This is a genomic window from Pseudomonas sp. AB6, assembly GCF_034314105.1.
Classification (GTDB): Bacteria; Pseudomonadota; Gammaproteobacteria; order Pseudomonadales; family Pseudomonadaceae; genus Aquipseudomonas.
The window spans coordinates 1,050,693-1,103,994 of sequence record NZ_JAVIWJ010000001.1; the positions used below are offsets into that span (position 1 = coordinate 1,050,693).

The 53,302-nt window shown below is 56.0% G+C and carries 71 protein-coding genes (2 of these 71 only partly in view); 57 read left to right on the forward strand and 14 right to left on the reverse strand.

Translation table 11 applies throughout. The features are described from left to right. The 3 genes in view from RGW60_RS05090 to RGW60_RS05100 are tightly spaced (at most 24 nt apart) and all read right to left on the reverse strand, a layout consistent with a single transcriptional unit that may run on beyond the window. Window positions 1–379, reverse strand: partial view of a hypothetical protein gene (locus RGW60_RS05090; RefSeq protein WP_322202734.1) — the 5' portion only. Its footprint begins 377 nt before the window's first position; the window shows 379 of its 756 coding nt (coding positions 1–379); the start codon lies at window positions 377–379; its stop codon lies off the left edge, out of view. Next, window positions 369–662: a hypothetical protein gene (locus RGW60_RS05095; protein ID WP_322202736.1), complete on the reverse strand. Its 294-nt coding sequence runs from the start codon at window positions 660–662 to the stop codon at window positions 369–371. The genes RGW60_RS05090 and RGW60_RS05095 overlap by 11 nt, the downstream gene beginning before the upstream one ends. Window positions 663–686: 24 nt before the next feature. Further along, window positions 687–1,457 (reverse strand): S24 family peptidase, encoded by a 771-nt coding sequence (locus tag RGW60_RS05100; protein ID WP_322202738.1) that lies wholly within the window; start codon window positions 1,455–1,457, stop codon window positions 687–689. An 84-nt stretch (window positions 1,458–1,541) separates the two neighbouring features. On the opposite strand from RGW60_RS05100, the gene RGW60_RS05105 reads away from it, so the two are divergent. From RGW60_RS05105 to RGW60_RS05285, 37 genes are all read left to right on the forward strand, one after another. Further along, window positions 1,542–1,781: a hypothetical protein gene (locus RGW60_RS05105; RefSeq protein WP_322202740.1), complete on the forward strand. Its 240-nt coding sequence runs from the start codon at window positions 1,542–1,544 to the stop codon at window positions 1,779–1,781. 31 nt (window positions 1,782–1,812) lie between these two features. Further along, window positions 1,813–2,019 carry a hypothetical protein gene (locus tag RGW60_RS05110; RefSeq protein ID WP_322202742.1) on the forward strand — a complete coding sequence of 69 codons (207 nt, stop codon included), beginning with the start codon at window positions 1,813–1,815 and terminating at the stop codon, window positions 2,017–2,019. After that, entirely contained in the window at window positions 1,994–2,260 is a 267-nt protein-coding gene (locus RGW60_RS05115; RefSeq protein WP_322202744.1) for a hypothetical protein, read from the forward strand. The genes RGW60_RS05110 and RGW60_RS05115 overlap by 26 nt, the downstream gene beginning before the upstream one ends. A gap of 154 nt (window positions 2,261–2,414) precedes the next feature. Continuing rightward, window positions 2,415–3,143 (forward strand): Rha family transcriptional regulator, encoded by a 729-nt coding sequence (locus RGW60_RS05120; protein ID WP_322206848.1) that lies wholly within the window; start codon window positions 2,415–2,417, stop codon window positions 3,141–3,143. Then, window positions 3,143–4,072: a hypothetical protein gene (locus RGW60_RS05125; protein ID WP_322202746.1), complete on the forward strand. Its 930-nt coding sequence runs from the start codon at window positions 3,143–3,145 to the stop codon at window positions 4,070–4,072. The genes RGW60_RS05120 and RGW60_RS05125 overlap by 1 nt, the downstream gene beginning before the upstream one ends. Continuing rightward, the gene (locus RGW60_RS05130; protein WP_322202748.1) at window positions 4,053–4,838 is read left to right on the forward strand and encodes a hypothetical protein; all 786 of its coding nucleotides are present in this window, start codon (window positions 4,053–4,055) and stop codon (window positions 4,836–4,838) included. Before RGW60_RS05125 ends, RGW60_RS05130 begins: the two co-directional genes overlap by 20 nt. Then, on the forward strand, window positions 4,835–5,089 hold the full coding sequence (locus tag RGW60_RS05135; protein ID WP_322202749.1) for a hypothetical protein: 255 nt from the start codon (window positions 4,835–4,837) through the stop codon (window positions 5,087–5,089). The genes RGW60_RS05130 and RGW60_RS05135 overlap by 4 nt, the downstream gene beginning before the upstream one ends. After that, window positions 5,086–5,241 carry a hypothetical protein gene (locus RGW60_RS05140; protein ID WP_322202750.1) on the forward strand — a complete coding sequence of 52 codons (156 nt, stop codon included), beginning with the start codon at window positions 5,086–5,088 and terminating at the stop codon, window positions 5,239–5,241. The genes RGW60_RS05135 and RGW60_RS05140 overlap by 4 nt, the downstream gene beginning before the upstream one ends. Beyond that, window positions 5,238–5,366 (forward strand): hypothetical protein, encoded by a 129-nt coding sequence (locus tag RGW60_RS05145; protein WP_322202752.1) that lies wholly within the window; start codon window positions 5,238–5,240, stop codon window positions 5,364–5,366. Before RGW60_RS05140 ends, RGW60_RS05145 begins: the two co-directional genes overlap by 4 nt. After that, window positions 5,363–5,623 (forward strand): hypothetical protein, encoded by a 261-nt coding sequence (locus tag RGW60_RS05150; protein ID WP_322202753.1) that lies wholly within the window; start codon window positions 5,363–5,365, stop codon window positions 5,621–5,623. The genes RGW60_RS05145 and RGW60_RS05150 overlap by 4 nt, the downstream gene beginning before the upstream one ends. Continuing rightward, window positions 5,620–5,988 carry a hypothetical protein gene (locus tag RGW60_RS05155; protein WP_322202755.1) on the forward strand — a complete coding sequence of 123 codons (369 nt, stop codon included), beginning with the start codon at window positions 5,620–5,622 and terminating at the stop codon, window positions 5,986–5,988. Before RGW60_RS05150 ends, RGW60_RS05155 begins: the two co-directional genes overlap by 4 nt. Next, on the forward strand, window positions 5,985–6,500 hold the full coding sequence (locus tag RGW60_RS05160) for a hypothetical protein (protein WP_322202756.1): 516 nt from the start codon (window positions 5,985–5,987) through the stop codon (window positions 6,498–6,500). Before RGW60_RS05155 ends, RGW60_RS05160 begins: the two co-directional genes overlap by 4 nt. 271 nt (window positions 6,501–6,771) lie before the next feature. Beyond that, window positions 6,772–7,086 (forward strand): Ref family recombination enhancement nuclease, encoded by a 315-nt coding sequence (locus RGW60_RS05165; RefSeq protein ID WP_322202757.1) that lies wholly within the window; start codon window positions 6,772–6,774, stop codon window positions 7,084–7,086. After that, the gene (locus RGW60_RS05170) at window positions 7,083–7,268 is read left to right on the forward strand and encodes a hypothetical protein (protein ID WP_322202758.1); all 186 of its coding nucleotides are present in this window, start codon (window positions 7,083–7,085) and stop codon (window positions 7,266–7,268) included. Before RGW60_RS05165 ends, RGW60_RS05170 begins: the two co-directional genes overlap by 4 nt. Before the next feature lie 246 nt (window positions 7,269–7,514). Next, window positions 7,515–7,886: a VRR-NUC domain-containing protein gene (locus tag RGW60_RS05175; RefSeq protein ID WP_322202760.1), complete on the forward strand. Its 372-nt coding sequence runs from the start codon at window positions 7,515–7,517 to the stop codon at window positions 7,884–7,886. Further along, window positions 7,883–8,545: a hypothetical protein gene (locus RGW60_RS05180; protein ID WP_322202762.1), complete on the forward strand. Its 663-nt coding sequence runs from the start codon at window positions 7,883–7,885 to the stop codon at window positions 8,543–8,545. The genes RGW60_RS05175 and RGW60_RS05180 overlap by 4 nt, the downstream gene beginning before the upstream one ends. After that, entirely contained in the window at window positions 8,542–8,997 is a 456-nt protein-coding gene (locus RGW60_RS05185; RefSeq protein ID WP_322202764.1) for a hypothetical protein, read from the forward strand. Before RGW60_RS05180 ends, RGW60_RS05185 begins: the two co-directional genes overlap by 4 nt. A gap of 707 nt (window positions 8,998–9,704) precedes the next feature. After that, window positions 9,705–10,031 carry an MFS transporter gene (locus RGW60_RS05190; RefSeq protein WP_322202766.1) on the forward strand — a complete coding sequence of 109 codons (327 nt, stop codon included), beginning with the start codon at window positions 9,705–9,707 and terminating at the stop codon, window positions 10,029–10,031. Next, window positions 10,028–10,357 carry a hypothetical protein gene (locus RGW60_RS05195; RefSeq protein ID WP_322202768.1) on the forward strand — a complete coding sequence of 110 codons (330 nt, stop codon included), beginning with the start codon at window positions 10,028–10,030 and terminating at the stop codon, window positions 10,355–10,357. The genes RGW60_RS05190 and RGW60_RS05195 overlap by 4 nt, the downstream gene beginning before the upstream one ends. A 3-nt stretch (window positions 10,358–10,360) precedes the next feature. Further along, complete coding sequence (locus RGW60_RS05200) at window positions 10,361–10,642, forward strand: hypothetical protein (RefSeq protein WP_322202770.1); 282 nt, start codon at window positions 10,361–10,363, stop codon at window positions 10,640–10,642. A gap of 45 nt (window positions 10,643–10,687) precedes the next feature. Further along, window positions 10,688–11,116, forward strand: coding sequence for a proteasome subunit beta (locus RGW60_RS05205; RefSeq protein WP_322202772.1), 429 nt, complete (start codon window positions 10,688–10,690; stop codon window positions 11,114–11,116). Between the two features lie 50 nt (window positions 11,117–11,166). Then, window positions 11,167–11,919, forward strand: a complete 753-nt coding sequence (locus RGW60_RS05210; RefSeq protein ID WP_322202773.1) for a terminase small subunit — start codon at window positions 11,167–11,169, stop codon at window positions 11,917–11,919. Next, complete coding sequence (locus RGW60_RS05215; protein WP_322202775.1) at window positions 11,916–13,238, forward strand: terminase large subunit domain-containing protein; 1,323 nt, start codon at window positions 11,916–11,918, stop codon at window positions 13,236–13,238. Before RGW60_RS05210 ends, RGW60_RS05215 begins: the two co-directional genes overlap by 4 nt. A 1-nt stretch (window position 13,239) precedes the next feature. Beyond that, window positions 13,240–14,649: a DUF4055 domain-containing protein gene (locus RGW60_RS05220; protein WP_322202777.1), complete on the forward strand. Its 1,410-nt coding sequence runs from the start codon at window positions 13,240–13,242 to the stop codon at window positions 14,647–14,649. A gap of 68 nt (window positions 14,650–14,717) precedes the next feature. Then, window positions 14,718–15,461, forward strand: coding sequence for a hypothetical protein (locus RGW60_RS05225; protein ID WP_322202779.1), 744 nt, complete (start codon window positions 14,718–14,720; stop codon window positions 15,459–15,461). 74 nt (window positions 15,462–15,535) lie between these two features. Then, on the forward strand, window positions 15,536–16,666 hold the full coding sequence (locus tag RGW60_RS05230) for a P22 phage major capsid protein family protein (RefSeq protein WP_322202781.1): 1,131 nt from the start codon (window positions 15,536–15,538) through the stop codon (window positions 16,664–16,666). A 56-nt stretch (window positions 16,667–16,722) separates the two neighbouring features. After that, the gene (locus RGW60_RS05235; protein ID WP_322202783.1) at window positions 16,723–16,986 is read left to right on the forward strand and encodes a hypothetical protein; all 264 of its coding nucleotides are present in this window, start codon (window positions 16,723–16,725) and stop codon (window positions 16,984–16,986) included. 2 nt (window positions 16,987–16,988) lie between these two features. Continuing rightward, window positions 16,989–17,339: a hypothetical protein gene (locus RGW60_RS05240; RefSeq protein ID WP_322202785.1), complete on the forward strand. Its 351-nt coding sequence runs from the start codon at window positions 16,989–16,991 to the stop codon at window positions 17,337–17,339. 30 nt (window positions 17,340–17,369) lie between these two features. After that, window positions 17,370–17,765 (forward strand): hypothetical protein, encoded by a 396-nt coding sequence (locus RGW60_RS05245; protein WP_322202787.1) that lies wholly within the window; start codon window positions 17,370–17,372, stop codon window positions 17,763–17,765. A 1-nt stretch (window position 17,766) separates the two neighbouring features. Then, window positions 17,767–18,405: a hypothetical protein gene (locus RGW60_RS05250; RefSeq protein WP_322202789.1), complete on the forward strand. Its 639-nt coding sequence runs from the start codon at window positions 17,767–17,769 to the stop codon at window positions 18,403–18,405. A 1-nt stretch (window position 18,406) separates the two neighbouring features. Beyond that, window positions 18,407–19,228, forward strand: a complete 822-nt coding sequence (locus RGW60_RS05255; RefSeq protein ID WP_322202791.1) for a hypothetical protein — start codon at window positions 18,407–18,409, stop codon at window positions 19,226–19,228. Between the two features lie 8 nt (window positions 19,229–19,236). Continuing rightward, the gene (locus RGW60_RS05260; RefSeq protein WP_322202793.1) at window positions 19,237–19,443 is read left to right on the forward strand and encodes a hypothetical protein; all 207 of its coding nucleotides are present in this window, start codon (window positions 19,237–19,239) and stop codon (window positions 19,441–19,443) included. Window positions 19,444–19,504: 61 nt separating this feature from the next. Then, a complete protein-coding gene (locus RGW60_RS05265; protein ID WP_322202795.1) occupies window positions 19,505–21,055 on the forward strand; it encodes a phage tail protein in 1,551 nt (516 codons plus the stop codon). A gap of 58 nt (window positions 21,056–21,113) precedes the next feature. Beyond that, complete coding sequence (locus tag RGW60_RS05270; protein ID WP_322202797.1) at window positions 21,114–21,542, forward strand: hypothetical protein; 429 nt, start codon at window positions 21,114–21,116, stop codon at window positions 21,540–21,542. A 91-nt stretch (window positions 21,543–21,633) separates the two neighbouring features. After that, window positions 21,634–22,029 carry a hypothetical protein gene (locus RGW60_RS05275; RefSeq protein ID WP_322202799.1) on the forward strand — a complete coding sequence of 132 codons (396 nt, stop codon included), beginning with the start codon at window positions 21,634–21,636 and terminating at the stop codon, window positions 22,027–22,029. A gap of 35 nt (window positions 22,030–22,064) precedes the next feature. Continuing rightward, the gene (locus RGW60_RS05280) at window positions 22,065–22,208 is read left to right on the forward strand and encodes a hypothetical protein (protein WP_322202801.1); all 144 of its coding nucleotides are present in this window, start codon (window positions 22,065–22,067) and stop codon (window positions 22,206–22,208) included. A gap of 2 nt (window positions 22,209–22,210) precedes the next feature. Beyond that, entirely contained in the window at window positions 22,211–22,696 is a 486-nt protein-coding gene (locus tag RGW60_RS05285) for a hypothetical protein (protein WP_322202803.1), read from the forward strand. Between the two features lie 4 nt (window positions 22,697–22,700). On the opposite strand, the gene RGW60_RS05290 is transcribed toward RGW60_RS05285, so the two are convergent. Then, window positions 22,701–23,066 (reverse strand): Arc family DNA-binding protein, encoded by a 366-nt coding sequence (locus tag RGW60_RS05290; RefSeq protein WP_322202805.1) that lies wholly within the window; start codon window positions 23,064–23,066, stop codon window positions 22,701–22,703. Between the two features lie 122 nt (window positions 23,067–23,188). Here RGW60_RS05290 and RGW60_RS05295 point away from each other — a divergent pair, with 122 nt between their 5' ends. Together RGW60_RS05295 and RGW60_RS05300 are read left to right on the forward strand one after the other, a co-directional pair. Then, window positions 23,189–23,362: a hypothetical protein gene (locus RGW60_RS05295; protein ID WP_322202807.1), complete on the forward strand. Its 174-nt coding sequence runs from the start codon at window positions 23,189–23,191 to the stop codon at window positions 23,360–23,362. After that, window positions 23,326–24,309 carry an ORF6N domain-containing protein gene (locus tag RGW60_RS05300; RefSeq protein WP_322202809.1) on the forward strand — a complete coding sequence of 328 codons (984 nt, stop codon included), beginning with the start codon at window positions 23,326–23,328 and terminating at the stop codon, window positions 24,307–24,309. The genes RGW60_RS05295 and RGW60_RS05300 overlap by 37 nt, the downstream gene beginning before the upstream one ends. Window positions 24,310–24,406: 97 nt before the next feature. Here RGW60_RS05300 and RGW60_RS05305 read toward each other — a convergent pair whose 3' ends face one another. Together RGW60_RS05305 and RGW60_RS05310 are read right to left on the reverse strand one after the other, a co-directional pair. Beyond that, on the reverse strand, window positions 24,407–25,213 hold the full coding sequence (locus RGW60_RS05305) for a hypothetical protein (RefSeq protein ID WP_322202811.1): 807 nt from the start codon (window positions 25,211–25,213) through the stop codon (window positions 24,407–24,409). Between the two features lie 23 nt (window positions 25,214–25,236). Beyond that, window positions 25,237–25,485 carry a hypothetical protein gene (locus RGW60_RS05310; RefSeq protein WP_322202813.1) on the reverse strand — a complete coding sequence of 83 codons (249 nt, stop codon included), beginning with the start codon at window positions 25,483–25,485 and terminating at the stop codon, window positions 25,237–25,239. Between the two features lie 31 nt (window positions 25,486–25,516). Here RGW60_RS05310 and RGW60_RS05315 point away from each other — a divergent pair, with 31 nt between their 5' ends. From RGW60_RS05315 to RGW60_RS05370, 12 genes are all read left to right on the forward strand, one after another. Beyond that, window positions 25,517–27,598, forward strand: a complete 2,082-nt coding sequence (locus RGW60_RS05315; RefSeq protein WP_322202815.1) for a hypothetical protein — start codon at window positions 25,517–25,519, stop codon at window positions 27,596–27,598. A gap of 2 nt (window positions 27,599–27,600) precedes the next feature. After that, window positions 27,601–28,572, forward strand: a complete 972-nt coding sequence (locus tag RGW60_RS05320) for a hypothetical protein (RefSeq protein ID WP_322202817.1) — start codon at window positions 27,601–27,603, stop codon at window positions 28,570–28,572. Window positions 28,573–28,575: 3 nt separating this feature from the next. Continuing rightward, window positions 28,576–29,688: a rhs element Vgr protein gene (locus RGW60_RS05325; protein WP_322202819.1), complete on the forward strand. Its 1,113-nt coding sequence runs from the start codon at window positions 28,576–28,578 to the stop codon at window positions 29,686–29,688. Beyond that, entirely contained in the window at window positions 29,685–30,236 is a 552-nt protein-coding gene (locus tag RGW60_RS05330) for a phage baseplate assembly protein V (protein ID WP_322202821.1), read from the forward strand. Before RGW60_RS05325 ends, RGW60_RS05330 begins: the two co-directional genes overlap by 4 nt. Beyond that, on the forward strand, window positions 30,233–30,598 hold the full coding sequence (locus tag RGW60_RS05335) for a phage tail protein (RefSeq protein WP_322202823.1): 366 nt from the start codon (window positions 30,233–30,235) through the stop codon (window positions 30,596–30,598). Before RGW60_RS05330 ends, RGW60_RS05335 begins: the two co-directional genes overlap by 4 nt. 1 nt (window position 30,599) lies before the next feature. After that, complete coding sequence (locus RGW60_RS05340; RefSeq protein ID WP_322202825.1) at window positions 30,600–31,727, forward strand: baseplate J/gp47 family protein; 1,128 nt, start codon at window positions 30,600–30,602, stop codon at window positions 31,725–31,727. Beyond that, on the forward strand, window positions 31,728–32,384 hold the full coding sequence (locus tag RGW60_RS05345) for a hypothetical protein (protein WP_322202827.1): 657 nt from the start codon (window positions 31,728–31,730) through the stop codon (window positions 32,382–32,384). A gap of 29 nt (window positions 32,385–32,413) precedes the next feature. After that, window positions 32,414–34,201 (forward strand): hypothetical protein, encoded by a 1,788-nt coding sequence (locus tag RGW60_RS05350; RefSeq protein WP_322202829.1) that lies wholly within the window; start codon window positions 32,414–32,416, stop codon window positions 34,199–34,201. 15 nt (window positions 34,202–34,216) lie between these two features. Then, on the forward strand, window positions 34,217–34,573 hold the full coding sequence (locus RGW60_RS05355) for a tail fiber assembly protein (protein ID WP_322202831.1): 357 nt from the start codon (window positions 34,217–34,219) through the stop codon (window positions 34,571–34,573). A 127-nt stretch (window positions 34,574–34,700) separates the two neighbouring features. Then, complete coding sequence (locus RGW60_RS05360; RefSeq protein WP_322202833.1) at window positions 34,701–35,648, forward strand: SGNH/GDSL hydrolase family protein; 948 nt, start codon at window positions 34,701–34,703, stop codon at window positions 35,646–35,648. Window positions 35,649–35,706: 58 nt separating this feature from the next. After that, complete coding sequence (locus tag RGW60_RS05365) at window positions 35,707–36,201, forward strand: glycoside hydrolase family 104 protein (RefSeq protein WP_322202835.1); 495 nt, start codon at window positions 35,707–35,709, stop codon at window positions 36,199–36,201. Continuing rightward, window positions 36,198–36,734 (forward strand): DUF2514 family protein, encoded by a 537-nt coding sequence (locus tag RGW60_RS05370; RefSeq protein WP_322202837.1) that lies wholly within the window; start codon window positions 36,198–36,200, stop codon window positions 36,732–36,734. The genes RGW60_RS05365 and RGW60_RS05370 overlap by 4 nt, the downstream gene beginning before the upstream one ends. Here RGW60_RS05370 and RGW60_RS05375 read toward each other — a convergent pair. Continuing rightward, window positions 36,731–37,096 (reverse strand): hypothetical protein, encoded by a 366-nt coding sequence (locus RGW60_RS05375; protein WP_322202839.1) that lies wholly within the window; start codon window positions 37,094–37,096, stop codon window positions 36,731–36,733. The genes RGW60_RS05370 and RGW60_RS05375 overlap by 4 nt on opposite strands. Window positions 37,097–37,360: 264 nt before the next feature. Then, a complete protein-coding gene (locus RGW60_RS05380) occupies window positions 37,361–37,819 on the reverse strand; it encodes a hypothetical protein (RefSeq protein WP_322202840.1) in 459 nt (152 codons plus the stop codon). 949 nt (window positions 37,820–38,768) lie between these two features. Between RGW60_RS05380 and fae the strand changes: the two genes are divergently transcribed. From fae to RGW60_RS05400, 4 genes are all read left to right on the forward strand, one after another. Beyond that, on the forward strand, window positions 38,769–39,281 hold the full coding sequence (gene fae, locus RGW60_RS05385; protein ID WP_322202842.1) for a formaldehyde-activating enzyme: 513 nt from the start codon (window positions 38,769–38,771) through the stop codon (window positions 39,279–39,281). Between the two features lie 10 nt (window positions 39,282–39,291). After that, window positions 39,292–40,326 (forward strand): aldo/keto reductase, encoded by a 1,035-nt coding sequence (locus RGW60_RS05390; RefSeq protein ID WP_322202844.1) that lies wholly within the window; start codon window positions 39,292–39,294, stop codon window positions 40,324–40,326. Continuing rightward, window positions 40,323–41,756, forward strand: a complete 1,434-nt coding sequence (locus RGW60_RS05395; protein ID WP_322202846.1) for an NAD-dependent succinate-semialdehyde dehydrogenase — start codon at window positions 40,323–40,325, stop codon at window positions 41,754–41,756. Before RGW60_RS05390 ends, RGW60_RS05395 begins: the two co-directional genes overlap by 4 nt. A 100-nt stretch (window positions 41,757–41,856) precedes the next feature. Continuing rightward, window positions 41,857–43,221: an MFS transporter gene (locus tag RGW60_RS05400; RefSeq protein WP_322202848.1), complete on the forward strand. Its 1,365-nt coding sequence runs from the start codon at window positions 41,857–41,859 to the stop codon at window positions 43,219–43,221. Window positions 43,222–43,256: 35 nt separating this feature from the next. Here RGW60_RS05400 and RGW60_RS05405 read toward each other — a convergent pair whose 3' ends face one another. The 6 genes from RGW60_RS05405 to RGW60_RS05430 form a co-directional block, all read right to left on the reverse strand. Next, complete coding sequence (locus tag RGW60_RS05405) at window positions 43,257–44,132, reverse strand: LysR substrate-binding domain-containing protein (protein WP_322202850.1); 876 nt, start codon at window positions 44,130–44,132, stop codon at window positions 43,257–43,259. Between the two features lie 227 nt (window positions 44,133–44,359). After that, window positions 44,360–45,466: a hypothetical protein gene (locus RGW60_RS05410; protein WP_322206849.1), complete on the reverse strand. Its 1,107-nt coding sequence runs from the start codon at window positions 45,464–45,466 to the stop codon at window positions 44,360–44,362. Between the two features lie 161 nt (window positions 45,467–45,627). Next, on the reverse strand, window positions 45,628–47,274 hold the full coding sequence (locus tag RGW60_RS05415; protein ID WP_322202852.1) for an ABC transporter ATP-binding protein: 1,647 nt from the start codon (window positions 47,272–47,274) through the stop codon (window positions 45,628–45,630). 2 nt (window positions 47,275–47,276) lie between these two features. Continuing rightward, window positions 47,277–48,113: an ABC transporter permease gene (locus tag RGW60_RS05420; protein ID WP_322202854.1), complete on the reverse strand. Its 837-nt coding sequence runs from the start codon at window positions 48,111–48,113 to the stop codon at window positions 47,277–47,279. Then, window positions 48,110–49,063, reverse strand: a complete 954-nt coding sequence (locus RGW60_RS05425; protein ID WP_322202856.1) for an ABC transporter permease — start codon at window positions 49,061–49,063, stop codon at window positions 48,110–48,112. Before RGW60_RS05425 ends, RGW60_RS05420 begins: the two co-directional genes overlap by 4 nt. 75 nt (window positions 49,064–49,138) lie before the next feature. After that, complete coding sequence (locus RGW60_RS05430) at window positions 49,139–50,773, reverse strand: ABC transporter substrate-binding protein (protein WP_322202858.1); 1,635 nt, start codon at window positions 50,771–50,773, stop codon at window positions 49,139–49,141. Between the two features lie 828 nt (window positions 50,774–51,601). Here RGW60_RS05430 and RGW60_RS05435 point away from each other — a divergent pair. Then, window positions 51,602–52,534 (forward strand): LysR substrate-binding domain-containing protein, encoded by a 933-nt coding sequence (locus RGW60_RS05435; RefSeq protein WP_322202860.1) that lies wholly within the window; start codon window positions 51,602–51,604, stop codon window positions 52,532–52,534. A 145-nt stretch (window positions 52,535–52,679) separates the two neighbouring features. Beyond that, window positions 52,680–53,302, forward strand: the 5' end (the start) of a protein-coding gene (gene aldA / locus RGW60_RS05440; RefSeq protein ID WP_322202862.1) for an aldehyde dehydrogenase. Its footprint extends 802 nt past the window's final position; only the first 623 of its 1,425 coding nucleotides appear in the window; its start codon is at window positions 52,680–52,682; its stop codon lies beyond the right edge, outside the window.

The window sequence follows — 53,302 nt, forward strand, 5'->3', positions numbered from 1 at the left end:
CGGCATAAAGCAAATCCCGCGCTTCTTGCTCTTTGCGGTAGGCGTCTGCGCGCCTCTCCGAATCGCGCTCTACCTTCTCGGCGCGCCGATCCATCCGATCCTCTAGGGCGGATAACGTGGTCCTTAGTTCTTCGGGGGTAATTTCTGGCATGCGATTAGTATCATCTGATTTTTCTGATTTGTCATGCCTGAGGCCGATCCCGCTCGCCCCAGTTTCGCGAAATTCACTCTGTGAATGCATGGTCTTAAATTGGGCTGGAGGCTTTAGCCCGGATAGTTTATGCCAGTCGAGACTGTTGGCGTCTGGAGACCTGTTCACCCCAGGAGAGCCTTTGAATAACCTCTTCTCAAAATCACCTTGAGGCGACTTACTCAGCATTTTGCGCCTCCGCCAGCGAGGCGCGAAGGTCTGGGTCAGGAATAGCCATCATTCGAACAAAATAACAGGTTGTACATACCATCGTTAACACTGGCAGACCGACCATGTACATATTTCCGTCCGCCTTCCCCCACGGTATGGTGTTGATACTTACGGTTCCAGCAGAAGGTAGGGTCCATTCGTCTTTTTCGCAAAATGGGCATTTTGCAGACTTTGTTTTTTCAGCCATAAAGGCATCTAGCTTGTTAAGGTCGACCCGGTATTCTGTCTCTTCCTGCGCCATCAAAAGATTCCTTTTCTGTTGTTCCTACAAATCCCCGCCACGCCAGATCACTCGGCCCAATATCCGATGCTCGTATATTTCTCCATCTGGCAGGACAAGGTCGCCGTGATTGATCTTGTCGGCGTTGTCACTGCGGATGATCCATCCGCCGAATTCTGACTTCATCAGCCGCTTCACAAGCGTTCCGCGCTCCTGGCTTTCAAGGGCAAATATCTGCCCGTCAACTGGCTCGACTCTCGATTCGTCAACAAGCAGTACGTCATGATCATCAATTGTCGGCCACATGCTTTCTCCGTGGGCGTAAATGACCTTCAGATTTTTCGGGTTAACCCCTTTGAGGCGCAGCCAGTCTCGCTTGAATGCAAGCGTACCGCGCAGCTCGACGTGCGTGTTTTGATGTCCGCTGCCTGCGGATGCCAATGCGTCGTACTGAGGGATGAAGGCGTACTTCTCATCTGTTACCGGGGTTTCGCCGTCATCATCCGTAGGGAAGGGGAGGATGCTCGGGGTTACTGGCTGTATCGCTGGGCGCGCCAGCGGGTCGGCAAGCTCCCTCATGTCGCCGCGCCCATACTCCAACCACTCCACCCGTACCTTGAGCGCCGCAGCAAGCGCAAGCATTTTTGCGCCGCCCGGCATCGACTCGCCATTTAGCCACTTGCTGCTGGCCTTGGGCGTAACCCCTGCAACTTTCGCCAGGCGAGCGCCCGCACCCCATTCTTGGATTTCATTCGCAACAAGGGCCTGCTTGAGTCTCACGACAAAAGCATTTCGTATTTCTTCTATTTGAACCATAGGTTCATTAACGCATGGGCTTGCATGTACTTTCAGTTCCGACATAATATGTACTGTAAGTTCATATTTTAACCCGGAGGCCTTATGCGGCCGCTCAAAAAATCGATTGATGATGCTGGCGGCGTACCGACCGTGGCCCTGGCCTGCGGCAAGACTCCGAGAGCTATTTACAAGTGGATCGTTGCTGACGCACTACCGCGCACCGAGTACACCGGCGAAACCCAATACGCCAAAAAAATATCAGTGCTTGCAGGCATTAAGGGGAAGCCGTTCGACCCCGATTGGCTGCTTGCAGAAGCTCATCCAAAAAAATCAGCCGCTTAAACCAATTTCCAACCACAAAAGGATTCACACGATGGCCTACAAACACAACCCAGAAGACAAGCGCAATAAGCGCCGTCAAGTCAGCTTCAACCAAACGCTAGACAAGATTCTTTCGCGGGCTGCCAGCCGGGCACACACGCAGCACGCAACATTCCTGCTCGCGATTATCGAGTGGGGCGTTGAGAACGGTGCAATCGAAGGCCTGCTGAAGGATGAAAAGAAGTCTAGCGCTGCTTGATCAGCCTAAGGAGGTTCAATTGCTCGAATACGAAAGCCTGAGTCCGGGCACGAGAGAGCGAGTGGAACAGCTCGCCAGAGATAAGCGGTACAGCCTTGAAGAGGCACTGGAAGAGATTGCGATTGAGTCAATCGCAATGGGTGGACTAACCCTCTCCATGCGCACCAAGGCGAAGTTGATAGCTATTCCGGGGAGGCCGAAAGGCGAACACCTAATTAGGGTCACTACTGAACCTATTTAGGGCCACCAAATTACAGACAAAAAAATGCCGGGGTAGTGACCCGGCGTTTTCAACACAACTTGATAAGGCCGATTATATGCAAACCGTAACCAGCGTCAATACCCCGCTCAATTTGCCGACACGTTTTGCGATAAACGAAAACGTGTCGCGCACGATGTCTTCCCGTGAAATAGCCAATGTCACGGGTAAGCGTCACGACAACGTAAAACGCGACATTGTTGCGATGCTCAAGGAGCTGAAAGTCGATGCCCTCAGCTTTGAGGACATCTATCTCGACGGACGTAATCGCGAACAACTCCAGTATCTACTTGATCGCGAATACACCGACTGCCTTTTGACGGGTTACAGCGCCCCCATGCGCATGAAGGTGGTTCGCCGCTGGCATGAACTTGAAGGTCAGGGCGCGGCGCGCCAATCTGTCATCGCCAATGGAACAAAGGTTATCGGCGAGCTCGCCATCCTTGAATGCTTCACACGCCTGCTTAAGCCTGCGCCGTCCAGCCAAGTGATGATGCTGAATCAGATCGCCGTTAATAACGGCCTCGACCCTAAGTTTCTACCCGGCTACGCCATCGACGCAGCGCCTGACGCCATCGGTGGCAGCTCAATGCCCACCAAGTCCGCTACGGCACTCCTGAAAGATAACGACATCCGCGTATCACCTGCGACCTTCAATAAGGCGCTAGGTGCCGCTGGCTTCCTGAAAGTCATGCAGCGCAAGAACTCCAAGCAGGAAATGATCGATTTCTGGTCGATTACCGACAAAGGCCTGCGCTTCGGTAAGAACCTAACCAGCCCCCAATCCCCTCGCGAGACACAGCCTCATTGGTACGTGGATCGCTTTCTTGAGTTGGCCGGGCTGATCGGCAAAGGACACAAATGATGGCTCGTTCCAGAAATATTAAACCGGGATTCTTCTCGAACGAGCACCTTGCCGAGGTCGATTTTGCAACGCGCCTACTGTTCATTGGCTTGTGGACCGAGGCTGATCGCGAAGGGCGCCTCGAGGATCGTCCTCGCCGCCTTAAGATGGCTTTGTTTCCTGCTGACAATTTAGATATCGATTCGATGCTCTTCAGTCTCCACGATCTGGGGTTCATCGACCGCTACAGCGTTGATGGCGCCAATTACATCCAGATAGTGAATTGGGCCAAACACCAGAATCCTCACCTCAAGGAAACTAAGAGCACCATCCCTGAAAGGTCAGAGATAGAGCCTTGCCCGGTAAAGGAAGGTGCTAGCACCATGCAAGCACCAGACGAGAACAGTTCTATCCCGGCTGATTCCCTCTCTCTTGATTCCCTCTCTTCTGATTCCGGATTCCTGATTCCCTCTTCCGGGATTCAAGATCAAAAACCCTTGCCAGTCGCTAAAGCTCCGGCGGCGTCAAACGTCAAAGTGCTCAAGCCAAAAGCCGAGAAGCACAAGACCGACGCACAGCTCGCCAACGCTGCGACGTGGAACGCTTACTCGAACGCCTACTACGACCGCTACGGTGCCGAGCCTGTACGCAACGCCAAGGTGAATGGCCAGGTCGCTCAGCTGGTATCCCGCCTTGGAGCAGCTGAGGCGCCACACGTTGCCGCGTTCTACGTCGCAATCAACGATTCGTTCTACCTGCGCAGCTCCCATGAGTTTGGCTTGCTGGTCGCCAGAGCTGAAGGCATTCGCACTCAGTGGGTCACTGGCCGCCAAGTCAACTCAGTGACCGCCCGCCAGATGGAAAACACCCAGGCGAATATGAGCGCGGCCGAAGAAGCCAAGGCGATGATCATGAGCGGGGGTACGCAGAATGCTTTCCTCCGCCGATAAGCTGGGTCTCGTCGACGCCTTGTGCGCTACAGCCGAATCTATGGGCTCAACACTGAGCGCCACCGCTGCCGCCATGATGGCTAATGACCTTGAGCAATTCACTGTCAACGACCTGATCGACGCCTTGCAATCCTGTCGCCGTGAAGTAGCCGGGCGACTGACGCTGGCCGCAATCATCCAGCGTGCAGCCGCAGCCGACGGCCGTCCCGGAAAGGATGAAGCATGGGCCATTGCCATGATGACCAACGATGAATACGAGACGGTAGTACTCACAGACGAGATACAGCTCGCTCTGGCGGCCGCTAAACCGGTTTTAGACGCTGGCGACAAGATCGGTGCGCGTATGGCGTTTATCAGCGCATACGAGCGTCTGGTGAGCCAAGCGAGGGAAGACCACAAGAACGTCAACTGGCACGTTTCCGTTGGTTTCGACGCTAATCGCCGTGTCGAGGCGATCACCAAAGCGGTGCAGATGCAGCGCATTCCACAGGAGCGCGGGCAAATCTATCTGGCCGACTTGCGTGTTTCGCCAGTCACCGAAGATGGCCGCGCCCTCGCTGGCTTGATCACTGGCGACGTCACCCGCCCAAGCCCTGACGTCCGCGCAAAGCTCAAAGCCGTGAAGGACAGCATGGCAGTGATGCGCGCCGCCACCGCCGAGCGAAAAATCGAACTCAAGATCGTAGCCGCCAATGATTTGGCTGACCGCCGCGCACTGATGATTCGCCAGGCCGCAGATTTGCAAGCCGAGAGGGCTCCGCAATGACCAGCATCAGAAAGCTCAAGGCGCTGATCGTCGAGCTGCGGGAGGACGCGCAGGTCGCGGCTGACTGCGAATACAACTACGCAAATTTGGACGCAGCCGCTGACGCACTAGGCGAGTTCATCACCCTGATCGAAAACCCTCCGGGCACTTCCGAGCTTGCGCTCCTGCGGATAGGTTATGCCCGCGCTGTTAGTGAGCGCGACACGCTGCGAGCCGAAATCAAATCCCTGCGTGAAGGTGCCAAATCATGACCGCCGCCCAACTAAAAACCGTCACCGAACTCTCGGACACCGGCTTCGTCATCACTCGTCACACAGGAGACATGGTTCGCATGAAAAAGGGAGCAGACGAACGCCTTGTGCGGACAGATGGCAGCCAGAGAAGGGCGGGGAGCGGGGTATGAACAACAAAGCCCTCAAGCGTTTCGCCAAAACCTGCTGGCTGCTCAACGTAGTCGTGGCGGCATTCATTTTCCCGGTGGGCGCCTGTGTGCTGCTCGCTCGCGTAATTTTCGGCGGTGGCCAATGAGTGAATCCAAAATGCGCGAAGAGTTTGAAGCTTGGTCGGCAAATCATGAGTATCTCGACGGCGTCGAAATCGACAGGGCGGTCAGTGGGAATTACTCGGACGTTGATCTGCATCATGCATGGGAAGCATGGCAAGCATCCCGCGAATCTCTGGTGATTGAGCTGCCAGAGATTTGGGACTTTGGTCCTAGTGAGGGATACGAGCATGCGACCCTTATTGAGTGCTTAAAATCTCAAGGCCTGAAGGTGTCGAAATGAGCGATTACTCGAAGCTTAAGGAATTGGCTGCGGCAACTGAGGGTTGGCAGAAGCTTTTCGACTGCTGGCCGGAACAGTCAGAAGACGGCGACCTTGATGTGAATTGGTTCGTCGGAAGCGTCAATGAAGATGGAGAGAAGTATCCAGTTCTCGAAGTGAATACTGATCAGTACGACGCCCCTGAAGGTGCCGGAAGATTGGCTCGCTTCTACGCCGCCGCCAATCCAGCGGTAGTGCTGGGGCTGATTGCTGAACTAACCCAGCTCAAGGCTGAGTGCGAAGGGTTGCGTCGGAAGGTCAGGATTCAGCAGCGGCTGAATGAGTCTGCAGAGTCAATCCGCAAGGATGCTGGTGGCCAGTCATGAGCAAGCCAGCCAAGCCTCGCCCAATGCCTGTGTATCTGGTACTGCGCCGCCTCGTTGATCCAGTCACCGGAAAGGACGTAGCAGCATTCGTTCCGTCCTCCGATGCAGATCGATCGATCCTTCGTGAGCGCGATTTCAAAATCAACACGAAGATCCGCGCCGATCTCAAGCAGCCGCGCAACCCGCGATTCAACGGGCTTGTGCACGGACTTGGCAAAGTCCTCTCGCAGAATATCGACCGGTTCGCTGGAAAGCTCTCGCACGACGCCATCAAGGCTTTGCAGCTTGAGTCTGGCGTCTACTGCGACGAAGAGGCGTTCGACATCCCGGGCCTCGGTCAGCTGACCCGCAAAACCCCGCGAAGCCTGTCCTACGACTCGATGGGCGAAGAGTTATTCCAAGACTTCTGGCGCCAGTGCTGCGCGTATCTGGTGCTGCATGACTGGCCGACGCTCACCGAGGAAAGGCTGACTGAAATGGCTGAGTTCGAATCGTTTAAGGAGGCTGCGTAATGATCATTCAGGCCCTATTCCGTCTCCTGCTCAGCCTCATCGTCCTCGCTGAATGCGCTTATCAGATGCCAGTTACACCGAGTGAGTGCGGGATGGGGTGGTTATGAATAACAAAATATTCCTAGTGGTCATTTGCGTCCTGGTGATCTCCCTGCTTTGGAGCTCTAGCGCAAGCTGGAATCAACCCGAGGGAAGAGGCTGGCTCGTTTTGGTCTGTAATCGCAATCGCCCAGGCAATGGCGCTCGTTGGCTGGCTTTGGGGGAATAACTCGTGAAAGGCGCAACCCGCACCAAAGCCGAAAAACACTTCCATGACCAGCTCGCGTCAATCGGCTGCATCGCCTGCCGCGCCGACGGCAACCGGAACATGGTCGTCAGCATCCACCACATGGACGGCCGCACAAAGCCGGGCGCCCACAGTAAGGCCTTACCGCTCTGCGCCGGACATCATCAAGACGGCACCGGCATGCCGGGTCTGATCGCCGTACACCCATGGAAGCGTCGCTTCGAAGCGAAGTACGGAGCGCAATCAGCGTTGCTTGAGGACTGCATTGAAATTCTGGCCGATCAGGAGTCGTTCGCATGATCTGGACACGCACATCACCTAACTGCCTCACCTCTGACCAAGGCTACCTCGTCAGCAAATACGCAATGGAGAAAGCCCCGCACTACGTCGCGCGGTACCGGGACCGGATCATCTTTTCGACGCCGGACGTGGAAAAGGCCAAGGCGGCATGTGAGCGGGATTTGTTGGGGGTGGCGGCGTGAAGACATTTCTCATCGCCATAATTTGTCCGGCTCCGTTTTTCGGCCTGCTGATTGTCGGAGTTCCGCACGGGGCATCTCTGCAATGTCGCCTCATTTACGTAACGCTTCTGCTTGCTGCTTTCCTCATAAGCGGCCCGATAGAGCGCTTCATGTTGAGGAGATTTGCATGAGCGACCCAATCAGCCACTTCCAGTTCGCAATCATCGTCGCAGCATTCCTGTGTTTCGTCATGGAGCGGCCAAAGCGATGGTAGCCATCAAGGTTCCGACCGAGCACGAAGAGCAAAAGAGCCTGATTCGCTGGTTCTCCCTCCAATACCCAAAGATCGGCAACCGTCTGGTAGCAGTGCCCAATGGCGGGCAGCGCAACGTGATTGTGGCGTCGAAATTAAAAGCGGAAGGGGTTAGGGCCGGCTTTCCAGATTTGATGCTGTTGATGCCGCGTGGCGAGTTCATGGGGCTGATGATCGAGATGAAACGCGTCAAGGGCGGATCGCTACAGGCTGAACAGGCGGAATGGCTCGACTGGCTGAACAAGCAGGGCTACATGGCAGTTATTTGCAAGGGCGCTCAGGCAGCGCAAGACACCATCAAATCGTATTTGAGGGCTGACAGATGACTTATCGCAACGTGGTATCCGCAGTAGTTCGGGCGTTGGCGGCAGAGACGATGACAAGTGCAGGTGGCGACTTCGAGCCAAAGATTCAATGCGCGAAACAGAAGGGCGCCATTGTCGGGAAAGAAGCGGCACTGCTGAATGACTGCATTGTGAATAAGTTGCTCCACGCAGGCCTATCACCTCGCCAATGGAATGCCCTGGTAGCGAAGTACAGCACCCACAAGGCCAACAAGCTCGGCTGCACCGCCAAGTTGATCGCGATCATCTCCACGACAGCGCCCCACCTATTCCTTCGCAAAGCCGTGACCGCATGGGCTATCCCGCAGATCAAGGGTATCAAGATGGTGCCTCGCAAGATCATTGAGCCGGAAGTGCGCCTAGATGCAGAGCGGTGGCGGGTGACTGCGAATATCCAAGCCGCCAAGCGCGCCGCCGAAAAGGAACTCCAGAAGTGTAATTCCCGGTCGAGTGACATGGTTGTACTGGCCGACTCCAACTACGACATGGCGACATGGGATAATCAGGGGCTAACAGAGCGGACTTATCGGCGCTGGAATCAAGGGATTAGGGCTGCACTGGAAAACCTTGTTAACGAGGCTTTGGTGGAGGCACAATTGATTCTTGAGCTGGCCGGCATACTTGGGGAGGAAGCGGCGTGAAGACCATTAGTTATGTAAGTGTCACCACGGACCTTGACGGCAATGTCGTGGAGCCTCTTACGACCAAAACAATGGATATTCCAGACAGCATAAAATTCGAAGAGAATGGCGAGGCTGAAATAAATGACCTGCTGGTTTTCATGGATTCCCCGAGAAAGGCTGTCATTGGTCACAGCCCCGGACCCTGGGTCATCGATCATCAGCCGTACTGTATCAGTGTCGAAAGCGAGAGATTTATCCTGTCGGAGCAGTATTTGCCCGAGGAAGACGACGAGGACAGTGCAGAGCAAGTAGCTAATGCCTACCTCATGGCGGCAGCTCCCGACTTACTTGAGGCTGCAACTTTGGCTCTTCGTGAGATGCGCAATACGACCTCTCCCGCAGCGTCATTTATGGCTGCTGTCGATGCGCTGGATGCAGCTATCGCCAAGGTAAAGCACAACAGGCCCTAAATAGACCTTGCATTCAATGTCCACATGTCCGTATATTTACCCATCCTGTTGTATCCGCGCTTGCAGGTAGCACAGGAACAAAATCCCAGCCAAGTGTTGGGATTTTTGCTATGTAGGTGAATGCGTAGGCTGATACGCGGAAAAGCCAGTCCGAAAATACAACATACTTGCAAATAGAACACCGAAGGGCCGATTCGTCGGAAGCTGAAATATCGTGTTGATGCAAGGATTGTGGCCGAAATGTTTCAAGCCGGAGATCAGCGCCGGCCACCCGCACCCAATTCAGAGGCTGCTCATGAAAGCCAGTGATGCGCAGGCATGGGAATTCGAACTTCCACTAACTGACCGCAGCAAGGTCCAGTGCCCAAAGTGCGAGTCGTACAGTAGCCTTTACGCATGGCGCGTATTTGGAGATAGCGAGGCGATGTTTTGCCCCGCATGCGCCCACGTCCACTTCCGCGCGTCTCCCGGCTTGAGACCGCTAAAAGTCAGAAACTAGTTAGCCCCTAAATTTTAAGGCCCGGCCACTGCGTCGGGTTTTTTGCGTCCGTAATTTACAAAAGACCCCCAAGCCTCTTACTTCGGTAATGCGCAAATCGGGGGCGCCTTTTTAGCCTCGACAGGCTTTGCCCGCTCGTAACGGGCAACTTTTTCGTGGGTGGCAGTCACCCTTTTTTATCAATGGTCCAATCCCAAGAGGTCCGGGCATGGAGTTTCTAAGTTTCCTGCGCGATAAGTCCTCTTTGCTGATTGCGGGCCTCATTGGGGCCGTCATTGCAAGCTGGTGGCACAAAGATGATTTGACCAGCGTGCAAGCCTGGGTCGTCTTCTTGCTGACGGGATGTGCCTGCTCCCTGTACCTGACAGGGATTGTTAGCTCCCACCTTGGAATTACCGAGCCCAGCAACGTTGCCGGTGTCGGCTTCCTGCTAGGCACCTTCGGCGGCTCACTCATGGCTGCTATCAACCGCGCCATTAAAGCCGCTGACCTCTGGGCGCTCATACGCTCCAAGTTCGGAGGGGGCACACCATGAACCTCGAATTCTTCAGCTCAGTCGTTATTGCGATCATTTCTGCATGGGCCGTCTGGTGTTGTTTAAGCCGCAAGGTGAATGACGGCATAGCTGGAAAGCTGATCTACGCCGTGATCGCGGTATCGGGCTACGCCATCGTCACTCGCACCGAAACCATGTTCTTCAGTCCGTCTGTAGCGGGCGTCACCTTTCACGCGGGGCTGGCCATGGCAGGGTTACGGCATTACTTCCTAGTGAATCACTGGGTGAAGGTCAAGGCTTGGATGTGCAGATATTTGCACTGTGAGAGCTGCGCCAATCAAGTGGGCGACAAGGAGTTGAAGTGACAAATGAAATTCCTGAAATTCTTCATCGCACGGATTGCGAAATATCTTACCGAGGTGTCTGCAATGTCTGATGAACCGATTCCTACTGATAGCGCACTGACCGAGCTGACCGTTAACGAGCTGACCGCATCTTTGGTTGCTGCGCCTTTGGTCGAGCCTGCATTTGTGGTTGTTCTCGTTCCTGAAACCATCTTCGCGAAACTCGAAACCATTCTCGGCGCGCTCGGTCATGAACTGCCGGTGTTCTTCTACGAGGCCGTGGCGCTCGCGAAGAAGGCGTTGTAAGCCGAATGGGCTGATTAATCGGCTTACTGAATGAATGGAGGGTGCATGACGACCATTGCTTACAAAGATGGCGTAGTTGCCTATGACTCCCGGTCAACTGCTCGTGAAAAGATCGTTTCAGATGACGCCGAGAAGTGCATTGAAGAGTGGGGCGTCAAGTTCATCCTTAGCGGCTGCGCCTCCGATTTTCCGGCGTTAATGGATGCATATTTCGGTTCAGAGCCGAGGGGCAACGGCATTGCAGGCTTCGCCATTGATGGCGGCGCACTTTGGTTGATTGGTATTAGTGAAGATGACGGATTCTGGAAAGAGCGCCTGAGGCTTGATCAGTCGTGCGCCATCGGTAGTGGTGCAGATCACGCAATCACTGCGATGGATATGGGCGCATCTGCTGCCGAAGCGGTTGAGATGGCGAAGAAACGGGATATCTATTCTGGCGGGCTGGTTCGGACGCTGATCGTTGCTGCTGAATAGCGACACACAACAACCAAACATGCGAGGCACCAAGTCTCAAAGGATTCCCCATGGCGCTGACAGCAAAACAGCAGCGCTTTGTTGATGAATACCTGAAAGACTTGAATGCCACGCAAGCAGCTATCCGTGCGGGTTACAGCAAGAAAACGGCAAACGTTATCGCTGCGCAGAACTTATCAAAACTTAACATTCAGTCCGAAATCGCAGATCGCATGAATGTTAGGGGGCAGAAAGCATCGATCACTCAAACAATGGTGCTTGAGCGTCTATGGATGATTGCCACTGCCAACCCTAACGAACTGATCGAACACAGGCGCATCTGTTGTCGTCATTGCTTCGGCGCAGGTCACTCCTATCAGTGGAAAACTAAAGAAGAGTTCGAGCGTGAATCTGTGCTCATGGCTGCCAAGGGCATACCACCTCAGACAGACGACGGCGGCTTTGGCTACGACGCCACGGTACTGCCGCACCCGAAGTGCCCGAATTGCCACGGCGAGGGCCTTGGTCGTATCCATGCTCGGGATTCCCGCACAGTCAGTCCCGCTGCATTAGCTCTATATGCTGGCGTGAAGCAGACGAAAGACGGCGGCTTCGAAGTAAAGATGCATGACCAGTTAGCCGCGCTCGACAAGGTGGCCAAGCACCTAGGTATGTTTTCGGACAAGGCCAGTTCGCCACTCGACGACGAAATCAAGAAGCTTGAGATTGAAAGGCGCCGCGCCGAACTGAAACTGATAGAAAAGGGCGGAGGGAACTCTAACGCCCAGCTTCTAGCTGATCTTATTGCAGGGTTGCCATCGTGAAAGCCACCGGGAACCTGATGCTTGATCGCCAGCTTTCGCGCTGGTACCCGCTAAAGGATCACCCGGTACAGCTCGCATTGGTCGCCGCCGTGTCAGAAGGTATCCGCTTTCCGTTGGTGCCCGCCGGTCGTCGGAGCGGAAAGACTGAACGATTTAAGCGCTTCGTGGTGAAGCAGGCGTTTGCCTATCCGGGCATGTACTTCGCCGCCGCCCCAACGCACGCGCAGGCGAAGAAGATATTTTGGGACGACCTGAAGCTGTTCACGCTTTGCTGTATGCACAGTCGCAGGCCTTCCGAGTCTGACCTGATTATCTACTTGGATAACGGCAGCGAGATTCACGTCATTGGCCTGGACAAGCCGCAGCGTATTGAGGGCATCCCGTGGACTGGCGGCGGCATCGATGAGTTTGCCGACATCAAGCCGGACGCATGGGAGTCGAATATTCTCCCGGCGCTGAACACCGTTAACCCGACCATGCCCGATTACCGCGCTTGGTGCTGGCTGCTCGGCGTTCCTGACGGCCTGAACCACTACTATGACCTATGCATGCAGGCTGAGTCCGGCACCGACCCGAACTTCAGGGTGTTTCATTGGAAGTCTGCGGAGATCCTGCCGCCCGACGTGATCGACGCCATGAAGCTGGCGATGTCTGCAAAGCAGTTCAAGCAAGAATTTGAAGCCTCGTTCGAGACGGCATCTGGCCGTATTTACGAGGACTACAGCAAAAACAATCACACCAATGCCCGCATAGAGCCGCATGAGCAGCTTCTGTGGATGCATGATCAGAACTACACGCCGCTGTCCTCTGCCGTCGGAGTGCGACGTGACAACTCGCTGTATCTGCTCGATGAAATTGTGCTGACTAGCGCGGTATCAAAACAGTCGGCAATCGAATTTGTGGACAAGTTCAAGGATCACACGAACAAACACGTGATGATTTATGGCGACCCCGCCGGGCAGGCTGGCGAGATACATGGGCACGCATCCGACTACACCGATATCGAAGGCGTGCTGCGGGCAAACGGTTGGACCTATGTCCGCAACGTAAAACCTGCCCACCCAGCTATCAAGGATCGACAGAACGCAGTCCGCACAAAGATTCGTACCGTTGACGGAGACATAAGTTTGTTCGTCAATCCAGCTACTGCGAAGTGGTGCGACAAGGGTCTATCAACCGTCCAGCTACAGCTAGGGTCAACCTTTCAGGAAGACCAGAAAAATAAGTACCAGCACATAACCACCGCAATCGGCTACTGCGTCGACGTGCTGTGGCCAAGCATCAAGCGCACATCCACCATATCGAGCCTGAGCCTATAGCATGCAAAAACTCAATGAGCCGTCGCAAGCGGTCAAGGACATGCAGGGCGGATGGGCCAAGATTGATGCGCTTTGCGGCGGCACTGATGCTATGCGCGCGGCCGGCGAACTGTATTTACCTCGGTTCAAGTCTGAAAACCCTGCCGATTACGACTACCGCCTGAAAACGTCAACCCTGTTCAATGCTCTTGAGCACACGATAGAGAATTTAGCGTCCAAGCCGTTTGCTGAGCCGATCAAACATAAAGATATTGGCGCTACAGCCGAAGTCTGGATGGATAACATTGATCTGTCCGAGCGCAACCTGCACGTATTCGCTGGTGAATTGCTCACGGCTGGCATCAAGTATGGGCTGACGCACATTCTGGCTGATTACAGTCGGGCCGGTAGCGCCAAAACTCTTGCCGACGAGCGCGCACTAGGGTTGCGCCCTTACGCAGTTCACATCCTGCCAACCAGCATACTTGGATGGAAGAGCAGCAAAATTGGCGGTGTCGAGCGCCTGACACAACTGCGGATTCGAGAAGCAGTAAAGGTTGATGACGGACCTTTTGGCACCAAAGACGTAACGCAAGTTCGCGTTCTCGAGATAGGCAAGTGGTCTACCTACCGGGAAAACGAAAAGTCAGAATGGGTTATTTTTGAGTTTGGCCAGGTCATGCTTAATGCGCAGACCCCGCTCGACTTCATTCCCCTTGTAACCTTCTATACAAAGCGCACAGGCTTCATGACCGCTGCGCCACCATTGCGTAACCTTGCCGACCTAAATATCGAGCATTGGCAGTCGTATAGCGACCAGACAACCATTTTGCATGTCGCGAGGGTTCCTATCCTTGCCCGGATCGGCGTCATAAATAACGGCGATACACCTGCTCCGATAAGCATTGGAGCGAGCTCGCTCATTGATTTGCCGGCGAACGCAGATCTTAAGTTTGTCGAGCATAGCGGTGAAGCTGCAGGTGCCGGTCGAGAATCGATCAGAGACATAGAGGAGCGCATGCGCTTTCTCGGCGCCGAGCTGCTTATCCCAACGGCCGGCAACGTGACAGCCACCCAAGCCGCGCTGGATTCATCAAGTCAGCAATGCCAGCTATCCGCTATGGCTCAAGGACTAGAAAACGCGCTGGATAAGACCGTTCACATCATGCAGCGCTGGGCCGGGCTGGCAGAGACCGGGACGATTGACGTATTTGATGACTTTGTTGCTTCAGCCATAACCGGTCAAACCGAAAGCGTTCTTTTGGCTGCTGCACAGGCCGGGCTTATTTCTCGCGAAACGTTCTTCAATGAGATGGTGAGGCGTAGTGCGATCACCCCCGATCTTAGCTGGGAAACCGAAATAGAGCGGCCGCCCAACAAGCCGCTGCCGCCAGACGTAGCACCCACCAACATAAACATTTCAGGCAGCTAGCCGCGACGGCTAACTGCTTCTTTTCTGTGGGCGTGATGCCCGCGCAATAAATCCGAGAGGGATTACCGATGGCGCTTGATCTGATTGTCGATTCGCTGGATGCATTGCCGGAAGCATTGCGCACTCTGTACGTTGCCGACGGCGCAAAATTCAAGCTGGACGTTTCCGGCCTTGAAGATACCAGCGGCTTGAAAAGCGCACTTGAAAAAGAGCGCAAGTCTGCCCGCGAGAGCGAAGCGCAATCGAAGGCATGGAAGTCGCTAGGCAAAACCACGGAAGAGATTCAAGCCCTTATCGAGGCTCAGGCAAAATCCGAAGAAGACAGCGCCATCAAGGCTGGGGAATTCGACAAACTTCGCAAACTGGACCTTGAAAAGTCCCAGGCAGAACTAACTCGGCGTGATACCGAGAAAGCCTCCATGCAGAAGACGCTCGAAAGCCATCTTATCGACGCCGCTGCCATCTCCGCGATAGCTCAGCACAAGGGCTCTCCAGAGCTGCTGCTGCCGCACGTCAAGTCGGTCACGCAGGTCATCAACGATAACGGCCAGTACAAAACCGTGATCGTCGACAAAGATGGCGCTCCACGTGTGAACGCCACGGGCCATCCTCTCAGCATTCAAGAGTTCGTTAGCGAGATGCGCAACGATTCGATTTACGGCCGTGCCTTCGAGGCTACCGGCGTTAACGGCAGCGGGAAGCAGTCAGATAGCAACAGTAACGGCAGCGTGACTTCCGTCGCGTCCACCGACAAAACGGCCATTGGTGCCAACCTCGAAGGCATTGCCAGCGGGACCATCAAAGTCGTTTAACCAATCCCATAAAGCCTAAAGCCGCTCACGTCAGCGGCTTTTTTTTTGGCTAAAATTTATAAAGGGCATCTCCCATGTCAAACGTATTAACGCAGGTCGCAACGCCGCTTTTGGCTCAAGGCCTGGTAGCGCTGCGCTCCATGAACGTCATGCCTCGCCTGGTCAACTCTGACTATCAGGGCGCGGCGCAAGAAAAGAACTCAGTCATCAACGTTCCAGTTCCGTCCGCCATCACGGTGCAGCAAGTTGTTCCTGGCGCCACTCCACCCGTGACTGCCGACATGTCGCCGACCAGCGTGCCGATCACCCTGGATCAGTGGTTCGAAGCACCGTTCTACATCACCGACCAAGAAGCCATGAACGTGATGAAGGGCACTGTGCCGATGCAGGCAACCGAAGCCATCAAGTCGATTGCCAACAACGTCAACGCCTATATCCTCAATCTGGGCACCAGCTTTTTCAGCATGTCTGGCACGCCGGGCACTACTCCGTTCGCGTCGGATACCACGGCCGCATCGGTGGCGCGCAAGCTGCTGAACAAGCAATTGGCGCCTACCGGCGACCGTCGCATCGTTCTGGACATGGATTCCGAAGGCAACGCCATCATCCTGCCGATGTTCCAGCAGGCACAAATGGCCGGTAACAACACCACGCTGGTTGAGGGTGTGATTGGCCGCAAGGTCGGTTTTGATTGGTACGCTGATCAGCAAGTGCCGACATTCGTGTCTACCCCGCTGACTGTTGGCGCCTGTACTGCCAACGGCGTCAATAACGCTGGCTCCAAGCTTGTATCGATCGCTAAGGCGACGAACGCAAGCCCGCTGGTAAAAGGCGACATCATTAGCTTTGCGGGTAGCGCTCAGACCTACGTCGTAACTGCTGCCAATACCCTGTCGGTCGGCAACACTAACGTATCCATCTACCCCGGCCTCGTACTGGCAACTGCCGGTGGCGAAACCGTGACGCTGAAAGCAAGCCATGTGCTGAACCTGGCATTCCACCGTGACGCGATTGCCTTCGCTACTCGCCCACTACAAGAAGTTATCCACCCGGCCGTGATCAGCGTTTCTCAGGTCGACCCGGTGTCTGGCCTGTCGCTGCGCCTGGAGATCACTCGCCAGCACAAGCAAACGCGCTACTCGTTCGACATCCTCTACGGCGGCGCTTGCGTACGTCCGGAGCTGGGCACTCGGATCGCGGGCTAATCGGCACTTGGCTGGCGGCTTGATACTGAGCCGCTCGCTATTTTGTGGAGAATCACATGCAAATCATTTCTACAGACGTGCTCGACACCGTGCTGATTGTCGACGACTCGACAGAAAGCGGCACGCGACTGATCAATGCTTGCGACCTTGCGGTTAGCGACAAGGTGGTCGAAGAGATTGCCAAGGGCGGCAAACGTACAAAAAAAGTTACCGAGGTGGCCGCTCCAGCATTGCCAGCGACAGAAATAGCACCTGAGCCAGTGCCGGTAGACGCCGTTCAGGCAGATCCGACTCCAGCATTGCCAGCGACAGAGGCCTAATTATGCCGATTGGAACTCCGACTGCCAGCGCGCTTGAGACGGTGATAAATGCCGCGACAGCCGCCGTAACCGGTCAAGCATTTCAGGCTCGTCCTCTTAACCGTGCTTTTCAGGCATTTGTCACCGGTACCGGCTCAGTAACTGCGACGGTGATCATCGAGGTGGGCATGGACGGCCTCAACTGGGCGACACGAGCCACCATCAGCATCAGTGGCGCAGCTGGAACCAACGCCGCCAGCGGTGTTTATGTGGATACGCTTTCGCCATTCCCTTACGTACGCGGCTCGCTGACTGCGATCACTGGCACGAACGCGGCATGCACCTTGCTGATGGCCGGAAACGCTGGTGGATGAGCCAAATAAATCGAAAGGAGAGCACGCGAAATGCTTACCGATACCCAGCTCTCCGATGCCAGGCGCTATGCGGGCTACCCATTTCGGGGTGATCTGACGCTGGGCGATGGTCTTGACCTAGCTCACGGCTGGGTTTCTCCAATCATCTGGCAGACACTCCAGCATCGCTTAACCACGTTGCGGCCGGAAGAAGAAGTCCGAATCATTACCTTTCTGACTACGCTGGCAGGATTGGAAACTGATGTCACGGGCTCAAGTTCTAACCTGGACACGGATCAGGCAGCAGTCTGGACGCATAACAAAAACGAAGTTAACGACCGAATGAGTCTTTATCGGCTATGGCGTCGTGAGCTGTGCGCGTTTATTGGCGTTCCGCCTGGTCCAGGCCTTGGCGGCTCAGGCAGCACAACTATCTCTCGGTGCTGACATGGACGGAACAAAGCTCCAGGCCAAGATTTACAAAGGTTACGGGCAGGCAGCCAAGCGTATCGGTTTCGACTACCAGCAATTTCGCGCTACTAGCGCCAACAATCCGCTGCTGACAACCGCTATTCAAACGCTGTCTGCTTCGTTTACCACCAATTTTACTTACAGCGCCCCGAACAAATACGGTCAAGCCACATGGCTGGCTCTTTTTGATGCAACGCGGTGCGCGCCGGGCGACATTCTGACCGGGCAGGGCGGGACATTCTTCATTGCCGCCATGCAGTCAACGCTGCCGATCTACTGCGTGCAGACGAACCGGACTATCTCGGTCTTGCGCGTCAGCATGGATTCCGGTGTTGGCCTTGGCGGCTACGGCGGTGATACGCCAGCCACGGAAGTTCCATTGATGACGGGATGGCCTGCCAGCGTGCTCCAGGGCACGAAAGGCGAGGCAAACCCGACCAATCTACCGGGCGATGTGCGCACGCCATGGTGGGCGATCCTGATGCCTGCCTGGCCGGGCATCGTCTTGCGCACCAGTGACATCATTCTTGATGAAATTGGCCGCAAGTACGTTATTTCGAGCGCCGAGCTTACGGATATGGGATGGCGGTGCACGGCTATGCAGGCACAGGTGTGATATGGCCGACCTATCAGATGTACTGAATCAGCTCGCCGCCCGGGTAGCAACAATCGTTTACCCGAACGGCATTGGGCAGCCAAGCGTCAGCAGCATCCCGACCAAGATTTACCCTGGATGGCCCGTGGCGAACGAGCTTGAAGCCGATCTGAAAGCAGGGAAGGTTCACGTCAGCGTTTACCCAAGAGGCCCAGACCGGAAATCCACGCGCCACCTCGGTCGGTCATGGGTTCCGATCATAGCGCCCATGCACACTGTCACGCTGACAGTCGTCGGCGCGGTCGTGACGCTCTCGGGCACCGTCAGCGCGCAGAACCTGCTGATCAACCTGAACGGCATCAGCTACATCTACACCATGCTGCTCACGGACACGCTCACGACTGCCGCTACCGGACTTGCCTCTCTGATCCCTGGCGCTTCCAGCTCTGGACCTGTCGTCACACTTACTGGTGCGCACAGCGTCTTTGCGCGAGTCGGCGGAATAGGCACCTCGATCAAGGAAACCAAGCGGCAGGAGCAGCAGTTCCAGATCACGGTCTGGGCGCCGACTCCGTCTACTCGGGACGCCACGGCCAAGCAGATCGATTCAATCCTGTCCGACGCCACCAACATGGCATTGCCCGACGGATCTGCCGGGATCATCCGCTACGCACAGACGCTTCAGACGGATCAGCTTGAAAAGGCCGGGCTCTACCGCCGGGATTTGATCTACACCGTCGACTACGCAACAGTCCAGACACAAACCATCGCCGAGGTTATTGCTCCGGTGCTGAACATTGAAAACGCCCAGACCGGGCTTCCTGCATCAACCAGCAACCCTTGAGGCCCGATATGGACAACGACGTTACCGATACTCCGCTCGCGCCAGCCGCAACGGTTGCAGCGGCGAAAGCCACTCCTTCTGCTCCATCGCTCGCGCTGACCGTCAAATTTGCCTTTGCTGACTACCAGCAAGGCCAGCGAATCACCGATGCGACTGAAGTTGCTGCGGTGCTTTCCGGTGAAAACGCTGCAAACGTACTGAAAACCGCCGCCTAAAAGCGAAAACACACACAAAAGAAACCGCCCTTAGTGGCGGTTTTTTCATTTGGAGGAAGCCATGCCCATTTATCAGGCCGGCGCTTTGAATACGGCGGCGTTAACCGCCCCTGATCTGTACATCCAGGTTGTGCCGCCAAAGACCCGCTACATCAACGGCGTGGCGACTGACATTCTCGGCATCGTTGGTATCGCCTCATGGGGTGCAGTCAACAGCCCCATGCTTATCGGCTCGCCCGGTGATGCTGCGCTGAAGATCGGTGCGCAACAGGTCCGCAAGTACGACCTTGCCACCGCTGTCGCCGTGTCAATCGGTCTCGGCGCATCGAACATCCGCGCCGTACGCGTGACTGATGGCACCGATACCGCCGCAACGTCCACGCTGAAGGATACGGCAGCTGCCATCGGTGCAACCCTGACCGCCTTCTACACAGGCACGCTGGGCAACTCGCTTAGCGCGGTCTTGTCTGCGGGCACAGCTAACTCAAGTTGGAAGCTGGTCGTTTCACTGCCAGGCGTGTCGCCAGAAGTATTCGATAACATCACCGGCACCGCTGGCGCGCTATGGGCGAACATCGTCAATGCCGTGAACAACGGTCAATCTGGCATTCGTGGCGCATCTCAGTTGGTGGTCGCCACCGTTGGCGCGTCAGTATTGGCGCCGGTTGCACTGACCCAGACCGTCGCATTCACTGCCGGTACTGATGGCACTACCACGCTAACGGATGCTGTTCTTGTCGGCGTTGATGGTTCCGGCGCTACTCGTAAGGGCATGTACTCGCTGCGTGGTACCGGCGCCCAGGTTGTGAACATCGTTGACGTGACTGATTCGACGCAATGGCCCGCAATGCTGACTTATGGTCTGTCTGAGGGGTGCTACGTAATCACTCAAGGCCCAGCCGGTGCATCCTACGCGACGGTGTCGGCCAGCCTGAACACTGCAGGCTGCGACAGCTACGCGCTCAAGGTTATGGTTGGCGACTGGGTTTATTGGTACGACCAAGTGAACGGCCAGCAGCGCATGCTTTGTCCGTCCACGTTCTCGGCGGCCAAAATCGCCGCACTGGCGCCCCAGCAGTCACCGCTCAACAAGCCGCTAAGCACCGCGGTGACCACGCAGCGAAATCTCGCGCAGCAACCTTACAGCTTGGCCGAGATTGGCGCGATCAACACTGCTCGATTGGACGTGATCACAAACCCATGTCCAGGCGGCAGCTACTTCGGGCATCGCTCAGGCCTGAACTGCGCAAGCAATCCGACGGTAAACGGTGACAACTACACCCGCATGACGAACTTCCTATCGCTGACTCTAGCGGCTTCGTTCGGCTACGTAGTGGGCCAGTTGCAAACACTGGACCTGCGCCGCTCCACCAAGTCGACCATTTCAAGCTTCCTCCAGATTTTAGTTGATCAAGGGATGATCGGAGACCCGAACGGCGGCCCTGCGTTCTCGGTTCAGATCGACGCCACCAACAACCCAGACTCCCGCGTTGCCCTCGGCTACATGCAGGCAGACGTGCAGGTTAAGTACCTCTCCGTAGTCCGCTACTTCCTGATTAATTTGGAAGCTGGGCAGTCAGTCACCGTTGTCGTATCTGCCGCCCCCCGATAAGGCGCTGAACCCGACACCCAGCCCGGCCTAGTGCCGGGCTTTTCATTTGGAGAGCGCCATGCAAGGTGGATACAACACGGGTAAGGATGTCTCGATTGACATCAACGGTCCTTATGGCCCGATCCGCATCCCAAAACTGATGGACTTCGACAGCAAGCCGAAGATCACCAGTACCGAAATTACCCCGCTCAACGGCCTGACCGATGAGCTGAATATTCCCAAGGGCTGGACTGGTACGTTCAGCGTTGAGCGCACTGACGCAACGCTGGATAACTATTGGGCGCAGTGGGAAGCCGACTATTACGCAGGCGTTAATCAGCCCGCCTCAAGCATCACCGAGACCATTTCGGAGCCTGACGGTAGCACCAGTACCTTCCGGTACACCCAGGTCAACTTAAAGCTGGACGACGCAGGCAAAAAGGAGGGCGACAAGACGATCAAGCAAACCATGTCGTTCACCGCTCGCCGCCGCCTGAAAGTCTCGTAACCCTTTTGCATGGCAGCCCGGCAGGGTGCGGGGAATTCGTCAGCCCCGCGCGCCATGCACCTTGACGACGCATTGACCAGAGGTATTACCCATGTCCCGAATTACCGTAAAAGAAAACGTAGAGCAGTCCGAAGCGCCTAAAAAGCCGAAATTTGAAACTGTGACCGACAGCCTTGGGCGCACGATTCAGTTGCGTCAGCTCGACCCAATGCAGCAAGCGCGTCTTGTTATGGGCGTAGGCGGTGACGTATCGCAAAACAGCACTTATATGAACGGGTTCGCGATGCCTGCCGCGATGGTCGCGCACATCGACGACGATTTCTTCGGCTTCCCGTCGAGCATCAAGCAAATCGAGGCAATGCTCGGGATGCTCGGCGCGGAGGGCATGGAGGCGATTAGTTCGCACTTGCTGGCCAAATACGAAGCAGCAAAGGCCGAGAGCGATAAGGCTGCGCTTAGCGCAGAGCAGGCCGCAGCAAAAAACTAGGCACGAACCCCGATTTTCGACAGCGCTGCTGGCTGATGAAAAGCGGGGTTCCATTCCATCTGGTGTTTGAGTGCGACAACCTGAACGAATACGAGCGCATGGCGATGTCCGTCACGCTCTCTGAATTCGAGGGCAATGAATTCGACTGGGATGTCATGGCGTTCAAGAAGAGGGAGTGATCATGGAGTTTCATAGCCTTCAATCGCTGGCCCTGCACATGGCGACAGCTGCCGTTGCAGAAATTGCAGCGCTTGAACACGGTCTTGAGAAGTGCGCCAAGCGCATCGAGAAAACCGCCAAAGATGAAATCGGGCACTACCAGTCAGGTATTGGTCCGTTTGCAGCCTGGGCGCCGCTTGCGGACTCAACCGAAACGCGCAAAGCTGAAAAAGGATATCCGGCCGATTCTCCGCTACTAGCTACCGGCGAGATGCGTGACAGCATCACACGCAAGACGCACGCCCTTGAGGCAGTGGTCGGCTCGACTGATCCGAAGATGGTTTACCACGAATTTGGCACGCCAAAAATTCCGCCCCGGCCGGTACTGGGGCCTGCTCTGCTTCGCAACAAGGAATTCATCAAGAAGACTATTGGCCATGCTGCCGTATCAGGGCTGATTGGCGGGAAGTCCATTCACTCTTCGCTTGGGTATGACGGGGAGGTGTGAGAGGTCATCGCTCGTAACTCTTCACCATTTCGCCAGACTCGTTAATGGTCATGAAATGCTCGCCGGTTTTTTCGTCATACAGACGCTCGATAGTTTTTAGCGCACCTTCGGTAGCCTCTGCCAAGTGCCGCATGTACGAAAGCATTGAGACTATCGAAAGCTCGCTGGCGTCCGCCGGATTCGTTTCAAGCCACTTTTCATACTCGACTTGTTTTTCGATTGCCTCGTCTTCAGCAAAGCTCCGCTCCAGTCTGGCGATGATCTCTGCGTTCAGGCTTCGCTTTAGGCTTAGCGATGACTTTTCAAGCTTCTCCCGTAGATCGGCAGCCATACGTAACGAATAAGGGGGCAGTACATGACGGTCAGACATTTATACCTCTGCATCCTGAATAAAATTGCAGTGTGGAGGTGGATTCAGATAGATTCAAGAATCCACTTGACGGCATATAAAAGTGCAGTCAATATGATTCCACACAAACAAGGAGCCAAGAAATGAAGGACGCGCATAAGATCAGCCCCTATAGCCTGCGAATTAAAGGGCAGATAAAGGAAAAAGCACAAGTAGAGGCTCAGCGTAATCGTCGAAGCCTTAACGCAGAGATTGGACTACTGGTAGAGGAGGGTTTGCAGTGGCGGGAATTGAAAAACAACCAGGCAATAGCCTAAAACGAAGAAACCCCAGCTTGCCGGCCGGGGTTTCTGGTAACGCAGTCAACGATCAGGAAAACAACGTCATGTCGAATAATAGCACAGCTGTATCCCTTGACAACCTTCCAGTCATCAGTCACGCGGGGCGCCCAGTAGTTACGACTGCGCTGCTGGCAAAGCTGTATGGGGCTGATATTAAAAATATTCAGAACAACCATGCTCGCAACTCTGATCGGTTCGAGCCGGGAAAGCATTTCTTTAAGGTTGAGGGCACTGATCTGGCTGAGCTAAAGAACAGACCATCTTTAAGAGGGTCTGTTGCCTCAAAGGCTCGCAGCCTGATTTTGTGGACTGAGCGCGGCGCCGCTCGTCACGCAAAGATGCTCGACACCGAAGAGGCATGGGAGGTTTTCGAGAAGCTGGAAGATAGCTACTTCGGCAAAGTCGCGCCTATTACGCCTCTCGCTATCGACCACAAGCCTGAAACGCTAACTCCCGCTCATCAGCGTCACATCCTGAATCGTGTTTCCGAACTCGCCGGGATGGATCGCAAAAAGTACCCATCGGTATGGCGCGGCATCAAGGACCACTTTCAGGTAGGTAGCTACAAGGATATTCCAGACAGCCAATACCCCGCAGTCTGCGAGTTCATGCTATGTCGGCCAATGGATAGCGATATTCCTGTATCTAAGTCAGTTCAGTCGGATAATGGTATTTACCTAGATCGCCATGAAACGCATCACCTATACCTGCTGATGTCGCGCTTCTCTGCGATGTCCCAGTATGAAGACAGCATGCTTTCCGCTGCTCGCGCCTTAGGGTCTGCTCCGCTTATGATGCTCTTCGACCAGCTCCATGATGGTCATGGGTCGTTCGGCACGCTTGATAAGCGCCGCGATGAAATTTACCAGAACTACCTGTCTGTTGGCGGAAGAGGTGGATACGCATCAAGATCCGCCGCATAAGTCCTAAAAACGGAAACAGACCTCGCTTCGGCGGGGTTTTTTATTGTTGCCTGGCTAGCGGCACTGCGGGGTAGCTAGCCAGATACGATAAGAGGCCCTAAGCGGGCTCTCCTGTTAGCCGGCTAAGTGTCGAAGACTTAAGGCACATAGTCTTATCGCTCAAGTCACTGGCCTTGTAGCCGAGCACCTCAAACAGCTTTAAAACTGAAAGCGAGTACTTCAGATTGAAGTAGTCCCGAGTCTCGCCGACCTGCTTAGCATTTTCTAGAGTGCGCTCCATGCTTTGCTCTGATGAAAACAGGGCTCGTAGATTTTCTGCGGCAGAGGCATTTGATTGGGCCACCCCTTGCACCGATGCTGTCATGTCAGCCATGGCTAGATTAGCGCCTTCCAGATCCATTCCGGGCGGGCTTAGAGATGCGGCATCATCTTGCAGCTCTGAAGACCTGAGCATGAACGACTGGATGGTGTTTACGAGTACCTCCGGGCTTTTGTTCTTTTTGCTGTTGGATATACCTGATTGCAGGCGCTTTAAAGAGCTGTCTATTTTGCCGTAAAGCTCGCTGGATTCTTTGCAGAAGTCATTTGCCGTCACTATGTCCTCAAGCGTTGTCGCCTTATGTGGAGGTGGTACGCTAACCACGGCAAGGGGTGGCGTACGAGGCTGCTCCTGTTGAGAATTCATGGAAGATTTCGCCACAACTGCTTTCGTCGTAGGCTCTGTTTGGGGGTCGGCCTTATCGATAACGTTTATGTAAAATATCCAACCAAGAAAAACAACGAACCCTAGACCCGCGAAGAACTCCTTAGCCCCTGTGGTCGGGTTGTTTGCGCCGCATCCGGGGCACTTGCTCGCATAGCTCGATACTTCTTTCTTGCATTCCTTACATTTCTTTAAAGACACTTCGCTTTCCTTTTTGAAGTTGTTTATCCGAATATTAATGCGTAAGCGACAAGCATCAGCGCTAGAAGCGCGCCGCCAGCAAATACCAACAGCACACTGCTGAATGTAAAGAGCAGTAATGCAGTCTGGATGCCCATTACTGGCCCCGTCTTATAGGTCTTCATAAGCGCGACTGGCTTTTCATAATTGGGCTTGGCTTCTCTGGAACGAGCCGCCCCGAGCTCTTGGATCTGCCCATCAACCCATTGGTACGTGCGCTTTTTATTCGCCATGTGATCCGAAACCACAAAAGGAAAGCTCAGTATGGCATTCGACGCGTATTCCGTCGCCGTCAAGGTTTCGCTGATCAATCACGTTAGCTCTGGTCTGCTGCTAATCAGTAAGGGCCTGCACTCCACCGGCATGGACGCGGACAAACTGAACTCCAAGCTTGCGTCAATTGGCAAGCAAGCGGCTATTGGCGCTGCCATGTTCGGCGCAGGACTGGCAATAGCTGGGCTTCTTAAAGCCCCGCTCGAAGAGGCCAAAAAACTCGCTCAGGCGAAGGCCGATTTTTCAACACTCAATTTGAGTGCAGCTGAAAACGAGAAAGTATTCGCCGCAGCTTCAATGAATGCCCATAAAAATTTCGGTATGACCATTACCGACAACATAAAACTGATCCAAGACCTGCATACGGCGATGGGCAGTCTTCCTCACGCGCTTGAGAACGTCCCGGCGTTTTCGCAGTTCGCAATTGCGGCAAAAATTCGAAATGGAGGCAAGGATGTCGATGGGCTGGTAACTAATGCCGCAAAAGCTCTTGAGCATCGCGGCGACAAAGTAATGATGCATCCAGACGAGTTTAATGACGAGCTTGGGAGGATGTCCAAGGTCTATTTCGGATCTAAAGGTCGAGTAAATCCCGATGAATATTACAGAGCATCAAAAACAGGAGGCATGTCATACGCGCTTCTTGATAAAGAGTTTTTGTATGGGAAATTTGCCGGTTATATGTCAATGCAGTCGGGAGATTCGGCCGGCACGTCCCTGATGACTTCGTTCAGCTCTCTTGTTGGCGGGCACATGGATAACAAGGCTAAGGGATTTCTGGCAAAGCTTGGACTGCTACAGGTTGGTGTCAGCCCGGAACAGGTGAAGCTAACTAGAGAGGCCGTTGACAAGCTCCACCTCTCAGCAAAAGACGCCAAAAAGATGATGGTCGCAATGATGCCTGTTACTGGCGGCCTATCTGAAAAATACCTATCGATGTACGCAAGCAGACCAGACCTTTTCAGTGATAGCGTTCTTGTTCCTGCGATTCGGCGAGTATTTGGCAAGGATCTATCGAACGAGCAGGTTGCCGAGATCGAGGCAAAGTACTTCAACAGGGGAACATCAAAGCTTCTGGGTCCGCTAGTCCTGAGCGGATCAAAACTTGAAAAAGATGCTGCAATTTTTGGGAAATCTATGGGCTTTGGTCAGGCCTACCAAATGTACAGGCAGTCTCCAGAGGGAGCCGAATTAGCTGCTGGCGAGGCCTGGAAAAACTTCCTTGCCATTATTGGCTCGGTATACCTGCCAGTTGTAACGAGAGGGCTTGAAAAGCTCGCGTATTGGCTTGATTTTGCCGGGCAGTACGCCGAAAAAAATCAAGGACAGATAAGGGGCGTTGCATATGCATTGATGGGACTGTCTGCGTTTTTAATTACTGGCGGCCTGCTCAACATGGTTATCGCCGCTGGGCGCGGATTTTGGCTGCTGGGCATCGCGCTTAAGTTTCTGGCGCTAAATGCAATGGCGCCGCTCTTGCCGTTAGTTGCGAGGCTCGGCACCTACGTCGTGATATTTGGCGCCAATATCGTAAAGGTTATTGGCTTGCTTGGGCGCGCACTACTCATGAACCCTATTGGTCTGGTGATCGCCGGGATCATTGCTGTCGGCCTGCTGCTTTGGAATAACTGGAAGGAAATCAGCGGCGCCTTGAAAATAATGTGGGCGGGCATCAAGACTGGATTCATACAGTTATTCAGTGGCGATATTTTTGGGGCCTTTAAATCATTCGGGCATGTCTTCCTGTTGGGCTGGCAAACCATATACAACACGCTGATAGCTGGGTTCAACTCGGTGCTTCCAGCGTCCATGCAGGTCAAAAAATTCACCTTCGCAGATCCTGCGCCGCAACGCCAAGCATCGTCGCTACTGGTCGCGCCAGTACCGGGCAAATCCTCTGCTAGCGGAGAGCAGACAATCAACCTGTACGTCGATGGCAAGAAGATGAGCGATGTCGTGATCCAGCGAATGGCCCAACAGGCCGCTCGCCCCAACACCGGCACCAACGGGTTCGACCCTAGCCGCAGCATGTTGATGCCCGGTGCCAAAAGCGCAACTTACCCGAGGAGCTGACCGTGAGCTTTCTAGACAGCTTTGCCCCTGGTGGCGATCCCTATGCCACGCGCCTCATCGTGGGCGACGTGGAATTTGTGGGGCTTGAGGTTCCAGAATCTATAACGGTAGGCGCAAAGCAGCAGACCGTGACGCACAAACTGGTGGGCGGCACGCGGACCATCGATGTGCTCGGGGTCGACTACGACAACATGCAATGGTCCGGATGGATGCTTGGCGCGACGGCAGACGCCAGAGTCAAAGAGCTTGAAAAGATCCGCGATACCGGTAATGCAGTGGATTTTAGTCTGGGCAACTACTACTACAGCGTTGTTGTTGTCTCGTTCAATGCGCGCTACGAGCATCTATACCGACGCTACTACACCATTGACCTGCTGATTGTAGCGAGCATGGACGCCCCGATCAAAAAGAACGCACTGTCTGGATCGCTAGATAATCTGATTAATAGCGATGTCGGGCATTCGCTTGGGCTCGCAAAGATCATCAACGTTTCTTCAATCACTAGCGCTATCGGTACGATCAAGTCGGTCGTATCTCAAGTGCATGACTTTGCAAACCAGACCGTCGAGACGATTCAGTCAGTAATTAGGCCGATTGTAGCGGCGCAGCAGCTTGTGCAATCGGTCATCGCCCAGGTTGGCGCGTCAGTAGCGGACATAACTACGCTTGGCGGGTTGGTTCCCGGAAATCCGATATCCAGCGCCGCCAATAATCTGCTACGCAAAGCGAATTCGCTTACTCAGCTTGCGCCGCTATATCAGATGCAGAGTGTGCTTGGTCGACTACAGAAAAACGTCTTGTCCGGCCCGCTAGCCAACGGCACGGTGAGCGTGACTACAGGCAATACCAGCCTTCAGCGCCTTTCCGCCGATCAATACGGCGATCAATCCAAGTGGACCAAAGTAGCCGCGGCGAACAGCATCACTGATCCGCAAGTCACTGGCATCCAGACCATCAAATTTCCGCAAGGATAAACCATGGACGTTAATGATCCGCTCGCGCCTTCTGGGTCGCGGCAGGTGGCCGGCTACGTCTTGCTTGCGGGGGTAGAGGTGCCTTTTGTGTCGTGGGACGTGGATTCCAACTCCTTCTATTCAGCAGACACGTTCTCCATTGTCTTCGCACTGTCGGCGATGCCTGCCGATACCGGGGCGCTTTGGTGGTGGAGCAATCAAACGGACATTGAAATATCTATTTCCTCAGCAATTACCGGTAAGAACTCCTGCAGCATGAAGAGCCTGATTACCGGAGGTGTAGATAAGTGGCATTTCAATCCGGCGAAATTTGAAGTAACCGCAGAGGGCCGCGACTACACCGCGAAATTCATCGACACAAAGACTAGCGAGAAGTTTTCTAACTACACAACTAGTCAAGTCGCAACGATGCTGGCCCAGCGCCACGGACTTACACCTGTCGTCACGCCGACTACCACCAGCGTCGGAGCCATCACCAAATACGACCACACGCACGTTACTGATGAGCGGACCGAGTGGGATCTGCTGTCGTACTTCGCCGGGCTCGATGGATTTCAGGTGTATGTCACTGGCAACGAATTACATTACGAGCCCGCGCTAGACCCTGATACGGCAGATCAGTATGTCATCCGCTGGCACGCCGCGATGCTTAAGGCTTATCCGCAATCCAACGTCAGTGATGACCTGCAATTTGAGCGGGATTTGACTCTAGCTAAGGGCGTTACGGTGCAAGTGCGATCTTGGAATGCCAAGTCCGGAAAGGCTTACACCGAGTCATACCCCACTAACAGCGCCAGAGGAATCGCGCCGGGGCAGGCGGTGGCAAAACGGCAGGTCTACAGCGTCGTGCGTAGCGGTCTTGATCGACAGGGCGCGCAGGCGTTAGCCCAGGCAATTCACAAGCAAATCACCCAGCACGAAATGCGCATGAGCGCGTCGATGCCCGGCGACAACCTGCTGACAGCGAGCACGATCATTCGCGTTGAAGGCTCTGATTCGACATTCGATCAGCTCTATTACCCGGATTCCGTCAGGCGCTCAATGAGCTTTGAGAGCGGCTATTCCATGAGCCTTACCGCCAAAAACCACAACCCTAACTCGATGGTGCTGCCGTGATCGGAAATTTAACCAACGCGCTTCGCCAGCACCAGAGCGACGGCAGTACGCACCCTCGCAAGGGCACGATCTCCGGCTACGATCCATCAAGCCACAGCGTGAAAGTAACCGTTCAGCCAGAAGGCTTTGACACAGGATGGATTCAGCTTTCGGCACTGGGCGTCGGCAATGGCTGGGGCGTAGTGACCGGCCCGCAACTGGGTGACCAAGTTTCGTTATCGTTCGACGGTGGCGACCTGAATCTAGGCCATGTTACTGGCCGCTACTTCAGTGACGCGTCCCCGCCGCCCGCCGTGCCATCAGGCGAAACATGGATCGTTCACAGCTCTGGATCGCTTTTGAAGTTTCGCAATGACGGCACGGTGTCGCTGCATTCCGGGGTCGCCCTTAATTACGACGCCCCGCAGCACAACTTCACCGGCGGCCCTATCTCAATGGATCACGCGCTTACCGTAACTGGCGATGTGATTGCCGGCACCGTAAGCCTGCAAAACCATTTGCATAACGGCGGCACCATCAGCGGCAAGACATCGGCGCCTATAGCATGAATGACCTGAATCACTACGTCGGTGGCGATCTTTCGCTTTCACCGACCGGCAGCCTATCGACCGTTTCTGGTATCGAGCGGGGCAAGCAACGGATTCTTCGCAGACTTATCACGAACCCTCGCGATTACCTATTTCACCCCGAATACGGCGCAGGCCTGGGACAGTACGTCGGCGCCCTGACGAATATCCCGCAAATAATCTCGCTCATTCGGGGCCAGATCCTACTTGAAGACTGCGTGGCGGAAACGCCCAATCCGGTCATTTCAGTATCCAGCCAGAACGACACCCTTTCCGCGACAATCAGCTATACCGATGCGCCTTCTGGCGAGCCGGTGACGCTCTCATTCGAGGTAAATCGCTGACATGGCAGCGCTCAACGTAAAAGACTTCACGACGCTTGTTCGTGATCAAGTATCGGCAGTGCAGGGCAGGGCGGCTGGTCTTGTCGACTTCACCATCGGCTCGCTGTTGCGGGCAATCGTGGAAAGCAACGCTAGCGTTCTCCAGTGGTTGCAACAGTTGATCGTCACGCTGCTGATCACGACGCGCGCCGCGACCTCGGCTGGCCCTGACCTTGACACATGGATGGCCGACTTCGGCTTTTTGCGCCAATCGGCAAGCTTCGCCGCTGGCAGCGTCACCTTCTCCCGCTTCACGGCTACCACCTCCGCACTAATCCCGATTGGCTCAATCGTTGGGTCGGTAGATGGCTCTCAGCAGTTCACGGTGACGATAGATACGACTAACGCTACTTATAACGCCACGCTCGGCGGCTATCTGGTCCCGGCTGGCACGCAGTCGGTAACGGTTCCAGTCATTGCCAATACGGCAGGATCGGCAGGCAACACGCTCACCGGTACAGTAACTACGATAGTTGGCAGTATCAGCGGTATTGACACGGTCGCGAACGCACTGCCATTTTCTGGCGGGGTTGACCCGGAAGCCGACACTGCATTCAGGGCGCGCTTTATTCTGTGGGTGCAGTCGCTCTCGAAGGGCACAAAATCAGCTATCGCCTACGCCCTAGGCTCGATGCAGCAAGGTGTCACTTACACGCTTACCGAGAATCAGGACTACAGCGGGAACTTGCTGTATGGCTACTTCTACGCGGTGGTGGACGATGGCAGCGGCGCACCATCAAGCGCATTTCTTGCCTCGGCGGCCGCCGCAATTGAGGCGGCCAGACCATTCACCAGCAGGTACGGCATTTTCCCTCCGTCCTTGCTAAGCGCAAGCGTTGGAATGACCATCGCCACCGATCCATCGGTAACGCATAGCGCGGTGGTGGCCCTTGTGGTTACGGCGCTTCAGACCTACATCGCCAGCCTCAAGCTTGGGCAGATCCTGCCGTATACGCAGCTTGCAACTATCGCCTACGGGGTCAGCCCGGCAGTAACCAACGTATCGGCGGTGCTGCTCAACGGCTCAACGGCAGACATCGCCGCAACTCAAAAGCAGGTCATTCGGCCAGGCTCAATCGGAGTGGCTTAAATGTCGATAGGCGACCAAAGCGACATGCTTGGGCGGCTGAAAAGCCTGCTCCCCGTTGGCTGGTTTGGCGATAACAACCCGATTCGTGATGCCACGCTTTGGGCTTATGCTCAGTCAGCGTCGTGGGCATACACCCTCTATCTATATGCGCAGGCGCAGACAAGAATAAAAACTGCCTCAGATAGCTGGCTCGACCTGATCGCGCTGGATTTCTTCGGCAGCAATTTGGCGCGCTATTCGGCGCAAACAGATCAAAGCTACCTCAGCCGAATCCTGATCAATATCTTCAGGGAGCGAGCTACACGGCATGGCATGGACCAAGTGTTGTTCGACCTGACCGGGCGCCGGGCAGTGATTATCGAGCCGGCGAGACCTCAAGACACTGGTGGTCTAGGGCTCAACTTCTACCTGGATGGCCCTGGCGTACTTGGCTCGGTGGTTTCGCCCTATCAGTCATTCGTTACCGCTTACCGACCTCTTGGTGCAGGGGCAGCCAATTGGCCTGGCGTTCACACGAACGTGTTCGGCCTCGGCCAGACGGGCGGCCTGACCCCTGCCGCGCAAATTACTCCGCAAGTATCAGATGCAGACATCGTTGCCGCCATTGAGGCGACTAAGCCTTTCGGCACAACTGTCTGGTATCGCATCGCCAGCTAATCTAACTCACATCACAACTAAACCCGCCATTGAGCGGGCTTTTTATTGGGGATTTCATGGACAGACAAACCGAATATCCGGGCCAGATTTTGCCGGAAACTGTTTTGCTACAGATGGCAAAAGACTCCATGATCGGCCTGGCAAAGCTTTCGTCGGCCATGTTCGGCAACATCAACATCGCCAACGGCTTTGCGGTTACGCCCACAGGACCGGCATCACTTCAAGTCGTCGTAGCTCCGGGCGAGATTTACAGCTTGACCAGCATCGACGCGACAGCCTATTCAAGCCTGCCAGCCGACACCACGCACTCCATCATGAAGCAGGGTATTTTACTCGACGGCCTGACGCTAACCTGTGCGGCTCCAAGCACTACGGGGCAGTCAATCAACTATCTGGTTGAAGTGACGTATCAAGACCTTGATGCGGTGCCTGTGCTTCTTCCTTATTACAACTCGGCGAACCCGGCGCTGCCGTTCAGCGGGTTAGGAAATAACGGCCTTACGCAGAACACTGCGCGCAAGGGTATTGCATCTGTCCAGATAAAGCCGGGCGCATCAGCTGCGACCGGAAGCCAAGTCACCCCCGCGCCCGATGCTGGCTATGTCGGCCTGTACGTCGTCACGGTCGCTTATGGCCAGACCACGATCACCTCTGCCAGCATCAGTCAGTACGCGTCGTCGCCATTGCTGCCATCTGGCTTGCTTCAGTCAATTCAGAGCGGAAACACCTCCGCCGCGCTTGATACCGGCACAGCCAACGCATATGTCTGCGCCTTCACTCCGGCGCTTACGGCTCGCAGCGAACAGCAGCCTCTGCGCTTTAAAGTTAAAACTACCAACACTGGCACATCAACCTTTAACGACGGTCTCGGCGCCGTTGCTCTGGTCGGCGGGGCTCACGCTGCGCTACAGGGCGGAGAGCTAGTTGCCAACGGCGATGCCTGGGTGCAGTGGAATACCTCGATTGGCGGCGGGGCTTACATTCTCCTGTTCTGCACGGGTGCTCCGGAGCAAGTCGCTAACGCCACCCAGTCTCAGCAGGCAGTTCCGCTTGGGCAATCACAGGCCATGTTTTCGCCAGTTGTAGGGTCGATGCGTAACGCTAAAATCTATATCCCTGCGGCATCGGCAACTGCGACATACACGGCGGATGAGGTAATTGTTGAAACTGCGCTGGGAGGGCAGACGTATCGCTTGTCCAATGCAAACGACTCGATTAACTTGGCGTCAGCAACTAAGGGCATTGGCGCAATGGACGCGGGGAGTGCGCCCGTCAGTGGCTACGTAGCCCTCTATAAAATGTTCAACCCGGTCACTCTGGCAACAGGCCTGATGGCGGTTAACGCTACTTCTGCAAAAGCGCCCGAAGTATACGGCGGCGGGAATATGCCAGCAGGCTACACGGCGTCCGCGTTAGTCAGTGTTTTGCCTACCAACGCCAGCGGGCAATTTGCCCCGTGTTTTATGCTTGACCGGACTGTTGGAATTTATGGGCACGATCTTGTAATCACTACGACTCTACCTGCTGTATATACGCTGCTTTCAACAGCAACAGCAGTGCCGATAAATGCGAAAAGTTTAGCGCTCAACATGAATGCCTCGTCTTCTGTATCGGGGAGTCTCATGTCTATGTTTGTAGCAGCAGATGCCAGCGGTCTAGGGCTTGTGCTGAATGGGTTCACATGCGCTACAGCGGGTAATGGCACGTCCAGTTTCGCAAACGTAAGCATGATTACGCCCCAGACTTTATACTGGAAGGCCGCCAATGCTTCGGGAACGCCAAGCTTAAATCTTTCCACGGCCAGCTATACCTTCTAACCAACGGTGACTACTATGACTTTAATGTACGTTCAATTTACTGATGCTACCGAAACAAAGCTCACGTCTATTTTCGGAGGCCCGCAAGATCCTGATGCATACCCTAATCAGGGCGTTATCGAAGATACTGACCAGCGCTATCTGGACTTTTTCAACCCTCCGATTGATGTCGCCGCAGTCAATACTGTCCGGCAGTCTGAACTTGTTGCAGCCGCCTCTCTTGTGATGGCTCCCATTCTTGTATCGCTGCAGCTTGGTGATGCGACGGACGAAGAGACGCTGAGTGCCAAGGCGTGGCAGGCATATTACCGCGCACTCAAGTCGGTTGATGTGACTGTTAAAAGTCCTGCGTGGCCTGAACTTCCTGCGTAGCTGATGCTGAATGGGCTGCTTCTATTAGTAAGCGCGGGCGCCGCCATCGAAAAACGGCGCCTAAGTTTTTTAGTGGCTGCTGGCGCGGACATGTATGATCCATCCATAAATTACGGATGGTTATCAAATGCGCTACGTGTCGTTTTTGTTTGTGTTAGCGGTATTGGTTTTAGGTGGGTGCTGGCTCTACCCCAGTCATAGCGCAAAAGACGGAAGCCTGAAAGCCTACAAGGCTGCGATAAGGGATGGTCACGCCAGAATAGTTTTCCTTGGCGATTCAATCGAAGAAGGTACAAGCCAAATTGTTTATAGCCAGTCTTGGGTAAAATTAATTTCGGCAGATTTGCGTAAGATTTCGCCTGGCATTGAAATATACAATCTAAGCCTTCCGGGTCGAGGGATAGGCAATGCTATTGACTCGAAATATAAGGCGGTTCCATATGTCGGATTCTCAAAAACAGATTATGCGGAAGTAGGTTTCGCCAGGCCAAAGGCGACAGATAACAGTGATGTTTGGCCATATGGGACTATTCTCGGGGAGACATGGATCGATCACGTAAAGTCCCTTTCGCCAGATTTGGTAGTAATTGGCTTTGGTATGAATGATATCGGCGGAAGCGTTTTAGATATTAAGACCCTAACAGAAAAACTAATATCAGAACTGTCCAGTAGTTCTAAGTCTCCATCTATTGCACTGGTGACTCCAATACTACCCACAACAACCGTCGAACCCTATAGTAAATTGCAGGAAAATGTTGAAAGAACAGCGGAGGCATACACGGATATTGCGAAAGAGACCGGAGCCACTCTGATAGATGCTAATCGACGGTATATTATTTTGAGGGATGGCGTGGATATCCGAAGCAAAAAAAATTCCTCGTTGAATTTCGTAAGCTATCCGTCGGGATATGCTAAAGAATATGAGCCTAAATATACAGAGCTTCAGCTATTAGGCCCAGGGGAAGGCGGAGGAAATGGAATTAACCATCCAACAGCTATTGGGCATAAAGAAGTGTATGCCGCAGAAGCGAAGGTTTTGGTTGATGCAACAGATCAATCCCTAAACAGAAAATAGCCAGATTCTGAAACACAAACCCGCCTCGGCGGGTTTTTTATTGCCCGGAGAAAAGTAAATGCCAAGAATCACCGCGCAGGCCGCTGGCGGATTAAACGTGCTCGCCTTCCTCGATATGCTGGCTTGGTCAGAAGGCACGTCGACCAGCAAGTACACCAAGGACGATGGGTATGACGTTGTGGTAGGCGGAATTGATAGTCCGAACACCTTCAACAGCTATGCCGCACATCCGGGCGTTTTGGTCACAGTAAACAGCCAGGGATTGAAGTCGACGGCTGCTGGCCGATACCAGGTGCTGAAGAAGTGGGCAATTGCCTATACCGATCTGCTGAGCCTGCCGGACTTCGGCCCGGTCAGTCAGGATCGGATCGCCATCAAGCAGATTACCGAACAGCGGGCGCTGGCCGATATTCAGGCTGGGCGCTTTGATGTCGCTATAGGTAAGTGCTCGAACATATGGGCCAGTCTTCCGGGCAATACGTACGGTCAGCGCGTACATCCGATTGAGCTGCTAGTTGCGCAATGCGTGACAGCCGGAGGTATCGCTTCATGATATCAATCTACGCAAAGGTCGGCGCATTCCTGCTAGCCATCCTTTTGGTGTTCGGTGCGCTGTACGGCGCCTATCACCATGGCGAAACCCTCGCAAATGCTGAGTGGCAGGCCAAGTGGAATGACCGCGACACCAAAGACGCAGCCGCTGCACTCGCAAACGAAACAACTCAGCGCGACCTCGAGCAGGCCCGTCAACACTCAATCAACAAGGCAATCGAAAATGGACAGCAATCAATCGACAAAGCGACTTCTGATGCTGCTGACGCTAATGCTCACGCTGACAGCTTGCGCGGCGCAGTCGATCAGCTTACCGGTCGCCTCGCAGCCAGTGAAGCCAGCGGAAATTCCTGCGCTACCGCCGCAAGCAAGGCAGCTACCCGCGCCGCAGTGGTGCTTGCCGACGTGTTCAAACGCGCTGACCAGCGAGCGGGCGACCTGGCAGGATATGCTGACCAAAGCCATGCGCGGGGAGTGACGTGCGAGCAGGCGCTTGATGGACTGACAAAATTATCGGCCGATCCCAGTCATTAAATATTTTGTCCGATTTGCTTTCTAAGCTCGAACAGCGCTTTTTCAGCATCGCATTTTTGCTTAAAGAAAAGTTTGGCTTGATTGCTCGATATAGTTAGTCCATTAATCTCATTGCCGAGGTTTGAACACTCAAGATTGCACGAAGACAATTGCTGCGTGCTCAATTTCAGTTCTGATTTAAGTCGGTCCCGTTCCGCCGCCGCTTGGCCGTGCATTTCCACAAGCTTTGCAATGTTCTGCCGGGCCTTCCGATTCTCCAGCGTCATTTCCTCAAGCTCGGCCGCGAGAAGGGTTGCGTGCTGTTTCCACATTTCTGCGGGCGTAGGAATGCCGAGGCATCCGAATTCGTCGTCGGCGTCCATGATGCTGCTCTTTCGTTATACTGGTTGAATGTACAGTAATGCAGGAATGGAAATTGCGCTATTCGGGGTGACGAGCTGTAGTAGGGGAGTAGATTGCGGCGCCGAGAATAGCGAAAGCGAGCGCTTTTTTCTTGCTACCCCCGTGCATTTCTAAAAGCCTTTCCCATGCCGCCGCGAGCTCCGGCTCAGTTTTTGGGTTTATCAGTGCTTGAATCTGGATCTGCTCAGACCTGTATCGGGCGGTAGCTTCTTTCTGCGCCTTACTCATGCCTTCACTAGCTCTAATTCGCGCCCCAGCATATCGATCATGTATGAAGTACCTTGCTCGTCGGATACCTCGACGCCGCGAAAGCCTAGTAGCTTGGCGGCGCGAGCGGTGAACAGTTGAATGTCCCAGCTTGCATCTGCCAAGTCTTCAGCCTCAACGTTACTGTCGATATCAAAAATGCTGACTGATTCCTCTATCAGGGCTTCGGCCGCATCCGCATCTATGCCTAGGCGCGTAGCCAATTTTGCGACTAGCACTGCAAGCTTGCTGGCATCTTCGTGATGAAATAGACGGCCAGCTTCAATTATAGAATCGTCAGACACTTCAATTTTGTAGGCGAAGTGAGTACCTGCGGTCATTACGTATTCGCTATCGGAGAAAAACAGAAACTCATTGAAGCGGCCATGCATATGAATGCTGGTAATTTCGGCAGGGCTGGTGTGAATGAGTTCCATGTTGATCTCCTTGGGCATGTCATAAGTATATTTATATCATATGATATACACAAGGGATTTATTCAGCTGGATTGTGTTCGTTCGGCAGGACGCCGGGGGAGGGCGGGGTAAGTGGTCAAAACACCACAGGGACTTTTGCGGGGAAACGTGAAATACGGTTGAGCACGGTTAGGCATCGATTGCAGTGGGCGCCGTTCCAAAGTGCTGTCCCGTATAGCTATTTTCGGTATCTGCCAGCATGGGGTGCTAGGGGTCGAGTGTTCGAATCACTCCGTCCCGACCATATAATTCAAGGGGTTGCGAGATTTTATCTCGCGACCCCTTTTTATTTTTGTTCGTTTTTACCCCCCACAAAATTACTGGCTCTGGGTAGATTCGTCACGGCTTCGTGTGAGCGGACGCCAGCACGCGCGTGTGGTCTCTGTGCCAATGATCTTTGGCCTTCTCTTCCGTTCCAGACGCTCCTAAGGTCTGCGACCGATCTGGCTGGAAGGTTAATCATCAGCTTGCCTGTCTAAAGTCGCTCAAGTCTTCCAGCGTGCCTGGTAGTCGAACTTGGGCGGCATCGGATCAGATAGCTGCCGGGAACCAGGCTGCGCAGGTCGTAGCCCATCATCAACAATCCCTCCGAAGGCATGGCAGCGGTCTACCAGGCTGGGCTATTTGGCGAATAATTGGACTCTGCCAGTACCGCACGGAAGTTCTGGATATGAGGGAAACTCATGCCCCCATGACTTTTAATGGTTATAGCCCCACCAACGCCCGGTGTTAAAAATCGCAAACACAGCTCATCAACAACAAAAAGAGCGTTTGCAATCATGACTAAGCCTCACTGCCGCGTCCTCGCCAGCCTTGTGCTGCACTTTTCGTATCCCGACGTTTGCCACCCGATCTTTACGATTCGCGTGCGCTTCTGATCACCCGAAAAATCCAAAAAGAGTAACGACTCATGAAAGAACTCGACCTGTACATCGGTGAAGGTTTCGAAGGCCCTGGCGTGAACGCCGCGCACATCAACATTCTGATCGGCCCGCGCAACGGTCCGGCGGGGCAAGCGTTTGCCAATAGCCTGGCGTCGCCAAGCCAAGGCCATTGCCCGTTTATGGTGATCGCCCAGCCCAATATTCCGGTCAAGCCGATGACCCTTTACGTCAACAAAGCCGCGATCAGCAGCGACTTGCACGGCAACGCTACGTGGGGCGCATCCCAGGCCGGTATTGCCAAGGCTGTGTTGGAAGCACTGCTGGACGGAACCTTGCCGCCGGAAGCCGAAGACGAGTGGGCCATCGTGACCGCTAACTGGGTCAACCCGGCCTGCGATGACCTCGATGCGGTCTTCCTGAACAACTACAACGCCTGCCGCACCGCAATCCGCGCCGCTCTGACCGGCAAGCCGGAAACCGCGCAACTGGCGGATGTGGTCGATCACATCAGCAACCCTTTCTACACACCAAAAGCCTGAGGTCTGCGCCATGCAATACATTCGTTTGGGCAACTCCGGCCTGCAAGTCTCCCGCCTGTGCCTGGGCACCATGAACATGGGCACTCCGGACTGGAAACCGTGGATTTTCGATGAAAAGCAAAGCGAGCCGATCGTCGCCCACGCCCTCGACAACGGGGTGAATTTCATCGACCTGGCGGACTTTTATTCCGCTGGTGTTGGCGAGGAAGTGGTGGGGCGCATCGTCAAGCGTCTGGCCCGTCGCGAAGACCTGGTGATCACCACCAAAGTCGGCTACGGCACCCGCAACGGCATCAACGCCAGCGGCCATTCACGCAAGCACATCATGGACAGCATCGACGCCTCGCTGAAGCGTCTGAGCATGGATTACGTTGATGTGTTCATGCTGCATTACTTCGACGTGAACACCCCGGTTGAAGAAACCATGAGCGCGATGAACGATATCGTTCGTTCCGGTAAGGCCCGTTACATCGGTGTCTCGACCATGCTCACCGGGCAACTGGCGAAGATCCTTATGGCCTGCGAGCGCAATGGCTGGGTCAAGCCGATCAACATGCAGCTGCAATTGAACTGCGCCTACCGTGAAGAGGAGCGCGAGATGATCCCGTTCTGCCGCGATCAGGGCCTCGGCGTTTCGGTGTTCAGCCCATTGGCTCGCGGCTTGCTGACCGGCGACGTGCAGTCGACGCGCAACCAGACCGACTTCTTCACGCAGCAAATGTACAGCGACGAAGCCTCGTTTGAGATCGCTCATTCGGTGCAGCGTGTGGCCCGCGCCCGTGGGGTGTCGAATGCGCAGATCGCTCAAGCCTGGGTCGCCAACCATCCGGGTGTCGATTGCATGCTGGTCGGCGCCGACACCACTGCGCAGTTTGACAGTGCCCTGGCGGCGCTGGAGACCAAACTCGATGGGGAAGAACTGCAGGAACTGGAGCGCAACTATACCCCGTGCGACGTGATCAACGATTACACCGCCGGCAAACGCATCCTGCGCTCGGCTCGCCCGGGTTTGGAACGCTTTACTCTGACCGAGGCTGTGGCATGAGCACGCTGATCCGTAACGGCAACTTCATCGACGGCCAATGGTCGAGCGGTGGTGCGACCTATCCGGTATTGAACCCGGCCAATGGCGAAGTGATCGCCGACGTGCAAAAGGCCGGCGCCGAAGAAACCAACCTCGCCATCGCTGCGGCCAATCGCGCCTTGCCGACCTGGCGAAAACTGACTGCCAAAGAACGCAGTCAGCGCCTCAAGCGCTGGGGCGAACTGATGCTGAGCAACCAGAAAGATCTGGCCACTTTGCTCAGCCGCGAGCAGGGCAAGCCGCTGGCCGAAGCCATGGGCGAAGTGGTCTACGCCGCAAGCTTTCTGGAGTGGTTCGCCGAAGAAGCCAAGCGCGCTTACGGCGACGTGATCCCGAGCCACAAGGCTGATGCGCGGATCATCGTGGTCAAGGAAGCTATCGGCGTGGTTGCGGCGATCACCCCTTGGAACTTCCCGCTGGCGATGGTCACGCGCAAGGTCGGTCCGGCGCTAGCGGCAGGTTGCACAATGATTCTCAAACCTTCGGAGGAGACGCCGTTGTCAGCCTTCGCCTTGGCGGTGCTGGCCGAGCAGGCGGGGATCCCGCCCGGCGTATTCAACGTTATTTCCGGTGACGCCGTAGCGATTGGCGGGGCGCTGCAAGCTTCCAGCATCGTGCGCAAACTCTCGTTCACCGGCTCGACTCGTACCGGCAAACTGCTGATGCGCCAAGCGGCGGATACGCTGAAGAAAGTCTCGCTGGAACTGGGCGGCAACGCGCCGTTCATTGTCTTCGACGATGCTGATCTGGACGCTGCGGTCAAAGGCGCGATGGCCTCGAAATTCCGCAACACCGGGCAGACCTGCGTCTGCGTGAACCGTTTTTTTATCCAGGACGGCGTCTACGAAGCTTTCACCGGCAAACTCGCCGAAGCGGTAGCCGCGATGCGCGTCGGCAGTGCGTTGGACGGTGAAACCGAGCAAGGTCCGCTGATCAACGCCGCGGCGTTGGCCAAGGTTGAGTTGCACGTGAGTGACGCCTTGGAAAAGGGCGCGACGCTGTTGTGTGGCGGTCGTCGTCATGCGCTGGGCGGCACGTTCTACGAACCGACCATCCTCACCGACGCCAACAGCGACATGCTGATCGCCCAGGATGAAACCTTTGGCCCGGTGGCCGCGTGCTTCCGTTTCAAGGACGAAGCCGACGTGTTGCAACGGGCGAATGACACGCCTTACGGATTGTCGGCGTACTTCTACAGCCGCGATATCGGCCGCGTCTGGCGCATGGCCGAAGGCCTGGAGGCCGGTATGGTCGGGATCAACGAAGGAATTATCTCCACGGAAGTCGCCCCTTTCGGCGGCATCAAGGAATCCGGCCTGGGTCGCGAGGGCTCCAAGTATGGCTTGGAGGACTACCTGGAAATCAAATACCTGTTGATGGGTGGCCTCTAACCTCCAACCGTACTCCCTATGGGAGCGAGCGAGCTCACTCCCATAGGTTCGAGCGTTACCGATTTTATTTCTCCGTCAATAACAACAATTGGAGACGAACATGTCCGCTCAGCCGATAAAGATCGATGACCTGCCCATCGGGCGCTTCCATATCAAAATTGCAGGCCTCACGTTCGGCGCGCACTTCACCGACGGCTACATTCTCGGCCTGATCGGTATCGCTTTCACCCTGCTCAGCCCGCAGATGCACCTCGATGCATTCTGGCAAGGCTTGATTGGCGCCTCGGCACTGATTGGCTTGTTCCTCGGCAGCCTGTTCTTCGGCTGGATCTCCGACAGGGTCGGCCGACAGAAAATCTTCCTCGTCAGTTTTGTGCTGATCACCATTGCCTCGATGATGCAGTTCTACGCTGAAACTGCGATGCAACTGTTTCTCTGCCGGGTGCTGATCGGCATCGGACTGGGCGGCGACTTCAGCGTCGGCCACGCAATGCTCGCCGAGTTCTCGCCAAAAAAACATCGGGGTGTGTTGCTCGGTTCATTCAGCGTTATCTGGACTTTCGGCTATGTCGCGGCGACCTTCGTCGGCACTGCGATGCTCCACCTCGGCGATGACGCCTGGCGCTGGATGCTGGCCTCTTCAGCCATCCCGGCAGCGTTCATCCTGATCGCGCGGATTGGCACGCCCGAGTCACCGCGCTGGTTGGTTAATCAGGGGCGGGTCGCCGAAGCACGGGCGATCGTCAAAAAACACCTGGGCGATAACGTCGAACTCGACGAAAGCCGCTCCACTGAAACCCGTTCCGGCTACGCGGTGCTGTTCAGCCGCGAATACCGCAAGCGCACGGCGTTCAACTGCCTGTTCTTCGTTTGCATCGTGATGCCGTACTTTGCGATCTACACGTTCCTGCCGTCGATTCTGCAGAAGATGGGCTTGGCCGAGGGCTTTGGCACCGAGCTGATGCTGAATATGCTGCTGATCCTCGGCGCGTTGATCGGGATCTGGTGCACGGTGAAATTCTCGCGCCGGGGCTTCCTGATCAACTCGTTCATCATCCTCGCGGTGGCGTTGTTCTTGTTGGCGGCGTTGCCGGGCAGTGCGGCGTTTCTGATGGTGCTGGTGTTCGGCGTGTTCACGCTGGTGCTGTCGGCGGTGAGCAACCTGGTGGGCGTGTTCCCGGCCGAGAGTTTCCCGACCGAAGTGCGGGCCAGCGGGATAGGACTGGCAACAGCAGTGAGTCGCCTGGGCTCGGCGGTCAGCACCTTTCTGTTGCCGGTGAGCGTGGCCGGGATTGGCTTGAGTCCGACCATGGGCATCCTGGCGACGATTCTCGCACTGGGCGCGATCATTTCCTGGGCCTGGGCGCCGGAGACCAAATCCCTGACGCTGAGCCAGGCGTGCAAGGCGCAGAGCCCGGTGGAGAGCGGTGCGACAGCCACAACAAAGGTTGCAGCCCCAGTCTAAAAAACACCGACATCCCACATTGGGATGTCGGTGTTTCACGGCTTACCGACCAACCCCAACCACTGCGTAAACAACCGCACCTTCGACAATTCCTGCTTATCATTCGCCACATCCAGCCAATACCCATAAGGCCCGAGCACTTCCACCGCAGTGATCGGCAACAGGCTGCCATTCGCCAACTCCTTTTCAATCATCTGCCGGTCAATCACCGCCAATCCACCACCGGCCAGTGCCGTGTGAATCACTTGGTCCAGCGTGCTGAATTCCAGCCCTTGCCCGGCCTCTACATCTTCGCGGCCCATCACCGCCAACCAGTTCTCCCACACCTTCAAGCGCTTGCCGTTATGCAGGATGTGCAGCAGCGGGAACTGTCGCAGATCTGGCGGCTGGCCGTTGACGAACAACTCCGGGCTGGCCACCGCCATGTGCCGTTCCATCACCAGCAACTGACTGCTGCAATGGTTGGCCGCATCGAGGCCGAAACGAATGTGGCAGTCGATTTCCGCGAGGCTGTCGTAGCCGTTCTGATGGGTCACGCTGAGGCTGATGTCCGGGTAGCGTTGGCAGAATGTGCGCAGGTGCGCCGACAACCAGCGCGTGGCCCAAGTCGGTGGTGCGACGATGCGCAGGTGTTGGCGCAGGTTGGGCACACGCACCGCTTGCAGGGCGCGTTCGACGTGGTCGAACGCATCGCTCAATTGCGGGGAGAGGGCGAGGCCGGTTTCGGTCAGCGACAGGCCTCGGGGTGTGCGGATGAATAGCGTCACACCGAGATAATCCTCAAGCTGCTTGATCTGACGGCTGACCGCGCCTTGGGTGACGTTCAACCCCAAAGCCGCCTGGCTGAAACTGCGATGCCGTGCGACTTCTTCAAAGACGCGCAGCATGTTGAGCGAAGGCAGTTGACGCATGAAAGGGTGACTCCGGACCTGATACCGACGCCGGGAAACGTCGGGCAGGCTTATTGTTTTTGTTGAGGGTTTTGTAGGGCGTATCTGACACCTCTGGCACAGGCTGATGCAAGTGCTGTTTGGGCTGACGTTTTCGCGAGCAAGTCCGCTCCCACCGGTTATGCGCTAAACCTGCGGGAGCGGGCTTGCGTGCGAAGAGACCTCGAGAACCTCCAAAATAATCGGGATCAGAAGTAATACCCAATGTTCGTGTACAGCTGATTCTCCCACTGGTTACTACCCCCGGCCCCCAGGCTTTGGGTGTAACTGCTGCCACCGATGTACGGATCGTTCTTGCCGTACAACCATTCTGTCGCGATCCACAGTTTGCTGAAGGAAAACGAGGTTCCCAGGATCAATCGCTGCGACGTCTTGAACGCGTCGGCGGATTTGTCGAAGGCGCTGTAGTTGGCGTACAGCTTCACGCCGCTGATCTGGTCGAACAGGTATTTGCCGTCGACGTCGTAGCTCAGGTCGGCGACGTACAAATTGCCGCGACTGGCGACGTTGTAAGTGCCGTCGTAACCGCCGAGAGTGACCACCTCATCAGTGCCGGCGTTGCGTGGCGACATTTGCTGGCGTGCCGCTTGCAGTTGTACGCCCCACGGGCCGTTTTTGCCGATGTAGTGCACGGCCACGGCGTTGCGCCGGCCATTGTTGTCGGTATCACGGTTTTCCAGGGTGGAGGTCAGACCGGAGAGCCCGACTTCGGATTTCCATGGCCCCAAGTCCAGCACCTTGGCCACGCGCAGCACCACGGTGTTGCGTTCCTGATTGTTGCTGCCGTCAGTGACATAACTGTCGGCTTTGGACACGACGCTGGAGTAGGTATCGCCATTGCTGGTGCCTTTGCCTTGCCACGCCGGGCGCAGGTAGTAACCGGCCTGGATGTTCCAGTCGCCGCTTTGCTGAATGTACTTGGCGCCGATTTGTTCCACGTCTTCCAAGCCGACCACGTTGCCCAGGGTTTCGTAGAAGGTGCTGCCGAAGTACGGCTGCAAACCGAACGGCACCTGGTTCAGGCCGACCTGGACTTGCTGGTCGGGGTTGAATTTGTAGCCGACCCACGCCGATTCGGCGAACTGCACGTCACCGACATTATTCGTGTACTGGTAAGGGTAGGCCCGCCCATAGAAACGGTACTTGGCCGCGCCGATCCAAGTGTTGGAGTTGTACTTGGCGGTGATGAACGCGGTGTCGAAGTTAAACTTCTGGATGTCGCGATCCGGGTCATAGTCCCAGCGCGCTCGGACGGCGCCGCCGAGGTCGAGGTTTTCAGTGATTTGAATCGCCATGGCCGGCGCCGCGAAGGCACCGAGCAGTGGAATGAGAGCGATGGAACGGACCGCAATCTGGGTAGTTGTGCGCACAGTAATACTCCTGTTTTTTTAGTTATCGTTGGTAACAGCAGCCCATGGCGCAGCGAACGCCGCTACCTGGGAAAAGGATTGTTGAATCAGTTGGTTTGCGGTCGGATCAGCCTCAGCGTTGGTTCGATGGCAGACACCTCCGGGATCGCCGAAGCACCGGGTGCCGCCGCGAGCAAGGTCTGGGTGTAGGTATTTTGCGGTCGCAACAACACCTGTTCCGCCGTGCCGTATTCCACCACTTCGCCCTGGCGCATCACCGCGATGTAGTCACTGATCTGCGCCGCCACGCGCAGGTCGTGGGTGATGAACAAAATGCTCAGGTTGAGGCGTTGTTGCAGCTCGGCGAGCAGCTCCAGCACCTGCTTTTGCACCGAGACATCCAGCGCCGAGACGCTTTCATCGGCGATTAACACTTCCGGGCGCATCGCAAGGGCGCGGGCGATGCCGATGCGCTGGCGCTGGCCGCCGGAGAACTGCCGAGGCTTGCGCTTGAGCGCATCACGTTTGAGCCCGACCTGTTCCAGCAAGTCACCGGCCTCGGTCCACGCATCCTTGGCGGACAACCCGCGCAGTTGGGCCGCGCGAGCGATGATGTCGCCGACCCGATGCCGTGGATTGAGCGAGCCGTAAGGGTCCTGGAATATCATCTGAATCCGCCGCCGATTGGCCGCCAACGCAGAACCGCGCAACGCGAGGAAATCGGTGTCACCGACCCATACGTGTCCGCTGTCGCTTTCCACCAGCCGAATCGCCGCTTTCACCAGGGTGCTTTTGCCCGAGCCAGACTCGCCAACAATCGCCAACGTCTTGCCCCGTGGCAGTTGCAGCGAGACATCCTTGAGCGCCGGGATCAACTGGCCACCGACGTTGTAGGTTTTGGTCAGGTGCTCGATGCGCAATGCCAACTCACCGTCCGCGCACGGTGCGTGCAACTCTGGGTGCAGGGCCGGAACAGCGGCAATCAACTTGCGGGTGTACGGGTGTTTCGGCGCATTCAGCACTTGATCGCGCTCACCGATTTCCACCAGCACACCGCCCTCCATCACCGCGATGCGGTCAGCGATTTGCGCCACTACGCCGAAGTCGTGGGTGATGAACAGAATGCCGTGCTGACCACGACCGCGCAGGTCGCTGACCAGTTTCAGCACCTGGGCCTGTGTGGTCACATCCAGCGCAGTAGTCGGTTCGTCGGCAATCAGCAAGTCCGGGTTCATCGCCAGCGCCATGGCAATCACCACTCGTTGACATTGGCCGCCCGAGAGTTGATGCGGGAAGCTGTTGGCGATCCGTGGCGGGTCGGGCAATTGGGTGGAGTCAAGCAGGACGAGCATGCGTTCGCGGCGCTCCATGGCGGGCATCTGCGGCGCGTGAATGTCGAAAATTTCCTCGACCTGCTGACCAATGCGGATCGCCGGGTTGAGCGCCGCCATCGGCTCCTGGAAAATCATGGCAATGCGGTTGCCGCGCAACCGGCGCAGGGAGTGTTCGTCCATGCGGCAGATGTCGTTACCGAGGAAATCGATCACCCCTTCGCTGTGGCGCAGGCCCTTGGCGTAGTCGCCCATGATCGCGGCCGAGAGCACCGATTTACCGGAGCCGGACTCGCCGATCACACAAAGAATTTCACCTTTGCGTACGTCGAGGCTGATGCCTTTTACGGCATGGCTACGGTCGGCGCCAGCGGGCAGTTCGATGGAGAGGTTCTCTACGCGCAGTACTTGCAGTTGACTCATGCTCAACTCCTTGTGCCTTTCTGGGCGTGTTCGTCCAGACCGTCCGCCAACAGGCTCAGGCCCAGCATCAGGGTGGAGATAGCAATGCACGGGAAGATCACCAAGTGCGGGAAGGCGATGGCCATGCTGCGGCCTTCGTTGATCATGCCGCCCCAGTCCGGAGTCGGCGGTGGCAGCCCGAGGCCGAGGAAGCCAAGGGCGCCGATCATGATTGCGGTGTAACCGATGCGCAGGCAGAAATCGACGATCAGCGGGCCGCCGCAGTTGGGCAGGATTTCCACCAGCATGATTCGTAGCGAGCCTTCACCCTGAGTAATGGCACTGAGCACGTAGTCTCGGGAGCGGATGTCGATGGTCAGTGCCCGCATGATCCGGAAGATTGCCGGGGCGCTGGTGAAGGTCACTGCAATCAGGATATTCAGCGCTGAGGCGCCGAGGGCGATGATGATCACGATGTACAACACCAGCACCGGGAACGACAGGACAGTGTCGGCGACGTAAGACAGCAGCGCATCGACCCAGCCATTGAAGTAACCGGCGCACAGGCCCATTGCGATGCCGACGCCGAACGCGGTAAGGGTCGCCAAAATCGACCAGAACAACACGGTGCGCGTGCCCCAGATCAGCCGCGACAGAATGTCCCGACCCATCATGTCGGTGCCCAGCAGGAAGCGCAGGCCGTCGCTATCCGGAGTCATCGGCGTCAGCAGCGGGGTGAAGCTTTCCAGTGGGTCGTGGGGCGCCAGCCACGGCGCGAACAGCGCCATCAGCACCCAGCCGCCGACCAGCAGCAAACCGAGCAATGCCAAGGGATGTTTGAACGCTTTGAGAAAGTTCATTCGCCACCTCCGGCAAGACTGCGCAACGTTATGCGCGGGTTGAGCCAGGTGTAGGCCAGGTCAGAGAAGATTTTGGTCGCGCCGACCACGATGCCGCTGATCATCGCGCAGGCTTCGATCAGGTAGACGTCATGGTTCAGCGAAGCGGTATATAGCAGTGAGCCGAAACCTTTGTAGGCGAAGAACACCTCGACCACGATCACGTTCGACAGCAGCCACGGGATGTACAGCATGATGACGGTGATCGGCGCGATCAGCACGTTGCGCAACGCATGGCGCAGCACGATCCGCGAAGTGGACGCGCCTTTGAGGCGTGCAGTACGGATGTAAGGCGCTTGCATCACTTCGACCATCGAGGCCCGAGTGATCCGCGCCAGATAACCTATGCCGAACAGGCACAGCACCATCAGCGGCAACGCCAGTTCCCTTGGGTTGAAGCCGTCGCTCATGCTGCTCACGCCCGGCAGCCAGTTGAGCCAGAACACGAAGATCGCCGAGACGAACACCGCACTGGCGAAGTCCGGGATCGAGGTGGTGACGATCGATAGAAACGACACCAACCGATCCACTGCCGAGCCCTGACGAATTCCGGCCAGGATGCCGAGTGTCAATGCCACCGGCACCATCACCGCCAACGCCAGGCCCGCAAGGATCAGGGTGTGCCCGAGGTTCGGCAGCAGCAGGTCAATCACCGGCTCCCGAAAGTGCACCGAGGTGCCCCAGTCGCCTTGGAGGAAATCCTTCAGCCACACCAGATAGCGCCAGACGAAGGGTTGGTTGTAACCGTGTTCCACCAGCCACGCGGCGCGTTGGTCGGCGGCGGAGTAGGGGCCGAGGACGTTGATCGCGACGTCCTCGATGTTTAGTTCCAGGGCCAGGAACACGATCACTGACACCGACAGCAAGGTTGCCGCCAGCGCCAATATCTTGCGCAATAGAAATTCAGCCATGCTTGCACGCTCCGGCTAATCAAGAGATAGCGGCCCGCCGCATCTGAGTGGGCGGGGTCGTTGGCGGCGCGTGAATCAGGCGCTCAACCAGACTTGATCCATTGGGTAGAAGTCTGACGGGTGAACCTGAAACCCCTGGACCTTCTTGCTCGCGGCAGTGAACTTGTCGCCCCAGAACGGCTGGACCATGACGCAGGCGTCTTGCAGGATCTGCTCGACGCTTTGCATCGCCACCGCCCGTTGTTGCGGGTCGATGATGCCCATGGCTTTATCCAGCGCGGCGTCGAACGCCGGGTCGCTGAAATGGCTTTCGTTCCAGGCTGCGCCGCTGCGGTAGGCCAGTTCCAGCGACATCACGCCGAGCGGGCGATGCGCCCAGTAGGTCAGGCTGAACGCGGCTTTGTCCCAGATCGGCCAGTATTGAGTGGCCGGGATCACCTTAAGGTTGATGCGGATGCCGGCCTCGGCGCAGTTTTGCTGCAGGATCTGTGCGCAATCCTGTTCGTAGCGACCCTGGGTGTTGCCGACGATCAGGTCGATGTCGATACCGTTCGTATGACCGGCTTCAGCGAGGAGTTTTTTCGCTCCAGCCACGTCACGAGCGCGTTTAGGCAGCGGAAAGTATTCTGGGTGCGACGGGGCAACATGGTGGTCTTCGCCCAGGGTGCCCATGCCGCGATAGGCGATTTTGAGCATCTGAGCGTTGTCGGCGCAGAGCACCACCGCTTTGCGAATCCGCACGTCATCGAATGGCTTCTGGTCGCAAGCCATGCGCATCACGATGGTTTGCGCCGATTTACAGGTCAGCAACTGCGCGCCCGGCAAGCGTTTGGCCAGGTCGAGCTCGGCCACGGTCACCCGGTACAACACGTCCACTTGCCCGGCCTGCAATGCGGCGAGGTGGGTGGAGATGTCGGTGCCCATGTCGACGTAGCGCAACTCGTCGAGGTTGGCCGATTTGCGCCAGTAATCGGCACGCTTGGCGAAGGTCGCCTGCTTGTTGACCGCAAACGACACCAGTTTGAACGGCCCGGTGCCCAGCGGATTTTTCGCCCAATCGTCACCTGCCTTGAAGCTACGGTGAACGATGGCGCAAGTGAAGGCGTTGAGCATCTCCGGGATCGCCAGCATCGGCCGCTTCAACACCAGACGGAACTGGAAGTCGCCGACTTTTTCGAAGGCAGTGATGTTCTGGAACGCGGTGCGGTTGACCGACTTGGAATCGGCGGCAATCCAGCGCTCGATGTTGTGCTGCACGTCCTCGACGTTGAAGCTGTCGCCGTTGCTCCACTTCACGTCCTGGCGCAAGTTGAAGGTCCATATCTTGAGGTCTGCGGACGGGCTCCAGCTCTCGGCCAGGTACGGGTGAGTGATGTTATCGGCATCGACCCAGGTCAGGAATTCCAGGGAGTTGCGCAGCAGGTTCGACGCTTCGATCCAGGTGATCAGCATAGGGTCCTGGATTTCCTGGATGGCGCAGGCAAACCGCAGGCTACCGCCCTGGCGCGGCGTCACCGCATCGGCGGCGTGGGCTGAATTACCGAGCAGCGCGGAGCCGAGAAAGGTGCTGGCGCTGGCGACAGTGATGCCTAGCAGCGCGGCAGTGCGCAGGAACTGGCGACGATTGACCTCGCCCTTTTTGACTTGGGTGCACAGGTCGTTTACCGCTGGATGCGGCAGGGCGCCGTCCAGTGTCATTAAGTCTTTCATATGCCTCTCCGATAACGTGCAAAAGTGCGTTTTTCGACTGGCCGCAGAGGGGGCGAGCGGCAGACGCGGTCGGTTTTCGATGAACCGAAACTGTCAGTGGCAAGCACCGCGAAGGCGCAGGCGTGCCGGGCGTGAAGCCGGCAGCAGAACGAGGCGCAACGAAATCAGGAGGACGGAGGCGGGGTAGGACATAGGGCTGCTCTCATGTTGTTTTTATTAGAGATGCCCGCAGTTTTGTCATCTGGGCGAAGATCGACAAACGATAAATTCAACGCTTAAACGTTCGATAAACGCATGTTACTGACCGTAAGGGAGGCTGCCGCTTGAGCTAGACAGGCCGGACGGATGAAAGCGCGGGTACGAAACACTGTGCGGTGGCCACAAATGCCCCTTGTTCCAGGTGGAAACAAGGGGGAAACGGACGGTGTCGAAGAGGTAACGGCGCCGTTCGGGGCAATGCAACGCGGCATCAGGCGTGGATTGAACGGGTAGTCGGAAACCTTGAGCATTTCCAAGTTGGTCTGCACTTGCTCGTAAGCCAGCTTGTAAAGCTCCTGTTGTTCGGCAGTGGCGGCTTGTTCGCCGAAGGAAGGTTCGCGAAAAGTCCGTGTAGTAGCCGAAACGCCCGACCACGTCGGTGCAGGTGCGACCCCAGTTCGATTTCGCTGATTCCGGGCTTTTCGGGGCAGGCGAAGATTCGCGGTGTTGACAGGGTGGGGCGACCGCATCGAAATCGCACCGCACAACACAAAAATGCATGTTACTCAGGAAATTTCCCACAAGCCGTGGGATGCTTGGCACTCGTCAGCCCCTGCGCGAGTACTGTTCATGAAACGCAAAATGCCCGCGCTCAATGCGCTCAAAGCCTTCGAAGTGGCTGGCAGCACCGGCAGCTTTACCCGGGCGGCGGAGTTGCTTAATGTCACCCAAAGTGCGGTCAGCCGCCAAGTGCGTCAGCTCGAAGAACAGCTCGGCGAGAACCTGCTGGAGCGTCGGCATCATCACCTCGAACTGACCAGCGCCGGCCGGGTTTTGCTGCGGGCGCTGCATCAATCCTTCGACAAAATCGAGCTGACGGTGCGCAGTATTCAGCAGAAATCCCACGCCAATCGCCTGCACATCAATGCGCCGCCGACCTTCACCAGTCGCTGGTTGATGCCGCGCCTCGGACGGCTGCGGGAGAAGCATCCTGAATTAGAGCTGAGCATCACCACGCGCTTGCAAGACAGCCTGGCGCAAACCAGTACCCTGGACTGTGCGATCCGGTTTGGCGATGGCGAGTGGGATGGCCTGGACAGCTCGCTGTTGATCCAGGAACGGCACATCGCAGTGTGCACGCCGTCCCTGTATGCAAGGGAATGGAGCGAAGGCGGGATCGACCTTAATCGTCTGACTTTGCTGCACGTGCTGGCCCGGGAAGACCAGCGTTACTTGACCTGGAAACACTGGCTCGATGCGGCGAAAATCAGCGGCGTCGATACCCAGGGCGGTTATGAATTCGACCTGCTGGACTTGGCGATTCGCGCGGCCACCGATGGGTTAGGCATCACCATTGCCGACTGGCACATGGTCGCGCCGGAATTGGCCAGCGGGCAGTTGACCCAAGTACTGAACGTGCATGTGGAAGGGCATCAATCCTATTGGCTGGTAACCCGGCCGGAGCAAACGTTGATGCCGCAATTGCAGGTGTTCAGCCAGTGGTTGCAAGAAGAAATCTGGTTGGCGCAAAGGCAGCTCGAACCCTCCACCGCCGCCAGCTAAACTCCCCCGCCCCCACAGGGATTTTGATTCGTTAAGGGGTAACCTGCCTTTTTCGAATGTTCCCGCGCTCAATAAATCGTTTGTTCAACCCCCTCAGGATGCCAAGACTGCGGGAACTGGATAAAAACAACGATGGGCGATTCACATGCGACTCGAGCGAAACTTTGTAAACGGTCACTTTATTGAGCCTGCCAGCGATGCGCTGATTGCAGTCTACAACCCGGCGACCCAAGCCTTGGTCGGTCAGGTTTCGGCCGCCACCAGCGCTGAAGCCACCGCAGCTGTTGAGGCTGCCGCCGCCGCCCAGAAGCGCTGGGGCAAGCTCACCAGCATCGAGCGCGCAGAGCACCTACGTTCATTCGCCGACGCCCTCGAAGCCTGCGCCGAAAACATCGGTTCTGCCCTCGCCGCCGAGTCCGGTAAGAGCGTGGCCGACGCCAGCAACGAAGCTCGTTACGCCGCGCAGATCACCCGTTACCACGCCGAGTGGGCGCGGCGGATCGAAGGTGAGATCATTCCCAGCGACACGCCTAACGAAAACCTGTTCCTGCACCGCGAGCCAATCGGTGTGGTCGCCTGTCTGATTCCGTTCAACTACCCGGTCTACACCTTGCTGCGTAAAATCGCCCCGGCGTTGATTGCCGGGAACACCGTGGTGGTGCGCCCGAGCAACAACACCCCGACCTCGGCGTTTGAAATCGCCAAGGCTGTGCAGCAATCCGGTTTGCCGGCTGGTGTAATCAACATCCTGACCATGGATCACGCGAC

What these genes read in the sequence shown, in the direction of transcription:
- RGW60_RS05155 (WP_322202755.1), top strand. Translation starts at nt 5,620, where the DNA reads ATGAGCGATTACTCGAAGCTTAAGGAATTGGCTGCGGCAACTGAGGGT.
- RGW60_RS05435 (WP_322202860.1), top strand. Translation starts at nt 51,602, where the DNA reads ATGAAACGCAAAATGCCCGCGCTCAATGCGCTCAAAGCCTTCGAAGTG.
- RGW60_RS05270 (WP_322202797.1), top strand. Translation starts at nt 21,114, where the DNA reads ATGCAAGGTGGATACAACACGGGTAAGGATGTCTCGATTGACATCAAC.
- RGW60_RS05420 (WP_322202854.1), bottom strand. Translation starts at nt 48,113, where the DNA reads ATGAACTTTCTCAAAGCGTTCAAACATCCCTTGGCATTGCTCGGTTTG.
- RGW60_RS05315 (WP_322202815.1), top strand. Translation starts at nt 25,517, where the DNA reads ATGGCATTCGACGCGTATTCCGTCGCCGTCAAGGTTTCGCTGATCAAT.
- RGW60_RS05125 (WP_322202746.1), top strand. Translation starts at nt 3,143, where the DNA reads ATGGCTCGTTCCAGAAATATTAAACCGGGATTCTTCTCGAACGAGCAC.
- RGW60_RS05425 (WP_322202856.1), bottom strand. Translation starts at nt 49,063, where the DNA reads ATGGCTGAATTTCTATTGCGCAAGATATTGGCGCTGGCGGCAACCTTG.
- RGW60_RS05250 (WP_322202789.1), top strand. Translation starts at nt 17,767, where the DNA reads ATGGACGGAACAAAGCTCCAGGCCAAGATTTACAAAGGTTACGGGCAG.
- RGW60_RS05365 (WP_322202835.1), top strand. Translation starts at nt 35,707, where the DNA reads ATGCCAAGAATCACCGCGCAGGCCGCTGGCGGATTAAACGTGCTCGCC.
- RGW60_RS05140 (WP_322202750.1), top strand. Translation starts at nt 5,086, where the DNA reads ATGACCGCCGCCCAACTAAAAACCGTCACCGAACTCTCGGACACCGGC.
- RGW60_RS05260 (WP_322202793.1), top strand. Translation starts at nt 19,237, where the DNA reads ATGGACAACGACGTTACCGATACTCCGCTCGCGCCAGCCGCAACGGTT.
- RGW60_RS05175 (WP_322202760.1), top strand. Translation starts at nt 7,515, where the DNA reads ATGGTAGCCATCAAGGTTCCGACCGAGCACGAAGAGCAAAAGAGCCTG.
- RGW60_RS05195 (WP_322202768.1), top strand. Translation starts at nt 10,028, where the DNA reads ATGAACCTCGAATTCTTCAGCTCAGTCGTTATTGCGATCATTTCTGCA.
- RGW60_RS05220 (WP_322202777.1), top strand. Translation starts at nt 13,240, where the DNA reads ATGCAAAAACTCAATGAGCCGTCGCAAGCGGTCAAGGACATGCAGGGC.
- RGW60_RS05110 (WP_322202742.1), top strand. Translation starts at nt 1,813, where the DNA reads ATGGCCTACAAACACAACCCAGAAGACAAGCGCAATAAGCGCCGTCAA.
- RGW60_RS05200 (WP_322202770.1), top strand. Translation starts at nt 10,361, where the DNA reads ATGAAATTCCTGAAATTCTTCATCGCACGGATTGCGAAATATCTTACC.
- RGW60_RS05430 (WP_322202858.1), bottom strand. Translation starts at nt 50,773, where the DNA reads ATGAAAGACTTAATGACACTGGACGGCGCCCTGCCGCATCCAGCGGTA.
- RGW60_RS05400 (WP_322202848.1), top strand. Translation starts at nt 41,857, where the DNA reads ATGTCCGCTCAGCCGATAAAGATCGATGACCTGCCCATCGGGCGCTTC.
- RGW60_RS05290 (WP_322202805.1), bottom strand. Translation starts at nt 23,066, where the DNA reads ATGTCTGACCGTCATGTACTGCCCCCTTATTCGTTACGTATGGCTGCC.
- RGW60_RS05180 (WP_322202762.1), top strand. Translation starts at nt 7,883, where the DNA reads ATGACTTATCGCAACGTGGTATCCGCAGTAGTTCGGGCGTTGGCGGCA.
- RGW60_RS05095 (WP_322202736.1), bottom strand. Translation starts at nt 662, where the DNA reads ATGGCGCAGGAAGAGACAGAATACCGGGTCGACCTTAACAAGCTAGAT.
- RGW60_RS05190 (WP_322202766.1), top strand. Translation starts at nt 9,705, where the DNA reads ATGGAGTTTCTAAGTTTCCTGCGCGATAAGTCCTCTTTGCTGATTGCG.
- RGW60_RS05145 (WP_322202752.1), top strand. Translation starts at nt 5,238, where the DNA reads ATGAACAACAAAGCCCTCAAGCGTTTCGCCAAAACCTGCTGGCTGCTC.
- RGW60_RS05415 (WP_322202852.1), bottom strand. Translation starts at nt 47,274, where the DNA reads ATGAGTCAACTGCAAGTACTGCGCGTAGAGAACCTCTCCATCGAACTG.
- RGW60_RS05390 (WP_322202844.1), top strand. Translation starts at nt 39,292, where the DNA reads ATGCAATACATTCGTTTGGGCAACTCCGGCCTGCAAGTCTCCCGCCTG.
- RGW60_RS05325 (WP_322202819.1), top strand. Translation starts at nt 28,576, where the DNA reads ATGGACGTTAATGATCCGCTCGCGCCTTCTGGGTCGCGGCAGGTGGCC.
- RGW60_RS05335 (WP_322202823.1), top strand. Translation starts at nt 30,233, where the DNA reads ATGAATGACCTGAATCACTACGTCGGTGGCGATCTTTCGCTTTCACCG.
- RGW60_RS05370 (WP_322202837.1), top strand. Translation starts at nt 36,198, where the DNA reads ATGATATCAATCTACGCAAAGGTCGGCGCATTCCTGCTAGCCATCCTT.
- RGW60_RS05380 (WP_322202840.1), bottom strand. Translation starts at nt 37,819, where the DNA reads ATGGAACTCATTCACACCAGCCCTGCCGAAATTACCAGCATTCATATG.
- RGW60_RS05130 (WP_322202748.1), top strand. Translation starts at nt 4,053, where the DNA reads ATGCTTTCCTCCGCCGATAAGCTGGGTCTCGTCGACGCCTTGTGCGCT.
- RGW60_RS05395 (WP_322202846.1), top strand. Translation starts at nt 40,323, where the DNA reads ATGAGCACGCTGATCCGTAACGGCAACTTCATCGACGGCCAATGGTCG.
- RGW60_RS05135 (WP_322202749.1), top strand. Translation starts at nt 4,835, where the DNA reads ATGACCAGCATCAGAAAGCTCAAGGCGCTGATCGTCGAGCTGCGGGAG.
- RGW60_RS05295 (WP_322202807.1), top strand. Translation starts at nt 23,189, where the DNA reads ATGAAGGACGCGCATAAGATCAGCCCCTATAGCCTGCGAATTAAAGGG.
- RGW60_RS05240 (WP_322202785.1), top strand. Translation starts at nt 16,989, where the DNA reads ATGCCGATTGGAACTCCGACTGCCAGCGCGCTTGAGACGGTGATAAAT.
- RGW60_RS05285 (WP_322202803.1), top strand. Translation starts at nt 22,211, where the DNA reads ATGGAGTTTCATAGCCTTCAATCGCTGGCCCTGCACATGGCGACAGCT.
- RGW60_RS05275 (WP_322202799.1), top strand. Translation starts at nt 21,634, where the DNA reads ATGTCCCGAATTACCGTAAAAGAAAACGTAGAGCAGTCCGAAGCGCCT.
- RGW60_RS05245 (WP_322202787.1), top strand. Translation starts at nt 17,370, where the DNA reads ATGCTTACCGATACCCAGCTCTCCGATGCCAGGCGCTATGCGGGCTAC.
- RGW60_RS05160 (WP_322202756.1), top strand. Translation starts at nt 5,985, where the DNA reads ATGAGCAAGCCAGCCAAGCCTCGCCCAATGCCTGTGTATCTGGTACTG.
- RGW60_RS05265 (WP_322202795.1), top strand. Translation starts at nt 19,505, where the DNA reads ATGCCCATTTATCAGGCCGGCGCTTTGAATACGGCGGCGTTAACCGCC.
- RGW60_RS05280 (WP_322202801.1), top strand. Translation starts at nt 22,065, where the DNA reads ATGAAAAGCGGGGTTCCATTCCATCTGGTGTTTGAGTGCGACAACCTG.
- RGW60_RS05345 (WP_322202827.1), top strand. Translation starts at nt 31,728, where the DNA reads ATGTCGATAGGCGACCAAAGCGACATGCTTGGGCGGCTGAAAAGCCTG.
- RGW60_RS05310 (WP_322202813.1), bottom strand. Translation starts at nt 25,485, where the DNA reads ATGGCGAATAAAAAGCGCACGTACCAATGGGTTGATGGGCAGATCCAA.
- RGW60_RS05170 (WP_322202758.1), top strand. Translation starts at nt 7,083, where the DNA reads ATGATCTGGACACGCACATCACCTAACTGCCTCACCTCTGACCAAGGC.
- RGW60_RS05360 (WP_322202833.1), top strand. Translation starts at nt 34,701, where the DNA reads ATGCGCTACGTGTCGTTTTTGTTTGTGTTAGCGGTATTGGTTTTAGGT.
- RGW60_RS05355 (WP_322202831.1), top strand. Translation starts at nt 34,217, where the DNA reads ATGACTTTAATGTACGTTCAATTTACTGATGCTACCGAAACAAAGCTC.
- RGW60_RS05225 (WP_322202779.1), top strand. Translation starts at nt 14,718, where the DNA reads ATGGCGCTTGATCTGATTGTCGATTCGCTGGATGCATTGCCGGAAGCA.
- RGW60_RS05115 (WP_322202744.1), top strand. Translation starts at nt 1,994, where the DNA reads ATGAAAAGAAGTCTAGCGCTGCTTGATCAGCCTAAGGAGGTTCAATTG.
- RGW60_RS05235 (WP_322202783.1), top strand. Translation starts at nt 16,723, where the DNA reads ATGCAAATCATTTCTACAGACGTGCTCGACACCGTGCTGATTGTCGAC.
- RGW60_RS05210 (WP_322202773.1), top strand. Translation starts at nt 11,167, where the DNA reads ATGGCGCTGACAGCAAAACAGCAGCGCTTTGTTGATGAATACCTGAAA.
- RGW60_RS05100 (WP_322202738.1), bottom strand. Translation starts at nt 1,457, where the DNA reads ATGGTTCAAATAGAAGAAATACGAAATGCTTTTGTCGTGAGACTCAAG.
- RGW60_RS05410 (WP_322206849.1), bottom strand. Translation starts at nt 45,466, where the DNA reads ATGGCGATTCAAATCACTGAAAACCTCGACCTCGGCGGCGCCGTCCGA.
- RGW60_RS05230 (WP_322202781.1), top strand. Translation starts at nt 15,536, where the DNA reads ATGTCAAACGTATTAACGCAGGTCGCAACGCCGCTTTTGGCTCAAGGC.
- RGW60_RS05105 (WP_322202740.1), top strand. Translation starts at nt 1,542, where the DNA reads ATGCGGCCGCTCAAAAAATCGATTGATGATGCTGGCGGCGTACCGACC.
- RGW60_RS05340 (WP_322202825.1), top strand. Translation starts at nt 30,600, where the DNA reads ATGGCAGCGCTCAACGTAAAAGACTTCACGACGCTTGTTCGTGATCAA.
- RGW60_RS05205 (WP_322202772.1), top strand. Translation starts at nt 10,688, where the DNA reads ATGACGACCATTGCTTACAAAGATGGCGTAGTTGCCTATGACTCCCGG.
- RGW60_RS05150 (WP_322202753.1), top strand. Translation starts at nt 5,363, where the DNA reads ATGAGTGAATCCAAAATGCGCGAAGAGTTTGAAGCTTGGTCGGCAAAT.
- fae (WP_322202842.1), top strand. Translation starts at nt 38,769, where the DNA reads ATGAAAGAACTCGACCTGTACATCGGTGAAGGTTTCGAAGGCCCTGGC.
- RGW60_RS05405 (WP_322202850.1), bottom strand. Translation starts at nt 44,132, where the DNA reads ATGCGTCAACTGCCTTCGCTCAACATGCTGCGCGTCTTTGAAGAAGTC.
- RGW60_RS05255 (WP_322202791.1), top strand. Translation starts at nt 18,407, where the DNA reads ATGGCCGACCTATCAGATGTACTGAATCAGCTCGCCGCCCGGGTAGCA.
- RGW60_RS05120 (WP_322206848.1), top strand. Translation starts at nt 2,415, where the DNA reads ATGTCTTCCCGTGAAATAGCCAATGTCACGGGTAAGCGTCACGACAAC.
- RGW60_RS05375 (WP_322202839.1), bottom strand. Translation starts at nt 37,096, where the DNA reads ATGGACGCCGACGACGAATTCGGATGCCTCGGCATTCCTACGCCCGCA.